Origin of the sequence: Rothia sp. P13129, assembly GCF_048512865.1 — a bacterium.
GTDB lineage: Bacteria > Actinomycetota > Actinomycetes > Actinomycetales > Micrococcaceae > Rothia.
This window is the reverse complement of record NZ_JBLXYA010000004.1, coordinates 1-57,671: the sequence shown is the minus strand read 5'-3', so window position 1 is coordinate 57,671 and position 57,671 is coordinate 1. Positions and strand designations below refer to the sequence as shown.

Annotated in this window: 56 protein-coding genes (1 of these 56 running past the window's edge); 35 read left to right on the top strand and 21 right to left on the bottom strand. The window is 47.1% G+C overall.

Annotation, left to right across the window (positions count from 1 at the left end):
• A protein-coding gene (locus ACN081_RS04065; protein WP_419107041.1) for an endonuclease/exonuclease/phosphatase family protein crosses the window boundary here: on the bottom strand, position 1 shows a 1-nt sliver of it. 836 nt of this gene lie to the left of the window's left edge; a 1-nt sliver of its 837-nt coding sequence is all that appears in the window; its start codon straddles the left edge of the window (only 1 of its three bases is visible, at position 1); its stop codon lies off the left edge, out of view.
• 261 nt (positions 2-262) lie between these two features.
• Between ACN081_RS04065 and ACN081_RS04060 the strand changes: the two genes are divergently transcribed.
• The 5 genes from ACN081_RS04060 (at position 263) to ACN081_RS04040 (ending at position 7,412) form a co-directional block, all read left to right on the top strand.
• Positions 263-1,885 carry an alpha-glucoside-specific PTS transporter subunit IIBC gene (locus ACN081_RS04060; protein WP_419100810.1) on the top strand — a complete coding sequence of 541 codons (1,623 nt, stop codon included), beginning with the start codon at positions 263-265 and terminating at the stop codon, positions 1,883-1,885.
• A gap of 106 nt (positions 1,886-1,991) precedes the next feature.
• The gene (locus tag ACN081_RS04055; protein WP_419102885.1) at positions 1,992-2,756 is read left to right on the top strand and encodes a MurR/RpiR family transcriptional regulator; all 765 of its coding nucleotides are present in this window, start codon (positions 1,992-1,994) and stop codon (positions 2,754-2,756) included.
• Entirely contained in the window at positions 2,756-3,211 is a 456-nt protein-coding gene (locus tag ACN081_RS04050; RefSeq protein ID WP_419107040.1) for a hypothetical protein, read from the top strand. Before ACN081_RS04055 ends, ACN081_RS04050 begins: the two co-directional genes overlap by 1 nt.
• Before the next feature lie 78 nt (positions 3,212-3,289).
• Entirely contained in the window at positions 3,290-7,195 is a 3,906-nt protein-coding gene (locus ACN081_RS04045) for a DNA helicase (RefSeq protein ID WP_419107039.1), read from the top strand.
• A 7-nt stretch (positions 7,196-7,202) separates the two neighbouring features.
• Positions 7,203-7,412 (top strand): hypothetical protein, encoded by a 210-nt coding sequence (locus ACN081_RS04040; protein ID WP_419107038.1) that lies wholly within the window; start codon positions 7,203-7,205, stop codon positions 7,410-7,412.
• Positions 7,413-7,467: 55 nt separating this feature from the next.
• On the opposite strand, the gene ACN081_RS04035 is transcribed toward ACN081_RS04040, so the two are convergent.
• Positions 7,468-7,653, bottom strand: a complete 186-nt coding sequence (locus tag ACN081_RS04035) for an FmdB family zinc ribbon protein (protein WP_419107037.1) — start codon at positions 7,651-7,653, stop codon at positions 7,468-7,470.
• Positions 7,654-7,692: 39 nt separating this feature from the next.
• Positions 7,693-8,295 (bottom strand): 5-formyltetrahydrofolate cyclo-ligase, encoded by a 603-nt coding sequence (locus tag ACN081_RS04030; RefSeq protein WP_419107036.1) that lies wholly within the window; start codon positions 8,293-8,295, stop codon positions 7,693-7,695.
• Positions 8,296-8,464: 169 nt separating this feature from the next.
• Between ACN081_RS04030 and galU the strand changes: the two genes are divergently transcribed.
• From galU to ACN081_RS04005, 5 genes are all read left to right on the top strand, one after another.
• On the top strand, positions 8,465-9,358 hold the full coding sequence (gene galU, locus ACN081_RS04025; protein ID WP_419102879.1) for a UTP--glucose-1-phosphate uridylyltransferase GalU: 894 nt from the start codon (positions 8,465-8,467) through the stop codon (positions 9,356-9,358).
• A gap of 143 nt (positions 9,359-9,501) precedes the next feature.
• On the top strand, positions 9,502-10,389 hold the full coding sequence (locus ACN081_RS04020) for a hypothetical protein (RefSeq protein ID WP_419102878.1): 888 nt from the start codon (positions 9,502-9,504) through the stop codon (positions 10,387-10,389).
• A gap of 116 nt (positions 10,390-10,505) precedes the next feature.
• Positions 10,506-12,164, top strand: a complete 1,659-nt coding sequence (locus ACN081_RS04015) for a CYTH domain-containing protein (protein WP_419107035.1) — start codon at positions 10,506-10,508, stop codon at positions 12,162-12,164.
• Positions 12,165-12,608: 444 nt separating this feature from the next.
• On the top strand, positions 12,609-13,088 hold the full coding sequence (locus ACN081_RS04010) for a DedA family protein (protein WP_419107034.1): 480 nt from the start codon (positions 12,609-12,611) through the stop codon (positions 13,086-13,088).
• A 3-nt stretch (positions 13,089-13,091) separates the two neighbouring features.
• Entirely contained in the window at positions 13,092-13,982 is an 891-nt protein-coding gene (locus tag ACN081_RS04005) for a LysR family transcriptional regulator substrate-binding protein (protein ID WP_419107033.1), read from the top strand.
• Between the two features lie 133 nt (positions 13,983-14,115).
• Here the strand turns inward: ACN081_RS04005 and ACN081_RS04000 are convergent, their stop codons facing one another.
• A complete protein-coding gene (locus ACN081_RS04000) occupies positions 14,116-15,102 on the bottom strand; it encodes a mechanosensitive ion channel family protein (RefSeq protein ID WP_419102874.1) in 987 nt (328 codons plus the stop codon).
• 114 nt (positions 15,103-15,216) lie between these two features.
• On the opposite strand from ACN081_RS04000, the gene ACN081_RS03995 reads away from it, so the two are divergent.
• From ACN081_RS03995 to ACN081_RS03985, 3 genes are read left to right on the top strand one after another with little or no spacing between them, the layout of a single operon-like run.
• The gene (locus ACN081_RS03995; RefSeq protein WP_419107032.1) at positions 15,217-15,723 is read left to right on the top strand and encodes an NUDIX hydrolase; all 507 of its coding nucleotides are present in this window, start codon (positions 15,217-15,219) and stop codon (positions 15,721-15,723) included.
• Positions 15,713-16,903: a glycine betaine ABC transporter substrate-binding protein gene (locus ACN081_RS03990; RefSeq protein WP_419107031.1), complete on the top strand. Its 1,191-nt coding sequence runs from the start codon at positions 15,713-15,715 to the stop codon at positions 16,901-16,903. The genes ACN081_RS03995 and ACN081_RS03990 overlap by 11 nt, the downstream gene beginning before the upstream one ends.
• A gap of 10 nt (positions 16,904-16,913) precedes the next feature.
• Positions 16,914-18,131, top strand: coding sequence for a pyridoxal phosphate-dependent aminotransferase (locus tag ACN081_RS03985; protein ID WP_419102871.1), 1,218 nt, complete (start codon positions 16,914-16,916; stop codon positions 18,129-18,131).
• 94 nt (positions 18,132-18,225) lie between these two features.
• On the opposite strand, the gene ACN081_RS03980 is transcribed toward ACN081_RS03985, so the two are convergent.
• Both ACN081_RS03980 and xseA read right to left on the bottom strand, forming a co-directional pair.
• Positions 18,226-18,495, bottom strand: a complete 270-nt coding sequence (locus tag ACN081_RS03980; RefSeq protein WP_419107030.1) for an exodeoxyribonuclease VII small subunit — start codon at positions 18,493-18,495, stop codon at positions 18,226-18,228.
• 47 nt (positions 18,496-18,542) lie between these two features.
• Positions 18,543-19,835, bottom strand: a complete 1,293-nt coding sequence (xseA, locus tag ACN081_RS03975) for an exodeoxyribonuclease VII large subunit (protein WP_419107029.1) — start codon at positions 19,833-19,835, stop codon at positions 18,543-18,545.
• A 106-nt stretch (positions 19,836-19,941) separates the two neighbouring features.
• Between xseA and ACN081_RS03970 the strand changes: the two genes are divergently transcribed.
• Together ACN081_RS03970 and ACN081_RS03965 are read left to right on the top strand one after the other, a co-directional pair.
• Positions 19,942-21,078: a hypothetical protein gene (locus ACN081_RS03970; protein WP_419107028.1), complete on the top strand. Its 1,137-nt coding sequence runs from the start codon at positions 19,942-19,944 to the stop codon at positions 21,076-21,078.
• Between the two features lie 23 nt (positions 21,079-21,101).
• Entirely contained in the window at positions 21,102-22,199 is a 1,098-nt protein-coding gene (locus ACN081_RS03965; protein ID WP_419102867.1) for a 4-hydroxy-3-methylbut-2-enyl diphosphate reductase, read from the top strand.
• 45 nt (positions 22,200-22,244) lie between these two features.
• Here the strand turns inward: ACN081_RS03965 and ACN081_RS03960 are convergent, their stop codons facing one another.
• From ACN081_RS03960 to ACN081_RS03950, 3 genes are all read right to left on the bottom strand, one after another.
• A complete protein-coding gene (locus tag ACN081_RS03960; protein ID WP_419107027.1) occupies positions 22,245-23,585 on the bottom strand; it encodes a DNA recombination protein RmuC in 1,341 nt (446 codons plus the stop codon).
• A 66-nt stretch (positions 23,586-23,651) separates the two neighbouring features.
• Positions 23,652-24,272, bottom strand: coding sequence for a response regulator transcription factor (locus tag ACN081_RS03955; RefSeq protein WP_419107026.1), 621 nt, complete (start codon positions 24,270-24,272; stop codon positions 23,652-23,654).
• A gap of 35 nt (positions 24,273-24,307) precedes the next feature.
• Positions 24,308-25,396, bottom strand: a complete 1,089-nt coding sequence (locus tag ACN081_RS03950) for a sensor histidine kinase (protein WP_419107025.1) — start codon at positions 25,394-25,396, stop codon at positions 24,308-24,310.
• A gap of 182 nt (positions 25,397-25,578) precedes the next feature.
• Here ACN081_RS03950 and ACN081_RS03945 point away from each other — a divergent pair, with 182 nt between their 5' ends.
• Together ACN081_RS03945 and ychF are read left to right on the top strand one after the other, a co-directional pair.
• The gene (locus tag ACN081_RS03945) at positions 25,579-25,905 is read left to right on the top strand and encodes a DMT family transporter (RefSeq protein ID WP_419102864.1); all 327 of its coding nucleotides are present in this window, start codon (positions 25,579-25,581) and stop codon (positions 25,903-25,905) included.
• 71 nt (positions 25,906-25,976) lie between these two features.
• On the top strand, positions 25,977-27,062 hold the full coding sequence (ychF, locus tag ACN081_RS03940) for a redox-regulated ATPase YchF (protein WP_419100786.1): 1,086 nt from the start codon (positions 25,977-25,979) through the stop codon (positions 27,060-27,062).
• Between the two features lie 682 nt (positions 27,063-27,744).
• Here ychF and ACN081_RS03935 read toward each other — a convergent pair.
• Positions 27,745-27,912: a hypothetical protein gene (locus ACN081_RS03935; RefSeq protein WP_419102863.1), complete on the bottom strand. Its 168-nt coding sequence runs from the start codon at positions 27,910-27,912 to the stop codon at positions 27,745-27,747.
• A gap of 179 nt (positions 27,913-28,091) precedes the next feature.
• Between ACN081_RS03935 and ACN081_RS03930 the strand changes: the two genes are divergently transcribed.
• From ACN081_RS03930 to ACN081_RS03905, 6 genes are all read left to right on the top strand, one after another.
• Positions 28,092-28,244 (top strand): hypothetical protein, encoded by a 153-nt coding sequence (locus ACN081_RS03930; RefSeq protein WP_419107024.1) that lies wholly within the window; start codon positions 28,092-28,094, stop codon positions 28,242-28,244.
• Between the two features lie 419 nt (positions 28,245-28,663).
• Positions 28,664-28,918, top strand: a complete 255-nt coding sequence (locus ACN081_RS03925; RefSeq protein ID WP_419107023.1) for a helix-turn-helix domain-containing protein — start codon at positions 28,664-28,666, stop codon at positions 28,916-28,918.
• A gap of 104 nt (positions 28,919-29,022) precedes the next feature.
• On the top strand, positions 29,023-30,987 hold the full coding sequence (locus ACN081_RS03920) for a DNA methyltransferase (RefSeq protein WP_419102861.1): 1,965 nt from the start codon (positions 29,023-29,025) through the stop codon (positions 30,985-30,987).
• 3 nt (positions 30,988-30,990) lie between these two features.
• Positions 30,991-33,963 carry a type III restriction-modification system endonuclease gene (locus ACN081_RS03915; RefSeq protein ID WP_419102860.1) on the top strand — a complete coding sequence of 991 codons (2,973 nt, stop codon included), beginning with the start codon at positions 30,991-30,993 and terminating at the stop codon, positions 33,961-33,963.
• On the top strand, positions 33,960-35,600 hold the full coding sequence (locus ACN081_RS03910) for an ATP-dependent nuclease (RefSeq protein WP_419107022.1): 1,641 nt from the start codon (positions 33,960-33,962) through the stop codon (positions 35,598-35,600). Before ACN081_RS03915 ends, ACN081_RS03910 begins: the two co-directional genes overlap by 4 nt.
• Positions 35,597-36,727 (top strand): AAA family ATPase, encoded by a 1,131-nt coding sequence (locus tag ACN081_RS03905; protein ID WP_419102858.1) that lies wholly within the window; start codon positions 35,597-35,599, stop codon positions 36,725-36,727. The genes ACN081_RS03910 and ACN081_RS03905 overlap by 4 nt, the downstream gene beginning before the upstream one ends.
• Before the next feature lie 216 nt (positions 36,728-36,943).
• Here the strand turns inward: ACN081_RS03905 and ACN081_RS03900 are convergent, their stop codons facing one another.
• The 3 genes from ACN081_RS03900 to ACN081_RS03890 form a co-directional block, all read right to left on the bottom strand.
• Positions 36,944-37,186 carry a hypothetical protein gene (locus ACN081_RS03900; protein ID WP_419107021.1) on the bottom strand — a complete coding sequence of 81 codons (243 nt, stop codon included), beginning with the start codon at positions 37,184-37,186 and terminating at the stop codon, positions 36,944-36,946.
• A gap of 28 nt (positions 37,187-37,214) precedes the next feature.
• Positions 37,215-37,400, bottom strand: coding sequence for an N-6 DNA methylase (locus ACN081_RS03895; protein ID WP_419102856.1), 186 nt, complete (start codon positions 37,398-37,400; stop codon positions 37,215-37,217).
• Between the two features lie 261 nt (positions 37,401-37,661).
• Entirely contained in the window at positions 37,662-37,892 is a 231-nt protein-coding gene (locus ACN081_RS03890) for a type I restriction-modification system subunit M N-terminal domain-containing protein (RefSeq protein WP_419102855.1), read from the bottom strand.
• A 361-nt stretch (positions 37,893-38,253) separates the two neighbouring features.
• On the opposite strand from ACN081_RS03890, the gene ACN081_RS03885 reads away from it, so the two are divergent.
• From ACN081_RS03885 to ACN081_RS03865, 5 genes are all read left to right on the top strand, one after another.
• The gene (locus ACN081_RS03885) at positions 38,254-39,303 is read left to right on the top strand and encodes an extracellular solute-binding protein (RefSeq protein ID WP_419102854.1); all 1,050 of its coding nucleotides are present in this window, start codon (positions 38,254-38,256) and stop codon (positions 39,301-39,303) included.
• A gap of 88 nt (positions 39,304-39,391) precedes the next feature.
• Positions 39,392-40,996 carry an ABC transporter permease gene (locus ACN081_RS03880; RefSeq protein ID WP_419102853.1) on the top strand — a complete coding sequence of 535 codons (1,605 nt, stop codon included), beginning with the start codon at positions 39,392-39,394 and terminating at the stop codon, positions 40,994-40,996.
• Complete coding sequence (locus ACN081_RS03875; RefSeq protein ID WP_419102852.1) at positions 40,993-41,640, top strand: ABC transporter ATP-binding protein; 648 nt, start codon at positions 40,993-40,995, stop codon at positions 41,638-41,640. The genes ACN081_RS03880 and ACN081_RS03875 overlap by 4 nt, the downstream gene beginning before the upstream one ends.
• Before the next feature lie 153 nt (positions 41,641-41,793).
• Positions 41,794-42,606 (top strand): hypothetical protein, encoded by an 813-nt coding sequence (locus tag ACN081_RS03870; protein ID WP_419107020.1) that lies wholly within the window; start codon positions 41,794-41,796, stop codon positions 42,604-42,606.
• Between the two features lie 148 nt (positions 42,607-42,754).
• The gene (locus ACN081_RS03865) at positions 42,755-43,108 is read left to right on the top strand and encodes a zinc ribbon domain-containing protein YjdM (protein ID WP_419107019.1); all 354 of its coding nucleotides are present in this window, start codon (positions 42,755-42,757) and stop codon (positions 43,106-43,108) included.
• 94 nt (positions 43,109-43,202) lie between these two features.
• On the opposite strand, the gene ACN081_RS03860 is transcribed toward ACN081_RS03865, so the two are convergent.
• Entirely contained in the window at positions 43,203-43,478 is a 276-nt protein-coding gene (locus ACN081_RS03860; protein ID WP_419102847.1) for a hypothetical protein, read from the bottom strand.
• Between the two features lie 182 nt (positions 43,479-43,660).
• Between ACN081_RS03860 and ACN081_RS03855 the strand changes: the two genes are divergently transcribed.
• The gene (locus tag ACN081_RS03855; RefSeq protein ID WP_419107018.1) at positions 43,661-44,293 is read left to right on the top strand and encodes a MarC family protein; all 633 of its coding nucleotides are present in this window, start codon (positions 43,661-43,663) and stop codon (positions 44,291-44,293) included.
• 105 nt (positions 44,294-44,398) lie between these two features.
• Here ACN081_RS03855 and ACN081_RS03850 read toward each other — a convergent pair whose 3' ends face one another.
• Positions 44,399-45,463 (bottom strand): lipoate--protein ligase family protein, encoded by a 1,065-nt coding sequence (locus tag ACN081_RS03850; RefSeq protein ID WP_419107017.1) that lies wholly within the window; start codon positions 45,461-45,463, stop codon positions 44,399-44,401.
• A 210-nt stretch (positions 45,464-45,673) separates the two neighbouring features.
• On the opposite strand from ACN081_RS03850, the gene tpx reads away from it, so the two are divergent.
• Positions 45,674-46,174 (top strand): thiol peroxidase, encoded by a 501-nt coding sequence (tpx, locus tag ACN081_RS03845; RefSeq protein WP_419107016.1) that lies wholly within the window; start codon positions 45,674-45,676, stop codon positions 46,172-46,174.
• 96 nt (positions 46,175-46,270) lie between these two features.
• On the opposite strand, the gene ACN081_RS03840 is transcribed toward tpx, so the two are convergent.
• Positions 46,271-46,600, bottom strand: coding sequence for a branched-chain amino acid transporter permease (locus ACN081_RS03840; RefSeq protein ID WP_419107015.1), 330 nt, complete (start codon positions 46,598-46,600; stop codon positions 46,271-46,273).
• A complete protein-coding gene (locus tag ACN081_RS03835) occupies positions 46,593-47,369 on the bottom strand; it encodes an AzlC family ABC transporter permease (RefSeq protein ID WP_419107014.1) in 777 nt (258 codons plus the stop codon). The genes ACN081_RS03840 and ACN081_RS03835 overlap by 8 nt, the downstream gene beginning before the upstream one ends.
• A 109-nt stretch (positions 47,370-47,478) precedes the next feature.
• Between ACN081_RS03835 and ACN081_RS03830 the strand changes: the two genes are divergently transcribed.
• Positions 47,479-47,952 (top strand): OsmC family protein, encoded by a 474-nt coding sequence (locus ACN081_RS03830; protein WP_419107013.1) that lies wholly within the window; start codon positions 47,479-47,481, stop codon positions 47,950-47,952.
• A gap of 243 nt (positions 47,953-48,195) precedes the next feature.
• Entirely contained in the window at positions 48,196-49,674 is a 1,479-nt protein-coding gene (locus ACN081_RS03825) for an amino acid permease (RefSeq protein ID WP_419102840.1), read from the top strand.
• Between the two features lie 66 nt (positions 49,675-49,740).
• Here ACN081_RS03825 and ACN081_RS03820 read toward each other — a convergent pair whose 3' ends face one another.
• Both ACN081_RS03820 and ACN081_RS03815 read right to left on the bottom strand, forming a co-directional pair.
• Entirely contained in the window at positions 49,741-51,366 is a 1,626-nt protein-coding gene (locus ACN081_RS03820) for a cation:proton antiporter (RefSeq protein ID WP_419102839.1), read from the bottom strand.
• Positions 51,367-51,388: 22 nt separating this feature from the next.
• A complete protein-coding gene (locus ACN081_RS03815) occupies positions 51,389-52,726 on the bottom strand; it encodes a DUF2252 domain-containing protein (protein WP_419107012.1) in 1,338 nt (445 codons plus the stop codon).
• A 227-nt stretch (positions 52,727-52,953) separates the two neighbouring features.
• Between ACN081_RS03815 and ACN081_RS03810 the strand changes: the two genes are divergently transcribed.
• Positions 52,954-53,568, top strand: a complete 615-nt coding sequence (locus tag ACN081_RS03810) for a thymidine kinase (RefSeq protein ID WP_419107011.1) — start codon at positions 52,954-52,956, stop codon at positions 53,566-53,568.
• Between the two features lie 66 nt (positions 53,569-53,634).
• Here ACN081_RS03810 and ACN081_RS03805 read toward each other — a convergent pair whose 3' ends face one another.
• Positions 53,635-55,854 (bottom strand): NADP-dependent isocitrate dehydrogenase, encoded by a 2,220-nt coding sequence (locus ACN081_RS03805; RefSeq protein ID WP_419107010.1) that lies wholly within the window; start codon positions 55,852-55,854, stop codon positions 53,635-53,637.
• Between the two features lie 155 nt (positions 55,855-56,009).
• On the opposite strand from ACN081_RS03805, the gene ACN081_RS03800 reads away from it, so the two are divergent.
• On the top strand, positions 56,010-56,465 hold the full coding sequence (locus ACN081_RS03800) for an NUDIX hydrolase (protein ID WP_419107009.1): 456 nt from the start codon (positions 56,010-56,012) through the stop codon (positions 56,463-56,465).
• Here ACN081_RS03800 and ACN081_RS03795 read toward each other — a convergent pair.
• Positions 56,433-56,870, bottom strand: coding sequence for a hypothetical protein (locus ACN081_RS03795; protein WP_419107008.1), 438 nt, complete (start codon positions 56,868-56,870; stop codon positions 56,433-56,435). The genes ACN081_RS03800 and ACN081_RS03795 overlap by 33 nt on opposite strands.
• Positions 56,871-56,925: 55 nt before the next feature.
• Between ACN081_RS03795 and ACN081_RS03790 the strand changes: the two genes are divergently transcribed.
• On the top strand, positions 56,926-57,594 hold the full coding sequence (locus ACN081_RS03790) for a pyroglutamyl-peptidase I (RefSeq protein ID WP_419107007.1): 669 nt from the start codon (positions 56,926-56,928) through the stop codon (positions 57,592-57,594).
• Positions 57,595-57,671: the final 77 nt, after the last annotated feature.

Sequence of the window (57,671 nt, the reverse complement as noted above, 5' to 3'; positions counted from 1 at the left end):
AGAGCTAAAACCTTTGGTGTGTTTGGGTACGGTCTTATGAAAAATCCTAAAAGTACTTTTGACGAAAAGCGATAGTTTTTATAACTCAGCGAGAGGAACTTTTTCCGTCTCATGGAATTTCTTTCCAGTTTCTGAAAAACGTACCAGAAGTGCTTCTTCTCTCAAAGAAGTATGTTTTTAGCGTACTAATACACATATAGTGTGGTGTAAAACAAACACATCCATTACATATACATTCAATTACGGTGAAAGGGATTCTCTAATGATGGAGAAAATCCAGAGGTTCGGCTCGGCAATGCTTGCCCCCGTCCTCCTCTTTGCTTTTGCTGGTCTTGTCGTTGGCATCGCAATTATCTGCAAGAATGAGCAACTTCTTGGCTCAATCGCTGCTGAAGGCACTGGCTGGTATAACTTCTGGTCTGTATGGGAGTCTGGCGCATGGACCGTCTTCAACCAGATGGAACTACTCTTCGTCTTGGGTCTGCCCATCGCATTAGCAAAGACCGCTAATGCTCGTGCAGTACTTGAAGCTGCGATGGTATACCTGACCTTCAATTACTTCATCGCAACAATTCTTTCTATTTGGGGCCCTGCGTTCAACGTTGATTATGATGTTGATCTTTCCCAAGGTGCAGCTGGCACTGGATTGAAGATGATTGCCGGTATTAAGACTCTCGATACTGGTATCTTCGGCGCTATTATCATTTCTGCTATTGTCGTGTGGCTTCACAACCGTTATTTCGACACTAAGCTCCCCGACTTCCTCGGTATTTTCCAAGGAACACAATGGGTATATGCTCTTGGCTTCTTCTTGATGATGCCGGTAGCCTTAGTGTTCTGCCTTGTCTGGCCTTCCGTTCAGCATGCAATTGGTTCTATGCAAGGGTTCTTCCTGAGCACCGGCGTCTTTGGTGTTTGGCTATACACCTTCCTTGAGCGTATCTTGATTCCTACGGGCTTGCACCACTTCATTTATACCCCCTTTATTTTTGGACCAGCAGTGGTTCCTGACGGAATTATCAAGCACTGGGTAGCCCACCTTAACGAGTACTCCCAGTCTTCTGCACCGTTGAATGAACTTTTCCCCGGTGGCGGATTTGCACTTCACGGTAACTCGAAAGTCTTTGCTCCTATCGGTATTGCTGCCGCATTCTACGTCACAGCACGTAAAGAGAAGAGAAAAGAACTCATGACGCTATTGGTTCCTGTCTGCCTCACCGCGATGCTTATCGGCATTACAGAGCCTCTAGAATTTACCTTCTTGTTCCTTGCTCCTCCTCTGTTCTTGGTACACGCAATTCTTGCGGCGACCATGTCTGCAACCATGTACTTCTTCGGACTATCCGGCAACATGGGCGGCGGCTTAATCGACTTTGTCTTCCAGAACTGGGTTCCCTTGTGGGCAAATCACTGGCCAACCTATGTTGCTCAAATCGTGATTGGTCTGTGCTTCACCGCGTTGTACTTCTTCATCTTCCGTTTCTTGATTATCAAGTTCAATTTCAAGACTCCTGGCCGTGAAGAAGACGGAAAAGAAGCTAAGTTGTATTCTAAAGCTGAGTACCGCCAAGCGAAGAAAGAAGGAACTCTTAAAGCTTCTGCTGAAGAATCAACGGTAGCTGTTACTACTGATTCTTATACTCAGCGTGCAACAGACTTCTTAGCACTCTTAGGCGGGGCTTCAAACATCACTTCCGTCAACAACTGTGCTACGCGTCTGCGCGTTTCGGTAGAGAACCCAGAACTTGTAGGTTCTGAAGCAGATTTCAAATCTGCTGGTGCCCTTGGCCTTGTCAATAAGGGTAAAGCCTTACAGGTTATTGTTGGGATGGATGTCCCACAGGTTCGAGACCGTTTCGAAACCATGGTGAACGAACCATCATAAAGAGAACACGTCATATGACATTCTCTTGAGATGAGGAAGGCTCCTGAACCGAATACACATGTATTATCTAGAGATAGGTACATCATCTTTCGGCTCAGGAGCCTTCGTGGATCTTCAGACAATAGTTAACGCGCATCAGCATCACCTCAGCAATACTGAACGTGAAATTCTTGCCTTCATGTTAACGCATGAAGAATTTGTTGCAGAGTCGACTATTAACTCTTTAGCGCATCGTACGTATACGTCTACTTCGAGTATTATTCGGCTGACCAAAAAACTGAACTTCTCAGGTTTTACAGAGCTAAAGTATTTCATCAAAAACTCGTTGAATACGGCCTCTGAACGTCCTGTAGACTTTGTGAGCTCCGGCGTTGAAGACATTATGAAGACTCTTGAAACACTTCAAAACACCGATTTAGAAGATATTTTGAGCCATATTCATCGTGCCCGTACTGTGTATTGTTTTGGTACCGGATACGCTCAACGAAACGCTATTCAAGAGTTTTCTAAATCTTTATTAGTATGCGGAAAATTTGCGCATGTTATTCCTGCTAAAAATGAATTTGCTGGAAGTATTTCGAGTATGACCACCGACGACCTCGTCATTGTGGTATCGCTCTCTGGTAATACGGAATCTGTACAAGAAACAATCAATGCTCTTTCCTCACGCAAGATTCCGATGCTTGCAATTACAGCTCAAAGTCTGAACTACATTTCATCTCATGCAACCTATTCTTTGCGCTATGAGGCAACTCCCACTCATATTGGTGACCATAGCAAACACCCCTATCATTCTTTTGTTGCGTTGAGCGTTCTACTAGACTATATCGTTCGGCAATACATGAATTTCTTAGACACAGAGGACCAATAGTGAATAGTATTCTGTACCGGCTTAACGACCCAGACTCCACAAAAAAATACTTATTTTGGTATTGGATTATTTCTCCACTGTGCTATTTTCTATACACTTTTTTACTCAGCTCCCAAACTCAATTACCGTTAGAAGAAGTTCTTAACGCGCCGTTGATTGCGGTAACTTTTCTTATCGCCTGTATGACTATCCTCTTAGCAGGCCTCCTTAACCTCATCAAAGATGAGGGGGACTATGTTGAACGTAACTTTGGTATTTTTGCAATGGTTCAGCAACTTCTCGTAGGAAACCTCTTGGGTGTTTTCTTAGCATTTTTCTTCACTCGTTCTCATTGGGGTGCTCTTCCTGCAGCATGTTCTACACCTCAACGATGGATTCTTTGGGCAGGCATGGCATTGATTTCTGTTTTGACAGTTTTGGTGATGATTTCTTATTGGAACTTGTCGATGGCTTAACTCCTGAGGGCCTTGACCCGTATGATGGATAACTAGAGTAAAACCGCACCCTAAACAGTATCGAAAGAGCTTTCATTCGTGAACGAACAATCAGCTACCCCTCAACCGGCTCAATCTTGGGAATCTGCCGGTAGTAGCGCCTTAGGAACCTCTGCACTCTCAGTGAGTGAACAACTTGAGAACGTCGTAGAGATTCTCGACTATGAAAAAGGGTTAGAAACGTGGAACCGCCAAATGGACCTTTACACCGGTCCAGATGCACTCCTTGACTTTAATCAGATTGATTATGTCCATATCGACATTACTGATGCTAACCCCTCAGGCTTAGCTCAGCTGATGATGGGGCGTAAAACACGACTTTCTACGATTATTCGTGATAAAAACAAACGTGAATCTGCTATGCGTGCAGCTCAAGCTTTACGTAGTAAAATCTTTGAGCTTGAAAACCAGCACGGGCTTTCTGCTGGTTATTTTGCTGCAGGTACTGCTTCCTGGCTTTCTCGAGATGTTCACCATGCTCAAGGTGCACCAGAAAAACGTTTTATTGCGCCAGTTCTTTTGACTCCTATTGTCATCACACCTCACCCAACCAGTGAAGATTTTGAAATCCGTCTATCGGGATCAGCGAAATTAAACCCTGCTATGGTGCGTCAAATCCATAAAGAATACGGTATTGACCTTGGTTCTATGGATGTCGCACAGCTAGCAAATTCCATGTCAAAACTTGACCCGGAACCTGTGATTGACCGTATGCGCACCAGCACCGGCCACGTTCCTGGAATGTTGATTGAGTCAAAATATCTTATTTCTACATTTGCTGACATCAAGGAAAATGCGGCAGAACTTCCGGAAGACTCTTTCACACCTCTTGTTCGTAAACTGGCAAAACTTGCGTTAGAGCCTGAAGACACTACACGCCCAGAAGTCTTTGTTAACAATTCTGCAGCTCCCCTTGATCAGAGAGCGCCCCATAGCGAGATGTTAGCTTTTGACGCTGATTCCTCGGCCCAAGAAATTATTGACTTGGCGCGTTCTGGACATTCTCTGGTTGTTACAGCACCATCTGGTACCGAGCCGCTACAGATGGCAACCAATATTGCTACAACTCTTATCCACGACGGTAAATCTGTTCTAGTTGTGGGGGAGCGTAGTTCAACCGTTGAAAACTTTGCGTCACTTCTGAAAAATATTGGCCTTGACCAATTCACTTTTGATCTTTTGAAGGAACATTCTTCAGAAGAGTTGCGAGAACTTCTGGTACAAGCCATTATTCGCAATGAGAACGCAGCTTGCCCGAATATGAGCGATGTGTACGAGCGACTCGTCTCCTCTCGCAATAAACTTATTTCTCACACAAACTCCCTCAAATTTACGGAATCACGTTGGGGTTGTTCAGTGTACGATGCGTTGCAGACCCTTGCCGCTTTAATGACGCAAAATCCTGCACCTACTACGACGGTTCGCTTTAACCGTCACGTCATGGACGCGCTCTCTCATCGCGCAAAAATTACGGAGAAAATAGAACGTTTTGCGCAACTACGCGCGTTCCGTCCTTCTACTTTGCTGTCCTCTTGGCATCGGGCAAAACTCTATGATCAAGAAGAATGTAAAGCTGCGCACCGTCTCGTAAAATCTTTGATAGATTCTCTGCAATCAATGCACGCGAAGATGAGCCAGCTAAGCGAACAAACCGGTTTGCGTATGGGAGAAAGCTACCATGAATGGGACGCTCAACTTCAACTCCTAGAACGTATTCGTCAGACTCTTACAAAGTTTCGTGTAGATGTTTATGACCGCCCAGTGACTGACCTTATTGCTGCTACCGCAAGCAGCGCATGGCGTCGTGAACACGGTATAGAAATGAGCAGTATTCAACGCTCTCGTCTTCGCAAAGCGGCGAAAGAATATATTGTTCCTGGCGTGCATATTAACGACCTACACGAGAATCTTCTTATCGTTCAACAAGAACGAGAAGAATGGATTGCACGTGCTGTTTCTCCTCGTGAACCACAGGTTCCTGCGAACCTAACACGTTTACAAGAACAACTTGCGGAGTTAGCAGATGAGTTCTCGGGTCTTGCCATCGTTCTAGAAGACCACCCCGACGGAAATGACTTTTTAAACACTGAATATAGTGTTCTTCTTGAACGTCTGACCATGCTAGACGCCGACGAAGAGCTACTATATACCTTGCCTGAACGCGAAGAAATTCGCCGTGAACTCTACGAACTGGGCCTAGAAGAATTTCTTGCAGACCTCCTCAAACGCCAAGTTCCAGCAGAACATGTTAGTGCAGAACTTGAACTTGCTTGGTGGCAGAGCGCTCTTGAAAAAATGTTGGATAGCGATGAGATTGAAATTCTTGATGGCGATAGCTTGAGAATTCTTGAAGAAGAGTTCCGTACCGCTGATCAAGCTCATATTGCGGCAACTCCGGCGCGACTAGGTTCTTCTATCCGAGATATTTGGAATAATCGTATTGTTGCAGATCCTGATGCTGCAGCGTATCTGAAGAGCCAGCTTCGTGGACATCACTTTGATTTTGATGCGGTTCTCAAACATTCCAGTACGCTCGTTCATGCCCTGTACCCATTATGGACGTCGAGCCCGTTTGCACTGACTCGCAGACTTGCTAATACGGTGCGTTTTGATGCGGTGATTCTTCTTGACGCAGAATCGACCCCATTAGCAGCAAACCTTCCGGCTATCATTAGGACCGAACAGGTTATTGCTATTGGGGACCCCCACAGCGGTTTCCCTGCACCGTTCATGGTTTCTGCTGTGGCAAAGAATGCTCCCTTGGAGAAGAACCCAAAAATTGAGAGTACTTATAGTGCGCTTTCGAAGATTCTCCCTGCACGGACTTTAGCTCTTCTTTCTGAGCGGACTGTTGATCCGGCAGTATTCAGCTACTTGAATGATAATTTTTATTCTGGTGCTTTGAACTTCTACCCTTGGGGTGAAGAAATATCTGAGGACATTCCTGCCTTCATCGCTGAGTATATTGACGCCACTGGAAAGATTAGTGATAACTCAAATCTTGATTCTCCTGCTGTTGAGGTTGATAGCGTCGCTAAACGTGTCCTTGAACATGCGTATAAGAACCCTAATCAGTCTTTGGCAGTGGTGACAGCGAGTACTCGTCATGCGCGTCGTATTGCCGAAGCTGTGCGTTCTTTGCTCGTTCAATATCCGCAGATGCTACCTTTCTTCAACAACGCCCAGCACGGTGAACCATTCCGTGTTGTAGATTTGTCGAGAGCTTCAGGACTTGAACGTGACGTTGTTATTTTCTCTCTCGGTACGGGCAAAGGTCATAACGGGGTTGTGAACCATAAACTTGGTCAGCTTTCTGAACCTCATGGTCGTGAATATTTTGTACTAGGGATGACTCGTGCACGTCACCTGACCCGTTTAATGTCCTGCGTTTCTATCGAAGATCTCGATCCGGCATTGCTTGAGTATGGGGCTTTAGATCTCTATAAGATGTTGCGGGAGCACGAAAACTGGCAGAAGATTCGTCACGAAGAGCAGACTGCAACTATTACCGATAGAATCCCTCAGAATGAGTTTCTCCGTAACGCCGATATTGAGGCAATTGATATGGGGGACTGGTTACTGAATGATATGGTACGTCGTTTAGGAAACCGTGGTGTACATTTGCGTGAGCATGGAACGCAAGGTATTTCGTTGGTTGCTTATTCTGAGCATGAGTCGTTGATGGCAGGTTCTACACCTAGCCCTCGCCGCCGTAAGAGCGGAAACTCTCAAGAGGCTGTTGCGTTGAATTTTCCTCTTGCTGCTTGTTCTGATGGTTCTGACGAGTTTGCTAGCATGAGCGTTCGAGAACGAACTCGTCTTCTGCCAGATCGTTTAGCTCGTACTGGATGGAACTATATGACGTTGTGGACTATAGAAGTTTTCTCGGACCCTCATGCGGTGGCTGAACGGATGTGCCGGTATCTTGGTGTAGAGGACGAATAATATTTTTATGGCGGAGCAGTATTCTTCAACTCCTAAAAAACGGCGTGGGCACCGTCGGGTGGTCTCTGGTGACCCTTCGTACGGTGAAGAGCCCACAATATTAGGTGTTTTGAAATCGGCTGAGGAAACCCAGGATGTTTCTTCTGAAGAAGATTATCGTGCCCAGTGGTTGAAAGAACAACGTCCTCCTCACCACGATTTTAGGTCGTCTATCTAAGATGTGGGGAGGGACAACGCTCACATCACGTTGTCCCTCCCCACATCTTATATTTTTAGGAACTGCTCTTATCGTTAGTATAAAAACCTGAGCCTTTGAAGACTACTCCTACTGTTCCATATTTTTTCCGTAGCTGTTCAGCCTTGCATTGAGGGCAGATCGTGAGTGGTTTGTCTGTAAACGATTGGTGTTCTTCAAAAAGGTATTCGCAGTTTTTGCACTGGTATTGATAAACCGGCATGGGGTTCTCCTCAAAATAGTCTATGTGTCGTGGAATATTCTACTGCACGGATAATTTGTGAAGACCATTTTCGGTGAGGGCATGGAACAACTTTGCGTCCCATGGCTCTGCTGGGACAGAGGGGAGTATCTCCCAAGAATAGGTTGTTCCGTAGTTCTTTTCTGGTGTGGGGTCGTGTTCTAGGAGCCTGTCATAGTATCCTCCACCTTGTCCGAGGCGACGCCCGTCTGCTCCTATAGCTAGCGCAGGTATAAGTCGTAGCTGTGCATCATAGAAAGCCTGTGATGTTTGATATGGAGGAGATGGCTCTGATATTCCTAAAGCATTGGTGCGTAGGGTGCTTTGAGGTGTCCACGGAGCCCATAGGAGAGCTTTCTGTGGTGTTGTTATCGGGACAATAATAGTGTGCCCGCGGTTATTTAGGGTTTTTAAACCTTGAATGATAGGTGGTTCTGTGGGCAAAGGTAAAAAAGCTGCAATGATTGAGTTTTGTGGTAAGGCCAAACTTTCAACGAGTTTGTTGAGATGATGATCTAATTTTTTTTGAGCTTCGTGACGTGTCGAAAAATTTCGGCGTTGTTCCCTGAGTTTTGAGCGTAGTTCTGCTTTGTGTGCAGCTAAGTGGTGTTGTTGAAAAGGCATATTCATAATGTGAAGAAAGAACAAATGATAGAAAATATCTATCCCATCATAAAGATATTCTTGTCCTCATTGTTAGGTTCATGTGATGAAATAGTTTTAACGTTTTGTCGCCATTTTTTCTCTCGTCATTTTCTGCAAGAGACGACGGTCTTAGAGTATTGTTGTATTTATGACTGACCCGAAAAAAACTATCACAAAGGCAGTAATACCTGCAGCCGGTCTAGGCACTCGCTTCCTTCCCGCAACTAAAGCAACTCCTAAGGAGATGCTTCCTGTAGTAGATCGCCCTGCAATTCAATATGTTGTTGAAGAGGCTGTTAAAGCTGGGCTTAACGATGTTTTGATGATTACAGGACGTAACAAGCGAGCGTTAGAGGACCATTTTGACCGTGTTCCGACCCTTGAAATTCAGCTCGCTGAGCAAGGCAAGGATAGCTTGCTGAAAACTGTTCTTGATTCTAATGACCTTGGAGAATTGCACTATGTTCGCCAAGGCGATCCGAAAGGCCTAGGGCATGCAGTGTTGCGTGCTAAAGTCCACGTCGGAGACGAACCTTTTGCAGTTCTTCTGGGTGATGACCTCATCGACGAAAAAGAAGATTTACTATCTGAAATGGTTCGAGTGCAGCAGAAGACTGGGGGATCTGTTGTTGCACTAATGGAAGTTCCACGTGAACAGATTTCTGCATATGGTGCTGCCGCTATTGAGCAGGTAGAAGGCGAAGATTTCTTCAAGGTTTCTGAACTTGTTGAGAAACCTTCTGCCGAAGACGCACCCTCAAACTATGCTGTCATTGGTCGGTATGTTCTAAGCCCTAAGGTGTTTGAAGTTCTTGAGAATACTGCACCTGGTCGTGGCAACGAAATTCAGCTTACCGATGCTTTGCAGACTCTCGCTGCAGATGAATCTGAAGGCGTCTACGGTGTTGTCTTCAAAGGACGTCGTTTCGATACTGGCGATAAGCTCAGCTATCTTAAAGCGAATGTTATTCTTGCTTCCGAACGTGAAGACCTCGGTGCAGATCTTCTCGGCTGGCTCAAAGACTTCGTCAAAAATAAATAAAAATACATTTTAGTGCTGTTGGGGAACGTGTATTACACGTTCCCCAGCGGTTATATAACGTATTCTTAGTATCTACGTAAAAAGTTTTAGAACCATTTATCTCGTCGGTGTAACACGTGATAGCTGGTCTGTTGAGGTGGACTATGGAGCTTAGTGGTTTGGGCGCAACCAGCGCCTTAGTCATTCTTGCAGTACTGCTTATTTTTGCGGTGCCTCGTATGCTGAACAGAAAAGCTCTGACAACGATGATTTCTGCAGAACGCTATGCTCACGATGTATGCCTTGATGCAACCTCACAGCCGTCTCCAACATTAACTTCTGCACCTCGGACCCCAACTGAAAGTGCATCAACCTACACTTTGCGTTATGGGCGCATTATCATTTTTGTGATGGCTGTAGCTTTCTTCCTCTTTTCTCTAGGAGAAGCCCTTCTCGCCCTACTGGGAAGTGGATCGTGGCTCATCGGAGGAATCTCCTTCTTCTGTTCTTTGAGCTGTATCTCAACGTTGAGATTCTTCGCCATACGAGACGCTCAAAAACGTAGAAAACAACGTACACAATCTTCGGCAGTTAGCTCTCCTGTTATTTTGGAGAAGAGAAAACCTGCTGTTTCTCCTGCGGCAAAGTGCAGTTCTTCTACACCGGCAGCAACAGCTGCTTCACCGTCACCACGACGGGTAAAGCCTGTCTCTCGTCAAGGCCAAAAACCTAGCGTGTACGCTGCGAAATCTTTACGTTATCTACGCACTCAAGACACCTCGAAACGTCCTCAGCTTGAGGGCACTGCACACGGTATTTTGGTTGATAAAGAAAAACTAGACCCACCTTTTGAACCAGCGGTTTCTTCGTGGGAGCCAACACCAACACCCATTCCTACGTACTTGCAAGTTCCTGTTGTCCAACGGGAACAGCCACAACCGTTCAAGAAACCTTCATATCCTAAAAGCCAGACACAGTCCTTGGCACGAGCTCAGCAACTGCGCGGAGCTACAGAGACCTTAGACGAGATTCTTAAACGGCGTAGAGCCTAATATTTTGAACCAACACCCGCTATGATTTTGATAGTGGGTGTTGTCCGTTATAGACAAGAAAATAACGGTGCTATTCCTTACTTTTAACTTCCCCTGACTCAGGAGTCTATGATCCGATGGCAACTCATCATTTAGAAGTAGAACGTAAATATGAGCTGGCTGACCCCCAAGCAGATATTGCTCCTATCGATTGGAATGTTCTGGAAAATCTTGAGGTCTCTGAAAGTATCACCGAGCACCTCGAAGCAACATATTTTGACACTCAAGACGCTGACTTAGGTCGTAATATGGTCGCTTTACGTCGCCGTCTTGGCGGATACGACCAGGGATGGCATATTAAATTTGACGACCGTGCTGGAGCCCGCCACGAAATAGGGTTCTCACTACTGGCAGACCACCAGCGTATGCCTGCCGCTGTCAACAAATTTGTGCGTGCCGTGACATTGGGTGATGACTTATACGAGACAGTCTCTCTTGCGACAGAACGTGAACGTACAGTATTGGTGGACGCTGAGGGAACTAAAGTTGCCGAAATCTGCAAAGACAAAGTCCGTGCACTAGATTTTTCGACGGATATTGAACGTTCTTGGACAGAATGGGAAGTTGAACTACTTGATTCGGGGCTTGTCAGTCCCGCAGATATTTTCACTGCTTGTGAAGTTATCTTCACCAATCTAGGTATCACTCTTTCAAAATCTACTGCAAAGATTGCTCGTGCACTGGGTAAAGATGAATGTTTTGAAGCGAGACGTCAAGGTCTAGAAGGTTGTGCCTCTACAAAGAACACGACAGCCTCTTCTGCAGCGAAGAAGAAGTCTAAGAAGAAAACGTCTCGGCCGAAGAGTTCTCAGAAATTTTTACGTCAGATTCTTCACTCTTTAACCTCAGACTTGATGATTTGGGAAATGAAACTGCGTTCTGATGCACCTGATGCGGTGCACGGTATGAGAAAGAGCGCTCGCCAAGTTGAGGCGATTTTGCGCTATGCAGTGTTGCCCTATATCAGTGATGATACGTCTTGCCAAAAAGTTCAAGACGATATTCGTTATCTGAAGCATCTGATGGGAGGTCTTGCCTCTGCGCGGGATATTGAGATTTTGACAACCTTTATGTGGTCTGTTGACACTCGCCCGGGGCTTATTAGTGAGACCGCACGTCGGGAGCTTGACGAATACCTGAGCTCCGATAGCGAGGTTGCGTCAAAGGCTTTAATTCGTGTTCTTGACTCTCCAGAGTATCTTCAGCTGAGAAAAGATTTAGTGTACTTGATGAATAATCTCAAAGCTCTTGTGCAGCTTCCTGAAGATTCTGACGAATATACTCGTAAAGTTGCTCAGCACTTGCGGAAAGCTCTTCGTGCATATGTCGGTAAAGAGTATCGTCATATCTGGAAGCCTTCAGTAGATGAGGTGGTTTCTGCTGAGCAGAGCGATACGTTGCTTTTTAAAATTCGACGTGTTGGTCAAGGAGCAAAGTACTGTTTGGATGCTTTTGAATCTGCTGGGATGCCACTCAATACTTCTGAGCAGAAATTATGGCGCATGTGTGATGGCTTCTATGATTCTTTGTCGATTCTTTCTGATGAAAAAGTCATTGCAACGTGGCTAGAGGTTGCTTTGCGTCGTGCGACTCGTCGTCAGAATGATCGTCTTGCTATCGGGTATTTATTAGGTGGCTGTGATGCTCGTATTGTTCAGCTTCGCGCAAAGGAACTTTCTCGTATTCCTGAGTTGATGTTGGAGCTGAAGAAACTGAAATTTAAGAAGAAGTCCTGATTTTTCTTCCTCCTATCGGGAGGGGGGGGGAGGTTTTTCACCCTGTGAGTCGTTGAAAAACTACCTGATGCGTATATTTTCTGGTGTTGTTTTCAACGGCTCATTTTGCATGTTAAGACAGTTAAAAAGAAGTGCCTAGTCAAGTATTTCTACTTGACTAGGCACTTGCATCACACACAGGAAGAAAAGTCTTCGAAACCATATTGTTGATTGCTTCCCACAAGCTCTCAACTATTTGGTAATAAAAATATAACCTAATTGAATAGTGCTTGGCTAGTCTTTTGAAGAAAAAATTTATATTACCTAAAAAAGAACAAAGGCTACCCTAAGTTTTGCGGGTAAAAATGCGCTCAAAGGGCAAGAAACTAGTGAGCTACTGAGAAAATCCTCATAGTCATATGATGTTCGAACGCGGTACCCTCAAAACCAGATAAACTAATAGCCGTGATTGAATGGATACAAAGCCTACAATGGCACTGGGCGCTCCTCTTCTTCTGGATTGTGGGGATTATTCGAACGAGCCTAGTTTTCATGCTTGGCTGGATTGCCTCCGCCGGCAGCGCTAAATTGGCACGTATCCGGCACCTGATGCAAACCCCAATGTACCTTCGTGCGCAACACTTCATCAACCGTTGGGGAGTACTTGCCGTTCCCTTATGCTTCTTAACCCTTGGCTTTCAAACTGCCGTCATTCTCACCACGGGCTTTACTCGCATGAGCTTGAAACGATGGATTCCTGCCATGCTCGTAGGAACTTTAATGTGGGCTTGTATCTATTCCACCGTTGGTATGGCTGTCATCTGGGCTTGGATTCAACAACCAACTGTTCTTATCACAGCAATCATTCTTTTGATAGCTCTCTCACTGTTCATCTATCTTGGTAAGCGTACTCTTCATAACCGCTCAAGACATGCTAATTTGTAAGCTATGACAGCCCACACTAGCGAGAACCACACAAAAACTGGTTCATACGCTCATGAACAGCAACTCGAACTGCTCGCTCACCTCAAAGACCAAGAACACCCTCTAGAGCTCAAAGACGAAGGGCAAGAGCTTCGTGTCGGGTACGTACCAGGAATTATGCCTGGCAAGTGGTTTTCTCGATGGCAAGAACGATACGGAAAACTCTGCCCTCTCAAAGAACTTGCGCTAAAGGAAGACGCTACACGGGAAAGCCTAGAAGGTGAGCCTCCATTGGCTCATATGGTGTTGACGCGCGTAGCAGCTCACCAAAACCCCTTCGAAAAAGACCAATTCCATGCCATCACACTCTACTGCGAAAAAAACGTGGTAGTTCTTCCCACTGACCATGTTTTGACCCTGCTGGAAGAAATCCCCATTGCAGAACTTGCAGAAGAAACTCTCCTACAACAGGCACACACCGTCCCTGAATGGGAAGAAATCTCTGAACCTTATCGGCAGCAGACAGAACAAAAACTACCATTGATGAGAAACACCGCCGATGCGATTGAACTCGTTGCAGCAGGGCTTGGACTTCTCATCGTCCCCATGAGTATTGCGCGTCTGCACCATCGTAAAGACCTCACCTACCGTGTGATTCCAGATATCAAAGAAACACCTGTACAACTAGTCTGGAAACGCTACAACCGCGAAGACCACGAAGAACAAATTATCCAAGACTTTGTGGGAATTACACGAGGACGAAAAGAAAACTCTGCTCGCAGTAGCCAAAGCGTGGCTGCTCAAGCAGAACAAAAACGACGTGAAAAAGCCCGTGAAAAACACAAAAAACGTGTAGCAAATGCTAAAAGAGAACAACAAGACCGTAAAAAACGACGCCAACGACGCAGACCATAACCAACCTGATACGTCGTGAGAATATGAAAATCACTCGTTGTTTCGCGGCACTGATTAGAAGATGGGGTTGAACAGAAAACTTTCTGCTTAACCCCATCATGATTCTTGTGACAACCTAAAACAAAGAACGACACTACTCTTGAGGAGATACCTCGCCCACTGCTGAATCCTGTGCAGGGGAGGTGCTATGTACCACTGAATGCTGAGGCAGAGGAATCTGCGCACCATACTCGTCAAGAGCCTTCTTCAACTCAAGACGCAAAATACGTCCAACACGCCACTGCTCACCCGGAGCTGTCTTCATCGAAAAACGCAAGGTCAAAGCTTCACCGCTGAGAGATTCCACACCCAAAAATTGAAGACTGCCAAGAACACTCTCCGATACCTCGTCCGAAGATAATGCCGTTTGCACCCGAGACACTAGGAACGTACTGAGTTCCTCAACATCAGCAGTATAAGGAACGGGGACATCAATATTTGTCTGAGCCCACCCCTGAGAAGAATTCCCGACGCGAAGAATCTCACCATTACGAACATGCCATAGCACTCCGCTGGTATCACGAACTGACGTAACTCGTAAACCTACAGACTCCACGGTGCCAGAGGCCTCACCTAAATCAACCCAATCACCAATCCCGAGCTGATCTTCAGCGACGATAAAAATACCTGACAAATAATCCTTCACCAAAGACTGTGCCCCAAAGGATAATGCCACACCGACCACACCGGCAGAGGCAAGCACCGGCGCAATATTAAAACCTAGTTCAGCAATAATCATCACGAGCGCAACAGCACAAATCACAATAGAAGACACCGAACGTAGTACCGAACCAACTGTTTGAGCACGCTGGCGTTGACGTGAACGAGCAATAGAATCGTCCTCTTCCCAACGTAATGTGGGAAGAGCGACCTTTGCACTCTTCTCATGCTCAGTGCGGATAACCCGTACTCGTGTACCTCGGGCAAGAGAACGAGTCAGCTGACGAATCAACAACTCCAAAACACTACGGACTACAACTGCAAAAAGAATAATCAACAAAATCCGTAAAGGATGACTCAACCAAAACTCTACAGAACCGATAGAATCCCACCACACTAAAGAAAACAGCCATATAAACATCACTGCACCACTCCTCTCGTCATCTACAACAAAATCATCTCTTCTCTACCCTAACTGAGGAAGAAACCAAGAAAAAATGTCTTGTCACACAACCAACCAGATAGGATAGAAACTATGCCTATCGTCATGGAAACTCGACCAGCAGCATACGCTGTCATCATTGAACAAGGAAAAATTCTGCTCACCAGATTCCTCCCAGAAAACGCGCCCGAACGTGCCGCGTGGACACTGCCAGGCGGTGGAATGGAACCAGCAGAACAACCCGAACACACCGTACGTCGAGAAGTCCTTGAAGAAACCGGATACCTCATCGAAACCGATACAATACTAGGCGTCCATGCACTCCACCTTCCCCTCGAAAAACACCAGAAAATGCCTTTTTGTGCATTGAGAACGGTCTACCGTGCACACATTATCTCAGGAGAACTAACACACGAAACCAACGGCAGCAGCGACCAAGCTCGTTGGATACCCATCGAAGAACTCGATAACATTCCCAAACTCTCCCTCCTCGAAGACACCGCCCGTATGATGGGATACCGTAACATCACAGATTGGGTACAACAGCACCAAACCAAAACCCAACCTTCTGACGAAAGGAGCACCGCACATGAAAGCTAAAGCCCCGTGGCTAGCCACACTCGCCACCTGCGCTATCGCCTTAAGCGGGTGTTCAACCCCTACAAAAATTACGGCAGACCCCTCCGCACCAACCTACGGAACAATCCGTATCTCTACTGGAATCTCAGAAGAAACCGCACTCATCGCCACCATATATTCTCAAGCACTACAAGAAGCTGGGTACACAACTGAACTTGTAGACACCGGTACTGACAGAGCCGGATACCTCAAAGCGATGGAACAAGAACACACCCCAGAACCAACACCAGAAAACAACGAAGACACCCCCTATAACGACCCCAACACCGTAGACATCACACCGGACTACTCAGGAAACTTACTCCTCTACCTCACTAACGACGGAAAATTTAGCCCCGCCTATATCCAGCAAGAACGCCAAAAAATATCAGAAGAAAACCCCAACGCCATGTACACCTACGGTTGGGGCGAAAATGATCAAGCTGCCGGAGAAGAATCTGTACCCACCGCACAAGAATACGACCCGAACCTTGACCAACTCACACCACAAAACAACGAGACACCACCCCAAAGCACCCCAACACCAACACCTACCCCCACAGGGCTCAACGCTAAAGGGCTAAGCGATAACGAAATCATCAACGCCATCAAACAAGTGTTACCATTCGGGCTGAGCACCCTCAAACCTGCCTCAGCTCAAAACCGTGACGCCCTCGTCATCACCAAAGCAACCGCCGCAAAATACCAACTCAAATCCCTAGCTGACATCGCTCAACACTGCAAAGAGCTCACCCTCGGAGCACCAGAAAGCTTTAAACACCGCTCCTACGGTCTGCAGGCGCTAGAACGCTACTACCACTGCGTTCCTAAAAACTTCCGCCCCATCAACAGCCAAGAAAAACTCTCAGAAGAACTCGCATCAGATAACGTCCATATTGCAGACATATTCTCCGCCTCAGCAACAATTGAAGACAACGCCTACACCGTTTTAGAAGACCCTGCTGGTATCTTTATCTCACAACAGATAGTTCCTATTGTTAGAGCAGAAGAACTACCTCAAAGCGCACGAGAAGCAATTGATTCAGTGTCATCTCGACTTAGCTCAACAGATCTCACAGAATTCAACCGACTCACTTCCGGACACGGCGCAATCAGCAACGAAGACGTTGCAAAATTCTGGTTAAAAACATCAAGAGAGTAATCTAAGCAACATGAAAACTTATCAACAATCTCAAAAACTCAATAACGTCCTATACGACATCCGCGGCCCCCTCCTCGAAGAAGCAACAGCCATGGAAGCTGAAGGACACCGAATCCTCAAACTCAACATCGGCAACCCCGCACCCTTCGGATTCGAAGCACCCGACGCCATCATGCGTGACATTATTCAACACCTACCCGTCACCCAAGGATACTCCGACTCACGAGGCCTCTACTCAGCACGAACCGCCATCGTCCAGTACTACCAAAACGAAGGAATCCTCAACCTAGACCCCGACGACGTCTACCTCGGCAATGGCGTCTCCGAACTCATCCCCATGACGCTACAAGCACTTTGTAATGATGGAGACGAAATTCTTATTCCTTCGCCGGACTACCCACTTTGGACAGCATCCACTGCGCTCGCAGGAGGAACCCCTCGACATTACCTTTGCGATGAACAAAATGGTTGGGAACCAGATATTGAAGATATCCGCTCAAAAATTACAGAAAAAACTCGCGGTATCGTCGTCATCAACCCGAATAACCCCACCGGTGCCGTGTACTCCGAAAATGTTCTATCCCAAATTGTTGATATTGCCCGCGAGTACGGTCTTGTTATTTTTGCTGATGAAATTTACGAGAAAATTATCTACGATGACGCAAAAATGGTGCACATGGCGTCCCTCACCAAAGACGATGTTCTCTGCCTGACATTCTCCGGCTTATCAAAAGCCTATCGCGTAGCGGGGTATCGTTCTGGGTGGGTTGCGATTACCGGACCCAAATGGGCTGCAGAAAGCTACCTTGAAGGTATTAAACTTCTGGCTTCAATGCGTCTATGCGCTAACGTGCCTGCACAGCACGCTGTACAAACAGCATTAGGTGGCTACCAATCTATTAATGATTTGATACTTCCAGGTGGCAGACTCAAAGAACAACGTGACCTCTCATACCGTCTGCTCAACGACATGGATGGGGTGAGCTGTCAACCTGCTCAAGGCGCTCTCTACCTATTCCCCAAACTAGATATCGAGAAATTCAATATTTCTAATGACGAAAAATTTGCTCTTGACCTGCTTAAAGAGTCAAAGATTCTCATTAGTCAGGGAACAGCTTTTAACTGGTCTAAACCAGATCATTTCCGTTTAGTGTTCTTACCTGATACGCAAACACTAGCAACAGCGTTGGAGAAACTCGGAAACTTCTTAGCAGATTACCGACAGTAGAAAATACTAGGTAAGAGAACTATCAGGTGGTGGGGTGCAGAACGCTAGGTTCTGTACCCCACCACCTGATGTTTATATCCCAAAGTGCGCTGATTTATGATTCGGAAGAACTCTGTTCTAAGCGTTCTTGTCGTGCAGCGTTAAGGCGTTGATGTGCTCCGTCTAACCATGCCTCACAACGGTTTGCAAGCTCTTCTCCTCGCTCCCATAGCGCAATAATTTCTTCAAGGCTAGAAGTTCCAGATTCCATCGCCGTCACGACGTTCATTAATTCTGAACGAGCTTGCTCATACGAAAGGTCTTCTACCGGGACGTTGGAAATAGATGATGCAAATGTAATGTTTTCTGAAGATTTAGAGGTCATGATGTTCTCCTTCGAGAGAGTCAAAATATGGGAGTTTTATCGGCTAATTATTTTTTTGAGTTAGCGTCACCGAGAATCTGTGATTGGACAGAACCTTGTGCAAAGCGAAGGGTGACGATATCTGCCTCGTGTAGGTCTTGTGCGTTCGTCACAAGTTTCCCCGAAGAGTCTTGAACCAAAGCGTATCCACGTTCAAGCGTCTGCTGTGGAGATAACGCTTGAACACGTGAACGCAATTGTGAAAGAACCTCACGCGAACGTAATAACAGCGAGTGAGCTGTTGTAAAACTCCGATTACGTAGGTGCTGTAGTTCCTCCTCATAACGTAGAAGAGTTGTTTGAGGAGATACTAAGACGGGGCGTGAACGCACCTGTGCCAGATGATATTTTTCTGTCTCAATCTTTTGGTACGCCATCCGCATTAACGACGCTTGAAGCTGCGTGATATAGAGACGTTCTTGAGCCATATCAGGAACAATACGTTTCGCGGCATCCGTCGGTGTAGATGCACGAAGGTCCGCGACTTCATCAAGAATAGGGTTATCTGCTTCATGCCCGATAGCGGAGACAACTGGTGTTTGTGCCCGATAGACGGCTCGAATCAGAGCTTCTTCAGAAAACGGTAAGAGGTCTTCCATCGCGCCACCACCACGAGCAATGACGATCACATCCACATCTTCTAAAGCATCAAGTTCTTCAAGTGCTTGTGTGACTTGGCGTAGTGCTTGTGCTCCTTGTACCGCGACTTCTCGTATCTCGAATTGCACTGCCGGCCACCGCAAACGAGCATTACGTATCACGTCTTTGCAAGCGTCAGAGTCTCGTCCCGTAATGAGACCAACACGTTGAGGCAGAAAAGGTAGGGGCTTTTTGTGCGCAGGGTCGAAAAGACCCTCGTCCGCCAAAGACTTTCGCAGATTTTCTAACTGCTCAAGAAGCGTTCCTCTGCCCACTGTGCGAATATCACTAGCGCGCATGGACAGGCGCCCTGTCTTCTCCCAGAAGCTAGGCTCTAAACGAACAACTACTCGCTGTCCGTGCTTGAGCGGTGAAGATAACCCTGTAAGTACTGAAGAATACAACAATACTGGAATAGATTTTTCCTGTTCCACATCGCGTAACGTCAAATAGGTGACTCGACCACGTGGGTTCAGCTCGATGATTTGTCCTTCAACCCATGTTGCTGGGCACCGATGAATATAACCGGCAAGTTTTTGGGAATAATGATGTACCGGCCAAGGGTTATACTCATCAGTTTGAGCGCCGTATTCTGGAAGCGGGCGGTTCTTCGTACGTTCCTCAGCAGCCGGAATCAGCTGCGGAGTTAAAGAAATATCCATATAGGTAGTCTCCCACGAGTTGAGAGTCTTCTTCTAGTCCACCAAATATTTTCTTGCCCAACGGCACCGCAGTATAGTGATGAGAAAGAATGTAGAAGGGGCACCTATGAGAAATCATCAATACCAGCACACATCTAACGGTGAAGACGACCTTACTATACAACTCATAGGGGATGACGCTCCGACGCAAAAACTTGTGTTGGATGAGACTGCCCAAGACTACGGAAAATCTGTCGATGGTAATTGGCATATTTCGGGTTCACCGTCTGCATCTGCTGATCATCAGATACCTTACCTTGAGGATAATAGCTACAGCTGGTGGTTGATGGTTCGTCGTACTATCGCAGTACTTTGTGCACTATGTTCTATCGTGCTAGGTGCTGCTGGTGGTGTTGGATATTGGGCAGAACAAAACATTATTTCAGAGCAAGGGTTTAGTTCTTTAGCGAGTCCATTAGGGCAAGACTCGTCCTTTCAAAAAGCGCTATCTGACGCTGTTGTTGCGGACATTATGAAAGACCAGACCGTCAAAAATTATCTTGGAGAAGGTCAAGAAGAAGGTTTTTTCGGCTCCATCAAAAACTGGTTGCGTGAACGCGTCAAAGAGAATATCCAAAAGGCTGCTCAGTCGGTGACTTCGCAAGAATCCTACCAACATATGTGGAACGATATTGTCACTCGTACCCACCGTTATAACGTAGGGGAAGAACATCAGAATATTGCCCTTGATATTGACCCCGTCTATGAGCAGGTCAACAGCCAACTAGTCCAATTCTTAGGCGATAAACTCAGTATTTTTCACCCCGGCGAGCACCTAATTGTTCTTGATAGCTCCCACTCACAAACCGCAGAATACCTCCACCAGATAAAACACTTTGCCCAGCAATGGAAACTATATTGCGGGCTTAGCGCCTTGTCGTTGCTTGTAGGAGTTATCCTCTGGGGTAGGAACCGAAGCATCTACGCGGGGTGCATCTTTTTAACACTGAGCGCAATATCTTGGTGCTCGAGCATATTTTTAGGCACAAAACCTCTAGCGCAGGCAGATGAAGCAGTTTCTTCTGAAGTGGGTAAAATTTTTGTGCAAAGGTTCAGCAGCATCATAACTGACTCTGCTACGAACTATGTGAACTCGTTAACTATTCCTCTGATGGTCATCGGAATAGTACTAATTTTGCTGGGTGTGGCATTTTCCATAGTTTCGCTAGGTGCGAGAGAGCGCACAGCAGGTGTCAGAATATAGTGGAAACACGTAACATAGTATCTATGTCCACAACACAGGTTGATTCAACAGTTTCTCTCGGGTTGCCTCAAATGCCCCGTACCCGCCGAACTCGTGAAGAGATAGAGGCTGCAGCACCTATCAAAGGGGAGAAGAAAGTTCTTCTTGCTGCACCCCGCGGGTATTGCGCAGGCGTCGATCGCGCCGTCATCGCGGTCGAAAAAGCTCTCGACCATTACGGTGCCCCCGTCTATGTTCGTAAACAAATCGTACATAACCGTCACGTAGTGGAAACACTCGAAGAACAAGGCGCAATCTTCGTAGACGACGTGGACGAAGTACCCGAAGGAGCCGTCACCGTATTCTCTGCCCACGGTGTGTCCCCAGCAGTCGTCAACGCTGCCGCAGAACGTGAACTGAACACCATCGACGCCACCTGCCCCCTCGTCAACAAAGTACACCGTGAAGCAATACGCTTTGCAAAACAAGACTACGATATTCTGCTCATCGGACATACCGGACACGAAGAAGTCGAAGGCACCGCCGGCGAAGCACCTGAACACATCCAGATTGTGAACTCACCCGACGAAGTCGATAAAGTCACTGTCCGAGACCCCAATAAAGTTGTGTGGCTATCACAAACAACACTATCGGTTGACGAAACGTTAGAGACCGTAGCACGTTTACGTGAGCGCTTCCCCTCCTTACAAGACCCACCATCCGACGACATTTGCTACGCAACCTCAAACCGTCAAGGCGCCATTAAAGAAATTGCACCCCAAGCCGACCTCGTTATTGTGGTTGGTAGTGCAAACTCGTCAAACTCCGTTCGACTCAAAGAAGTAGCACTAGAATACGGTGCAAAAAAAGCTGAACGCGTTGATTTCGCCCATCAAGTAGACGAAAGCTGGTTTGAAGGCGTGGCAACCATTGGACTAACTTCCGGCGCATCCGTCCCAGAAGTCCTCGTGCGAGAAGTCCTCGCCCTCTTACAAGACTACGGTTATCACAAAGTCGAAGAAATCGAGACAGCTAAAGAAGACATTCTTTTCTCCTTGCCCAAAGAACTTCGTGCCGCACTAAAAAATGACGAGAACGCTGGGCGACAACTTGGCGGACGTGGAGCTAAACCCACCCGCTAAACCTACCAACCCCATTAGCGGGATTTTCAAACCCCTCAGACGCTTTTAGCTATTCCACGAATCATAGTCAAAAGGCTCATCTGAGGGGTTTGTGCGTTGCGGGAAAACACGAGAAGAAGCATTCGGCGTCATATTGCGTGGGGTAGGGCGTTCAATCATCACAGCCGGCGAATCATCTTCATCCTCAGCAGAAGAAGCTTCCCACGAGGAGTCATGCCCTACAAATTCTGGTGCGCCAAGAGGCTTGGCAAAAGAATCTAAAGGGTCACTGCGCAGAGAAGATGAAATAGACGACGAATCTAAATCAGCAATTTTACGGGCCGTCACAAAAACGCGGGTCTCTAAAGAACCAACCAAAGAATTATACGATTCAACAGCCTTATTCAACGACCTACCCATACCCTGTAGATGTGCGCTCGCGGTGCCAAGACGTTCATAAAGTTCTTGAGAGAGCGATAGAAGTTCTTTGGCATTATCGGTCAGAGTCTCTTGACGCCACGAGAAAGAAATAGCCTTCAGACAAGATAACAACGATACGGGGGAGACCAGAGCAATATTTTTTGCGTAAGCATCATCTAATAGTGAACTATCTGCTTGTAACGCGGCAGATAGCGCAGACTCTAACGGGATGAAACAGAGCACAAGCTCAGGAGAAGACGAAAAACCTGTCCAATACTTCTTACGAGCAAGAGTGTCGATATGGGCACGAACTTCTTTGACGTGTTGAGCAAGAGCCTGCTGTGCAAGATTCTCATCGTCACCGGCTTCTTGAGCTTTAAGATAAGCATTAAGCGGGGTCTTCGCATCTAAGATAATGATCTTTTCCCCGGGAAGATGAATCAACATATCAGGTCGGATGATGCGTTCTCGTTCATGAGAAGGCGTAATCGTTGCGCTCACTTGCTCTTGAAAAGAAACATATCTAGTCATACCAGCGGCTTCAACAACTCGACGGAGCTGCGTCTCACCCCAAACGCCGCGTGCGCTAGATGAACGTAACGCACTAGATAGCCCCTGTGTGACGGTGCGTAGATTCTCTTGTACTTGGGCTGAGGCTTTGAGCGCTTCAGACACTGCACCGTATTGTTCTGAACGTTGTGACTCCATCGCTCGAACAGAACGTTCCATCGTGGCAAGTTGCACTTTGACCGGTGCTAGAGCTTGAAGGACATCAGCGTCTTCTCGTGAACGTTCTTGTAGCGCCTGAACTTGTTGAGTGAGGTATTGTTGCGTTTTTTCAGATGCGGTGAGCTGGGCGTTAAGACGGGCATTATGCTCTCGCAACGATGAGATAGACCCTGATTTGAGGTATCCAAGATACCAGCCTAAGAAAAGTCCAAGGATAAAAACAAGGGTAAGAGCAAGAGGGAACGTCGCATCAGTCATAACTACTAGTCTAGTGTTTTTCTACCGATGTTAGCTATTGGTGATGGACGTTCCCGTACGCTGTGTTTATGTGTAGTGTGTGGTAATCCACCCGCGTTCTTGTGCCATCTGCGAGGCTTGGTGCCGGTTAGCTGCACCAAGTTTTGCAATAGCAGAAGACAGATGATTGCGGGTGGTACCTTCGCTGAGGTGAACTATTGCGGCAATAGCCTGAATAGAATCACCGCGATGAGCGACGCTGAGCACCTCTTGTTCGCGTGATGTCAACGGGTTATTGCCGACGATACAAGACTGCGCAGCAAGATGAGGGTCGATAACCTTTTCTCCAGTGTGCACGGCACGAATGTGCTGTGCCAGCTTTTCAGCTGGAGTGTCTTTGACGATGAACCCGCGTGCATCATTCTCTAATGCCCTTTGTAAATATCCTGGGCGAGAGAACGTCGTAATGATGAGGGACTTTGTAGAACTATGGCCCTGTGCGAGTTTTTCGAGTACATCAAACCCGCTGCTACGCGGCATCTCAAGGTCAAGTAGAAGAACATCAGGTTGCTCCTCTTCTACTAGAGCCAGCGCTTCAAAACCATCAGCTGCTAACCCAACAACCGTCAAATCATCATGTAATTCTAGAAGTGTGCGCAGAGCTTCACGGATGAGTTGTTGATCGTCAGCAATAACAATTCGTATCATCACACTCTCCTTAGAACAGATACTGGGCAGTGCATCTAGTTTGATGCACCAGACATATCAACAAATACGCGTGTACCAGGGCGCAGCGGACGATCGGTGGCATTGGTGATAGATACTACGCCACCGGATTCTGCTACACGCTCTTTGATACCCAGTATTCCATGACCATCGGTAGCCTTCGCAATACCGACTCCGTCATCAATAATTTCTAGGGTCTTCTCCGTGACACGAACTGTCACTGTAGAAGCCTTGGCATGACGCAAAATATTGGTTGAGGCTTCTCTGAGCACCCACCCAAAGAGTATGTCATAACGCTGGTCTGCCGTAGATTTTTCGGGTAACTGAAGCTGAATATCACAATGAGAGAACAAAACTTTGAGATCTTCTAACTCTCCAGATAGCCCAGGGGTTTTAAGACGCGTGACCGTTGACCGTAATTGCGCTAGAGCGGTGCTGGTGAGCTCTTTAATATTTTCGAGTTCTTCACGGGCCTTTTGGGTGTCGTTATTGAGGAAGGCTGATACGAGTTGTGTTTTGAGATTAATCGTGGTGAGAGTCTGACCTAACGAATCGTGTAAGTCTCGGGCGATACGAGATTGCTCTTTCTCAACGGTCAGTTGAGTTTTTCGTTCTTGATGCTTTGTCCCTACGACATCGGCAATCCCAGCACAATAGATAGCAAAAACACCAATCATCGGGCCAATTGCTACAGGCCAAGAATCAGGGGAAACCATGATGATGAGTCCAACAAAAAATACGATAAGGACTAACGAAACGCCCATTGCAACCGTTAACGGAGCCAAAAACATCCACAATGCAACAAAATAAGGGAAGCTCGTGAACATCTCAACACCAAATATCCACGCCAAGGCGCTAATAGGCAGAAAAAGTAAAAGCGAACCATAGATGAGGGGAACGATGGTGGCCGATGAACGCTTTGGACGTTTACCGATAACCACAAAATTGCCAAGATAGATTCCGGCAAAAATCAGGAGCAAACCCCACCCAATAATATGTTCAAAAGGGGTAGACGCTATATGGAAAAGGACAGCTATCGGAAAACCTAGAAAAATGAGGCTAGGAAGAGGAGCTAAAATTTTTTGAGTAATTTTTTGTGTTTTCATGCAATTATCATCTCGTTTTAGGGCGGCGCTCAACCAGTGTCATACCACCGAAGTATTCCATGACAAATGTCAGGGTGAGAGACCCTACCCCGAACTCTCGGCTCTCATGGCAGGCTATTGCTAGACTGGAAAAGATTTTACGCTCATCGTCTTACTCATAACCCTTATTGAAGGACAACTCCATGCCCTACCTCTTTCTCTTTCTTGCCATTGGCGCCGAACTCATCGCAACCTCATTGCTCAAAACTACCGAAGGATTTACTCGCCTACTGCCCACATTAGGGTGCTTGAGCTTGTACGGACTATCATTCTTTGGGTTATCACACGCGGTCAAAGATATTCCTGTAGGTGTTGCCTACGCAATGTGGAGCGGGTTAGGTACAGCTGCCATCGTTGGTATTGGTGCAGTGTTCCTCGGTGAGCCTCTGAGCGTCGTTAAAGTTATTGGTGTTGGGCTCATTATTGCTGGTGTGCTGATTCTTAACCTCTCAGGTGCTGCCAGCCACTAACAAGGAACGCTAAAGAGCGAGTAGACTTATGAGCAAGACTCCAACAATTTTCACAAGATAAAGGTATTAGTGTGGCTTTAACTATTGGCATCGTAGGTTTGCCCAACGTCGGCAAATCAACCCTTTTCAACGCGCTCACCAAGAACACTGTTCTTGCAGCGAACTACCCCTTTGCAACCATCGAACCAAACATCGGTGTTGTTAACCTTCCCGACCCCCGCCTGAACCGTCTAGCCGAAATTTTTGGTTCAGAACGTATCCTGCCGGCAACCGTATCCTTTGTGGACATTGCCGGTATTGTGCGTGGTGCCTCTGAAGGCGAAGGTCTCGGTAACCAGTTCCTTGCCAATATTCGTGACGCACAGGCTATTGCACAAGTTGTGCGCGCCTTCGACGACCCCGACGTCATTCACGTAGACGGTAAAGTTGACCCAGCCTCCGATATGGAAACGATTAACACTGAGTTGATTCTTGCTGATTTGCAGACCCTCGAAAACGCGATTCCACGTCTGGAAAAAGCCGTCAAAATTAAAAAAGGCGACCCCGCCCAGCTCGAAGAATACCGTAAAGCTCAAAAAGTTCTTGAAGCGGGGGAGACCGTCATCTCTCAAGCAAAAACCGCAGGTATTGAACTGTCCTACCTCAAAGAACTCAACCTTCTGACTACTAAACCCTTCATCTACGTCTTTAACTCTGACGACGGTATCTTGCAATCAGCTGAGAAACAGCAAGAACTGCGTGACCTTGTTGCACCAGCTGAAGCAGTATTCTTGGACGCAAAACTTGAAGCCGACATGGTAGAGCTTGACGAAGAAGAAGCCCGCGAAATGCTCGAGATGAGCGGACAAGACGAATCTGGTCTCGACAAACTCGCTCGCGTCGGTTTCTCCACCCTTGGGTTACAAACATACCTCACTGCTGGCCCGAAAGAAGCCCGCGCGTGGACCATCAACCAAGGCGACACCGCACCACAGGCTGCCGGTGTCATCCACACTGACTTTGAACGCGGATTCATCAAAGCTGAAGTTGTATCTTTTGCTGACCTCGATGCAGCCGGCTCAATGCAAGAAGCCAAATCTCGTGGACAGGTACGTATGGAAGGCAAAGAATACGTGATGCACGATGGTGACGTTGTGGAGTTTAGGTTTAACGTCTAAGCCTGCAAAAATGTTGTTGTATGTCGTGGTGGCATTTTTGTTACTGTTCAAGGGTGGTACCAGTATGTGCTGGTACCACCCTTGAGCGATTAGACAGCGTCAGCCAGAGAAAAAGTTATAACCGCTATGTGAGCGCCTTATCCTTGGCAGGGACAACTCACAAAAATTATTAGCAAAATTTCGCTAGCTCTATCTGCTTTTCACAGAGCTGGGATACAAGGCACTTGTTATAGGTGCTGTGTGTCATGAAGAACATCATCACGTAAGTCAACTGATGCGGAGACTATCTCTAATCCTAGAAGATACCCATCGTTATCAACATCAATCGTTACTTGCGTTTGCACATTTGGTGTTTTGATGAGGGAAACTTATTGAACTGATTCTCTTGGCTAGTTCTCGTGTACGACGTATTCCGTTGAAGGTACGGTTTCGGTTTCCTAATTGGCAGTGGGCGTTGTATGTCTCCCATATATAGATCTTGGTATTTTGCGGTCTCGAACAGATGCAATGATGAGCGTCAACCCAGCCCTAGAGTAACTCAGTTTGAGGTGGTGTCCTCCAGGCTCTCAACGGTGGACTTCCGAACGTGGGTCTGCGTATGCGGAAAAGTAGGTGAAGGTTCTGGTGCGCCTGTTGATTACGGCTGTGGTGCCGAAAGAGAAAATTGATGGGCCTTTCAATGCTATCGACCGCGTTGCGAAAACCTCTGAACGGTGTACTTGCCCTTGTCTGGTTTGGTTTGAGCTAGCGCAGAACCAGCCACGGGCTTTGTCCGTGCAGAGGTATGAGCAATCGCGCAGAAGTTTCGATGCCTTGGCTGAGATGTTTGCTTCGTGTTTTGTTCGCCCATATCTTTTTCCTTTTATCTATGTTTGTCACAACGCGACTGTGTATTTGTGCAGTTGAACATTCCGAGAGTGAAATGAGACTGTAAAATCAAAATCGTTGTTCGTTTTGTTCTTGTACTTCCATGTGCAACGAATCTGTGAGTGAGTAAAGTGGTGGGCAACCTACTAAACAATTATAGAGGTGAAAAATGCCGAGCAGAATGAGTTCAATAATCTGGTTGGCTTGCATTGCCTGATGTTGAAAGGTTCCGACGATTTTGGTGAATTTATTGCGTCTATCATCATTTTTTGGGGAGGCTTGTGCAAGAACCTGACGCCGGAAATAAACGGATAACTATTAGCTTGTGCTCTATCGATGAATGGTCCAGATATGTTTTAGAGACTCGTGTTCGATTAGGCCGAATCTCGCTGATGAGTTGCTGATAGGTGGTATGCGGAAGAATTCTCCTCAAAGCTGTTGGCGAGCCTCCAAAACGGGTTCTTAACAACTTTGTCGACAAGCTCCGTTATACCGACCGAGGGAATAATAAAGGCAAGATTGGGCTTGGTTTAGGTAGCGTTATTTATGAAATCTTTATCTTTGTCAGCGATATCACCCTAGAGCGTTTGAAATTCCATTCAAACCACCCAAACTTACACCACCGTCGAGTATTCTGTATATTGATGAGACGATCAACCGGCTAGCCTTGTCTGGCTTTCTAGTCAGATGTTAAGACCTCGGACAGGCGAGTATCGTTGACAACATAAAAATACATGCCTGATATAACCGAACTGCAATCCCGCTGCAACCCAATCTGCTTTACTAAACAAGAAAGTCACGGCCGCTACGGCTTCCTTGAAAGCAACCATAACGAGGACATCATTGACATGGAGGAACCCTATGCCCAAGAATGCTACTATCAGCTACACCCCCCCCTGTGGAAACTACTTATCGACCGTGGCATAACCGAAACCCAATTCCAAGAATACGTAGGGCTCAGCACAGTAGCCATTGCCAAACTCGGATAAACTGGAAACATCGCTACCGGCGTCCTAACCCGAATCTGTAACGTACTCAACCGCGACATCGCCGACATTTGCGAGGTCGTCCCGAACGAACAGGAGATCGCACAATGATCCGAGATGCACGTGAACACAACGAAACCGTCACTCCGAACGACTTTGAGATCGAACGACTCCGCGCAGCGTTGCCCGAGTACTTCGATAGAGACGGGGCCTTCATGCTCGACCGGCTCCAAGAGAGCCTCAAGGAAGGCGATATCAGCATAACCAAAGAAGGCTACGAGCTGAAGTTCCTCGGCAAATCATATGCCAAGTACCTGACCTCCACCGAAACCGAGACCGTTGTCGTCCCCGACCTTGACCACAACAGCCAGCTGGAGAACAAGGACTCGGAGAACCTCTACATCGTCGGTGACAACCTCGATGCACTCAAGCATCTTCTCGGCTCATACGCAGGCCAGGTCAAATGCATCTATATCGATCCGCCCTACAACACGGGATCTGACGGGTTCGTCTACAACGACGACTTCGGATTCACCCCCGCGCAGCTCGTCGATAAGATCGGGCTCAGCGAAGATGAAGCGGAACGAGTCCTCGATCTCCAAGGAAAGGCCTCGCACTCGGCATGGCTCACCTTCATGTACCCGAGACTCCAACTGGCGAAAGAACTGCTCGCAGACGACGGTGTTATCTTCATCAGCATCGACGAGAACGAACAGCCAAACTTGAGCTTGATCGCTGATGAAGTTTTCGGCGAAATGAATTCGGTAGGGACGCTCGTATGGCGTTCAACTCCGGGTTCAAATACCGGAAATGATTTGAAGACCGTTACTGAGTATGTTGTTGTGTACAGTAAAAATAAATCTCTAAGCATGTTTCGTGGCGTATCTCCAGATGCCTCCGAATACAGACTCACCGATGACTACTATGCAGAACGTGGGGGCTACAAAGAAAATAAATTGGATCGACGAATGACGGGGAGCCACTACTCTGAAGCACTTAACTACCCAATTACAATGCCTGACGGGAGCCAGCTTTGGCCGGGCAATGGCGGTTCAAGGCAAGAACACTGGAACTGGCGGTGGAGTCGCGAAAAAGTCTCCTGGGGATTTGAGCACGACTTTCTTATTTGTAAGAAGCAGAAAAACGGCTGGTCCGTTTATTTCAAACAGTATCTGCTCGTAGATAACACCGACACTCCTATCGAGCGTTCCGTTCCCCCTCAGAATCTGATTGAGATTAATGGATTAACGGTTCAACATCTCGACGGAGTCAGTTCTGCCAGAGGCAATGCGGACGCAATGTCTGTAATGGGTGATAAATTCTTTGATTACCCAAAACCAGTCAACTTGATTAGACACTTAATGTCACTAGTGCAGCCTGATGGGCTCTTCTTGGATTTTTTCTCCGGGTCTGGAACTTCTGCTGAGGCTGTAATGCGTAACAATGCGTTTGATCATTCGACAAATAACTGGATTCTGGTTCAGCTACCAGAGAGAGTCACGCCCGACTCAAAGTCGAGTGCGTCACGATCAGCCTATGAAGCTGGATTTACAACTATTGATGGCATAGCGCGTGAACGTATTCATCGTGCGGCCGCGAAAATCAAGGAAGAGACTGGCGCGGATATTGATTATGGGTTCCGCCTGTATCGTTTGGAGGAACCATCTGGTAAGGTTTTGGATCAGCTTGAGCGTTTCGACCCAGCGGTTTCGGATGCGTTATTTGCTGGGGACTATGTGTCGAAGTTCGATCTGAAGGGGACACCTGGCCATGATACCGTCTTGGCAACATGGCTGGTGAAGGACGGCTACGGCTTAACGGCCTCCGCTAAGAAGGTGACACTGACCGACTATTCCCTCGACGTGTGTGGCGATTCTGGCTACGTCATTGACACTGGGCTAACGAGCGATGACGTGGTGACTCTCGTCCGCCTACTGGAGACTGGCGAACTGGGTTTGTCTCGGGTTGTGGTGTTCGGTTATTCGGTTGAGTTCTCGGTGATGCACGAGCTGAAGAAGAATTTGGCTGTGTTGAAGTCGGGCAAAAGCATTGACGTGATTGAGAGGTTCTAACTGATGCAGATTAGGCTTCAAACTCTTGACCATCAGCAGCGCGCGTTGGACGCAGCGACTGGGGTTTTCGCGGATGTTAATTTAAGTTTCGCATCTCCTTCAGAGGCGAATCCAATCTTCGACGTTGGTGATCCGCAGATCACGCATAATATCGCCCAACTACAGGCTGGGGCTGTTGATGGTGTGGCGGCTGTGCCGAAAGCGTGGTGTACCCGCACGGATGATGGCGTGCTAGGTGTAGATATCAAGATGGAAACCGGTACCGGTAAGACCTTGGTGTACACGCAGTTGATGTTCGAGTTGAATCGGCTGTACGGGTTCCACAAGTTCATCATTTTGGTGCCATCAACTCCGATTAAGGAAGGTACCCGCGCTTTTATCAAAGCCGATTATGCTCGCCAGTATTTCGACGACACGTATGGTGCTCGTTTCAAGCTGGATCTTGAGGTGCTTAATCCGCAGAAGTGTTCGAAGGGCCGCAAAATGTTTCCATCGGCAATATCGAATTTTGTGCAAGCCTCTCGGCTAGCTAAAGGCCGCATTAGCGCGTTGTTGATGACCGATGGCATGTTGCAGTCGAAAGCAACGATGGCGACGATTTATGACCAGTCGGTGCTGGGAATGTCGAGTCAGCCCTATGAGGCGCTGGCGATGACCCGCCCGGTTGTCATTATTGATGAGCCTCACAGATTCCGGCGTGAGAACAAGGCCTACCAAGTCCTACTTGAGCAGATTCAGCCTCAAGCAATTTTCCGGTTCGGTGCAACGTTCCCGAAGCTCGATAAGTCTGGAGCAACCGATTACAACAATCTCGTGTTCAACCTTGGATCGGTTGAGGCGTTTAATGAACAGCTTGTTAAGGGCGTGGCAATCCAATACCCGCAAGATGACGGTAGTGAGTCCGTACGTTTGAAGCTCACTGGAATGTCGCGCTCTAAACCTAAGAGCGCTACGTTCAACAACCTCGACACGGGCAGGTCCATCACACTAAGGGTTGGTGAATCTCTGGGTGATATCGATGGAGATTTCGCTGGGGTCACCGTTGAAGGTGTGGGAAAGACTGAGAACGCGCTGATCAAATCCGGTGTCATGTTATCGAACGGGCAGATTCTTGCCGCAGGTGATATTTTGGTTAGCCGCGTGTATTCAGAGACTTATCAGAGCTTGATGATGAAGCAAGCACTCGATAATCACTTCGAAGCCGAGTGGGAGAATTTCCGCCGCTCTACCAAAGTCAAAACTCTTACCTTGTTTTTCATCGACTCGATTGAGTCCTACCGTGGTGAAGACGGGCCAGGGCATCTACGTGAACGCTTCCACGAACTGCTCACCACCAAGCTGTCCGAGCAAATCGACAAGCATAAGAACGACACATCCACGGTCGGTAAAGAGTATGTCGCCTACCTGCGTGCGTCAGTAACGAACGTGACGGCGACGAACGGCGGTTATTTCTCGGCAGATAATTCTTCAAACGATGAGGCGATTCAAACCGAGGTCAATCAGATTCTGCGCGACAAGCAGTCATTACTGTCATTCACACATCCGGACGGCACGCCCAATACGATGCGGTTCATTTTCTCGAAGTGGACGCTACGCGAAGGCTGGGATAACCCGAATGTCTTCCAGATTGTGAAACTACGTTCCTCAGGCTCAGATATATCGAAGTTGCAAGAAGTCGGACGCGGCCTGCGCCTGCCAGTGGACGTGGACGGCACTCGCCTCGCACACGAGCAGTTCTACCTCACGTATTTAATCGATTACACCGAGGAGTCGTTTGCTAACTCGCTGATCGGTGAGATCAACTCCGACGTTTCCACGGCAACCCCGTCTGTGAAGGACCTCTTGCCCAAGGTCGCTGCAGAACTCAAAATTGCCGAAACAGACCTGTTTATTCTCTTGCTACAGGCAGGGTTTGTCGATACCGACAAGAACATCATTGAAGGTAAAGAATCTAAATTATTGGAAGCGTACCCGCAGTTTAATGTGGGCAAGCTCAAGCCCGATAAGGTCGTTACGAACAAGTCCAAAACCAAGGTGGGTATCCGCCCCGGACGCTATGCCGAGCTCAAAGACCTCTGGGAGGCTGTCAACGCCAAGTACTACCTGCGGCTCGAAGACCTCACCGAGGATGAAATCGCAGCCTGTATCGACGGCATTTTAGACTCGGGTATCTACACGGCACAAACCGGTCGGTTCACGCAAGAGACAATCGAGCGTAACGACGATGGTGAACTGATTGCAAAAATATCAACCAAGGCTGTGTTCTCCATCGATGACACACTCACCTACGGCGACTGGCTTAAAGGTGTCTATCTGCAAACCTATCTGCCACTCCAAGCAATCAATGCTGGACTTGTGCGCTACCACGCGAAGCATCCGCTACCGGAAGGATTCTTCAACAAGGCCACGCTGGCTAGGTTCGTCACCCAGTTCCACGAATGGATGCAACACGAGTTCATCAACCGATTCTCCTACACACGCATCGACGCGCCACTGGGAGCCACAGCACTGACCGAGCCGGATGGACAACCGCTGCGAGACATAGTTCAAGGCAACATCGGTATCTACCGTGACGCCAGTGCGAACGTGCCAGATAAGTTCCTCTACGACACGTTCGTCTACGATTCACCGAAAGAAAAAGACAACATCCAAGACTCCGACGCGCTCGACGAAGTCATCGTCTACGGCAAGATTCCCAGGCGGTCCATTCGCGTGCCTGTCTATTTCGGTGGCACCACAAGCCCAGACTTCATGTACGTACTCAAAGGTACAGACGGCAATCTGTCGCTAAACTTTGTCATCGAAACCAAGGACGTCAACGCCCAATCCGACCTACGCGAGTCAGAGAAACTCCGGTTCAAGGCAGCCAAGAAGTTCTTCGAATCCATCAGCGACGAGAACATCAATGTCCAATTCGCATCACAGCTCAAGCACGACGACATCGTCGCGCTTATCAAACATGTGGTGGCGTCGTGATTACGAAAGTTCATATTCGAGGCTACCGAAAGTTCAAAGAGCTAACTCTCAACCCCCACCAGGAAATGAACATCATTGTGGGTGCAAATGAAGCGGGCAAGTCCACTCTTCTTGAAGCTATCACGATGGCACTCACTGGCAAGTTCGAAGGTGTGGCCGCAAGTGAGGCGCTCAACCCCTACTGGTTCAACATGGAACTTGTCGATGCTTTCTTCAACGCACTCTCGAATACGAAGGCTGGAGATTCGCTTCCTGCGATTCCAGAGTTCCGTATCGATATACATCTTGAGGTTCCAGATGGGGAATTCCAGAAGATGCGAGGCATTCACAACCTGCTAAAGGAAGATAGCGTCGGTCTCTCCATTCACGCATATCCTGACCCCGATTATTCGGAAGAGACCGAGCAGTATTTTCGAGAAGAGAATTGTCCCCATATCCTCCCAGTTGAGTACTACCGTCTCGATTGGCGAGATTTTGCCGACCAAGTTGTCTATCGACGTCCCAAGGAACTAGGGGTTGCTGTTATCGACCCGCGCACGATTCGCTCAAATCGGGGCATGGACTATTACACGCGTCAGATTGTCGAAGAACGTCTTGATCCTAAAGTGCGCAACCACGTCTCAGTTGAACACCGTAAGATGAGGGCTTCTCTGGGCGATGGTTTGTTAACAGTGCTTGACGGAGCATTGGGCACGAACTTTTCCGCATTGCGCCACTTAAAGCTTGGTATTCAAGTTGACCAGTCGCGCTCATCATCATGGGCAAACACCCTGGTACCTGCGATAGACAAGGTTCCATTTTCTCAGTCTGGAAAAGGAACGCAGGCTATAGCCAAAACGGTTCTTGCGATGGGAAAGTCGTCTGAGTCTTCCGCTTATCTACTGGTAGAAGAACCGGAGAACCACCTCAGCCATACAAGCTTGCGTGAACTGCTTTCTTACATTTCAGCAGCACGTAAGGGACGGCAGGTACTCGTTACCACACACAGCTCATACGTCCTCAACCGCCTTGGCCTAGACCAGCTCGTTCTCCTACACGAGGGCACTGCGCACGCATTCCAAGAACTGAGTGACGGCACATCAGAGTACTTCAAGAAACTTTCTGGATTCGATACGTTACGACTCGTCCTAGCGAAAAAGGCCGTACTGGTTGAAGGACCTTCCGACGAGATCGTTTTCAACAGATTCTTTCTTGATAAATACGGAGCTGAACCTCTCGACTACGGAGTGGACGTCATATCAATCGGTGGGGTCTCGTTCCGTCGAGGATTTGAACTAGCTTCAGTACTGAATCGGACACTCGTAGCGCTACGCGACAACGATGGCAAGACCCCGGAACACTGGCAGGATAAGATTAAGGACTTCACGAAGCCCAACGAACGCGAGCTCTTTGTTGGCCAACCCAATTTGGGGAAGACGCTCGAGCATCAGATTATGTCGGCGAATAGTAAAGATACTCTTCGAACGGTCCTTGGACTGGACAACAACACAGACCTATTGGATTGGATGTCAACGAACAAGACAGCTACAGCGCTCAAAATTGCGACTTCGCCGGAAAAGCTGAATCCTCCAAAATACATCGTAGATGCAATCAACTCGCTTCAAAGCATCGTGATCAGGACAAGAGAATTATCATGATTCATAACTTCGTTCACGCTTGTGCTGGAGCAGGGAAAACAGAGCTCATCGTCCGAAGATGCGCTAATATGGCGAATCAAAAGAGACGACTGGTCATCACACTCACCGACTCGGGGCAAGAAGAACTCGTTTCGCGACTTTCCGTCGCGTGTAGCCAGTCTCAAATGCCAGACGTCATGGGTTGGTACGCATTCATGATCAGACACTACGTCCGACCATATCTCCCCATCCTATTCCCGGGCGTACGCCCTACGGGATTTATTTTCGACCGTGATATGCACCCCAAAGACCACTTCAAATTAGGAGGGATTCGGCGCTATTTCTCCTCGAGTGGGTCGATATACAAAGAAACATTACCCGAGCTTGCAGTCAATGTCGCCGAAGCTATGCAAGGTGCAGTCGAAAAACGGCTAGGCCGCATCTACGACGAAATAATCATTGACGAAGTGCAAGACATCAGCCGAAAAAGCCTCGACGTCATCAAGCGATTCCTGAAACAAGCGACACCGCACCTAATCTTGGTCGGTGATGTCAGGCAGTCCCTGCTTGATAGCGATCAAACATCATCGAAAAACCGAAACGCGGATCGTCTTGGACTCATCAACTGGTACCGGAAGTACGAATCGGCGGGTCTCCTTGAATTCAAAGAGCTATGTAACACATGGCGATCAAACCAGAGAATTGCTGACTTCTCAGACCGTATTTTTCCCACTGAACTAGGGTTCGCACGAACGAACTCCCAAAACTTGGCGGTAACTGGACATGATGGTGTCTTTCTCGTGCACGAACAACACCTTGCAGCCTATCTCGAAAATTATCATCCGATGCCTCTGCGCAGTAGTAAAGCATCTGGCAAACACCTCACTGATCTGGAATTCAAGAACATAGGAACAGTTAAGGGGCTCACCTACGAACGGGTAATCATCGTTCCGACCAAGCCCATGCTCAAACTGATTGCAGACGGCACGCCTTTGGCAGACAAGAGCGCTTGCCTCTTCTACGTTGGAGTTACAAGAGCAAGAGCATCGGTCGCCATAATCGTCAACGACAAAACTCTGATGCGAAGGCTACGAGAAAATCCATTCATTCCAATTAGCACCTGGAATCCTGAATCCTCCGAGCAATAGTTGATGTAACAATTCGACGCTTTCCCATACCTTTTGAAGCTCTTCACTTGACACAGAAAGATGGGTGCACAAACTCGTCCGATTACCGCCCAATACACACCGCCAAAGCAAGTCGTGGAAGGGCGACTCATATGACCGCGAGTGCCGCACCATCGCTGACTGAGTGTTTCGCGTGTTACCGCGCTATTTCAACTCGCAAGTGCGTACTCGCGCATACTATTGATTTTGTATCAAGGTCTTATCCAACGTTTTTGATAGCACCACGTCCACGAATAATGGGTGATATTCCCCTATGCTAGGGTCAATCATTGGCCAATCTGCATCAAGAGAATCACCTTCACGAGTGATGATGTTAGCTAGACGAATACCCCGCATAATCAAGTCCATACGGGGGAGGGGGAGCGCATAAGCCGTTTTCTGTAATTCTTGCGTAATACTGGACTGAGTCAGAATCACCATTACGGTGAGTAACCGCCTCACCAATGTGTCACAAGAGGGAGGCATATTCTCTGGCGGGATCATACACCTGAATACCATCATGTCCAGCCAAATGATAACCTACGATTTCAGCCATCACCGATGCCGCCTGGTGAGGGCTATAAAACTCGCCAGCTGACTTGCCAGCGTTCGCCGCGAAATGAGAAATCAAATATTCGTGGACATAACCAAGCACATCATAGTTTTGGTGACCATCTGTAGGAATCTCTCACGATACGGATAAGCTCACGCAGCTTTTTATCCTGAGTATTTGCATCCGTGCCCAACTTTGGTACAGTGGCTGCTAAAGGCGAGAAAATCTCATGGAAAATAGACCTGTAAGCTGGGTGAACTTGGCTATCAAAAGCCTGTTCGGTGTCGACGACCCAAGAAGGCTTCAAATCATTAAGGTTTTCTTCTCAGATGGAAGATAATTCGAGATAGGCGATGAAATACCCTAGTTCTTCTTGAGACTCTGAGTAATGCGCCTCCCCTTATCCCCAGATAGCTGCACCTCAAGCGATTCACGGCTAAGCCCGTTATTCACAAAAAGCTCAACCTCACGACCAGAGAGGAACTTGTAAAACGTCAGACTAAGAATCAAGTCCTTGTAATCGTTAGCGTCTAAGGACCCGCTCATCTTATTAGCGGCTTTCCAAATTTGTGAAGCGAGTTGCTGCTTATCCATATGAATAATTCCTTTATTCTTTATGCGGTGGTGCTCAATCAGGATGTACCATCCAAGAACTCTAGCGTAGCTGCCGATCAAAAGTGCTCAGATGAGATGGTGTTGTTCTAGAGAATAGTGGCGTGTTGAGGGGTTTGTTCTGAGTGATTTTTAGTTGATGAAGAAAATTTATTTACTTTTTATCACAACTAAATATGTTTAGTTGCAAGAGGTGTGTGTCAAAGAATGAGCATGTCAGAAGGTGTTTTATTGGTATAGTAATGTGCAACACGCCTTGTGGGTTGAGGTTAGGCAAACCTGAAAAACAGTTGATAATATGAAGCCATCTTGCTTTGACGCCTAACAAAACTAAGGAGTTTCTATGCGTCGCTTTCTGGCTACAACCTTTGCCACTGCCCTTTTCGCAACCGGAGTAGTCGGTTGCTCTGGGGCCGCTGACACCACTACGGCTGCTCCCAGTGAAGATAAGAGCAATACCAAAGTTCTCAACCTCTATTCCTCACGTCACTATGATGCAGACAAAGAAGTCTACAAAATGTTTGAGGAAGAGACCGGAATTAAACTCAACGTCGTTGAAGGCAAATCTGGTGAACTCATCGAACGAGTCACTCGAGAAGCTAACAACCCTGAAGCTGATGTTTTCTTGACCGTTGGTGCAGAATCTATCTCACAGCTCAATGACGCAGGAGTCATCGCAGACTCCACCTCTGAGACCATTGCAAACAACATCCCCGAAAAATATCGTGGGGAAAACTGGATGGGTATTGTCTCCCGTGCACGTGTCATTGCCTATAACAAAGACACCGTTGACCCTTCAACCATCAAAACCTATGAGGACATCACTAAACCAGAGTGGAAGGGTAAAGTTCTGGCACGCTCCTCATCCTCTTCATATAACCAAGCTCTTCTAGCAAGCTTCGTTGCTCTTGATGGTCAGGAAAAGGCTACTGAATGGGCGCAAGGCGTTGTCGATAACTTCGCACGCGAACCTAAAGGTAACGACCGTGACCAAGCTAAAGCAGTTGCAGCAGGTGAAGGCGATCTTGCTATCATGAACTCTTACTATTGGGCTCTGATGAACCGTTCATCTGACCCCGAGGTTGTTAAAGTGACCGAAAAAGTGGGCATGATTTTCCCTGAGAAGACTCACCTCAACCTTTCTTATGCTTCCGTACTTAAGGGAGCTAAGAATAAGGACAATGCTATTAAGTTCCTTGAATTCCTATCTTCTGAAAAGACTCAAGAGTTTATTGCACAAGAGAACGGTGAGTTCCCTCTGAATCCTAAGACTGGTCTTCCTGAGCCACAGAAATCTTGGGGCGAGTTCACCACTCAAGACTTAGACTTCTCAACCTTTGGTAAGGATAAGCCTGAAGCAACCCGCATCTTTGATCAGGTTGGCTGGAAGTAAACACCATTCACTGTGATGTGCCGGGTACCTTAAACGGTGCCCGGCACATCTGTTATTGTCTTGAACCTTGTTGAAAGGACAGCTAACTGTGAAAGCCCGTATTGGATGGCTCGCCGGAAGTAGCCTCATCGTATGTGTGATGGCGCTGCCGATTCTTGGTGTGCTCATGGGGCTTTTCTCGCCTGTTAACGATACTTGGCGGCATATTCAACAGTATCTACTTGCTGATTACCTTATCGAAACTGCTCTTTTAACTATCAGCAGTGTTTTATGTGGGATTATTTTAGCTAGTGCTTTGGCGTGGTTTGTGACAGCCTACCAATTCCCTGGGCGTAAGTTCTTATCGGTAGCGTTGGTGATGCCGTTAGCTATCCCGCCTTATATTGGGGGGTACACTTATGTATCGCTGACGGGGTACACCGGTCCGATACAGATCTTCTTCCGAGAACATTTAGGGTGGACCCCTCCACCGGGCTTTTTGGATATCCAAAATATCTATGGCGCAATTTTTGTTTTTACACTTTTTCTGTACCCATACATTTATTTGGTGGTCAGAAGTTTTCTTGACCGTCAAGCCGGTCAGCTACTCGAAGCGTCTCGTATGTTGGGTGCTTCAAGAACTCGCACGTATTTTCGGGTCATTTTGCCGTTGACTCGTAACGCTGTTGTTGCCGGTGCGACGCTGATGGCGTTTGAAGTGTTGAGCGATTATGGTGTGGTGTCTCATTTTGGGTTGAATGTTTTTACGACCGCAATTTTTAAGGCTTGGCTTGGTTTTAATGATGTTGCTTCGGGTCTTAAACTTGCTGCTATTCTTCTGATTGTGGTGACCTCTGTGAGCATGGGGGAGAAGGCTCTTCGTGGGCGGCGTTCTTATGCGTATGCTTCTGCTCAGGTCACACCTATTCAGGCTGTTGCTCTTGACGGGTGGCGCAAGATTGTTGTTCCTGCACTGTGTTGGGGAACTTTCATTGTTGCCTTAGTGATTCCTGTTGGGCAGATGGTGTATTGGGCTGTTTTATCGTGGGATAATATTCGTCGGAGCGGAATCGTTGAAGCTTTTAGCGCCACCTTGAGTGTTGCTTTTGTGGGTGCACTGCTGACCACCTTATGCGCGGTGATTGTGGCTGAACATCAACGTATATGGCCTACACGGTTTTCAAAGTTGATGGCTCGCATCACTGTCGTTGGGTATTCTATTCCTTCAACGGTTATCGCCTTATCTATTCTGTCTCTCATTTTTTGGGTCGCAAATGCGTGGGGACTTCCTCTGACGTTAAACCCAGCAATGATTGTGTTAGCTTATCTGATTCGCTATCTTGCGGTGTCGATGCAACCGATAGAATCTGGTTTTGAACGTATTGGCACACGTTTTACTGAAGCGTCTCGATGTTTAGGACACGGGCCAACCAAAACATTAGTTCGTGTTGACCTTCCAATGATGAAAACTGCGTTATATGGTGCTTTTCTTTTAGCGTTTATTGACATGGTTAAAGAGCTTCCTATTGTGTTAATTCTTCGACCGTATAATTTTTCGACGCTCTCAACGACGGTGTTTCAATATGCTAATGATGAGCAGATTCCAGAATCAGCGTTGGCAAGTCTTCTCATTATTGGTTTGGCGTTTATACCTGTTCTTTTACTGGTGGCACGTGGCTCATCTACGGACAAGAAAGATAAGACTTTACGATGACAACCATCAAACTCACTAATATTGTTTTTTCGTACCTTGGTTCACGTATCCGTCAGCTAGATGGTTTTAGTGTAGAGATTCCTTCTGGGGAGTGTACTGCTCTTTTGGGTCCTAGTGGCTGTGCGAAAACAACGGTGTTGCGTCTGATTGCAGGACTTGAAAAACCAGATTCTGGGGTTATCAGAATGGGGGATAGGGTGCTCTCTGATACGAGGTGTTTTGTGGAGGCTGAGCATCGTAATATTGGCATGATTTTTCAGGATTATGCGTTGTTCCCTCATATGACGGTTGAGAAAAATATTGCTTATGGTTTGATAGGTGTCCCTCGTTCAGTACGTAAAGAGCGTGTTGATGAGGTGCTGCAGTTAGTTGGTATGGGCGGCTACCAGAATCGTTATCCTTATCAGTTATCTGGCGGGCAGCAGCAACGTGTTGCTGTAGCTAGAGCATTAGCGCCGAAACCTGAGGTGCTTTTGTTGGATGAGCCGTTTTCTCATCTAGATACTCATTTGAGGCAGAACGTGAGAGAAGAGATTAAATCGCTTTTGCAGGCTGCGAAAGTAACTTCGGTGTTGGTAACTCATGATCATGACGATGCTGAAACGTTAGCTGAGAATATTGTTCAGATGAAAACAATGCGATAGCTTTTAGTCGTTGGGGTATTGCTGATGCACTGTGGGTGAGTATACGTCATATACCTTCTGCTTCTCTGTGTAGTATTTAGTAAAACACTGAAAATTTTATAACTTATGTTAGGCTTGCCTAAGTTCTGTAAAATGAGTTGAGAAGAGCCTTTCATGCTTTCTGTTTTAGACTTTTTAGTCCATGAGAACTTGGTGATTATAGGCTTCGCCGTCATCGTTCCCTTGGTCTTTATATTGCGTCGTTCTATTCGTTCTCACGCAGTTTTGTATTATCTGGGAATCACCGTCATCACCTTTATTGTTTCGGGTCTGTGGATTCACTGGGCACTAACCGATAGCTACCCTGTAGATGAGTGGTGGTGGCCTTTTATGAGTCAGATGAAGCGTGGCTCGGTTGGCTTCGTATTCTTCACTATTGTGATGTTCCAAGGTGTTATCAAACCATGGAATAAGGCAACGAGAGAGCTATATGCTATCCGTGGCGAACTTTCTATCTTTGCGTGCATCACCTCATTCTGCCATCTTCTGCTCTATGGTTTGAGCTGGCTCATTGACCACGGCGAAGCAGAAGTTCCTTATGACATTCTTTTCTGGACATCACTCCTGCTGCTTATTGTTGGACTGCCGTTGTTTATTACGTCCTTCAAAAAGATTCGTTTCTCTATGAAGGCTGCGAACTGGCAGAAGCTCCATAAAGCATCGTATTTCTTCTACTTCTTGCTGTATGCAAACGTGATTTTTGTGTTTATTCGACGATTCCTTGTGTTCTCTGACCGGTTGCATGAACCCGAGAATCTACCGTGGCTGATTGATACGTATGTTTCTCTTGCCATTTACACTGCCCTCTTCGTGACGTATACGGTGCTACGCATTCGTACGGACAGGAATAAGCGCGAGCGTGCTCGTGTACGTGAGCTTAAACGTAAAGCACACGAAGAAGGCCGTTCTCTAGAATCTATTGATTAATCTTTGTTTCTCTATACGCTGAGACTTTATCTGTAGGGGGGGAGCGCATGTTTCAAGGAGTTTGCGCGCCCTCTACCTGTATCAACGAAGATGAAGAATCTATGGGATAATGGGGCGAACACAGATTAACGAATGACAGGAGACAGTCATGTCCGTCGCACCCGCATGCCCAGAATGCACCGAAGAATATAGTTACGAGCAAGGCACCCTATGGGTCTGCCCCATGTGTGGACACGAGTGGTCTGCTGAAGAAAGCACCGAAGATACCGCCGAACAGGCTGCTAAAATTCTTGACGCTGTTGGTAACGAACTTTCAGATGGTGACGCTGTCACCATTGTTAAGGGGCTTAAAGTCAAAGGTGGCGCCGATATTAAAAGCGGCACGAAAGTCAAGAGCATCCGTCTTCTTGAAAGCCCTGTGAACGGTCACGATATCGAAGCAAAAGTTCCAGGCGCAGGGCAGATGTACCTCAAATCTCAGTTCGTCAAAAAATCAAACTAGAATTTTTCTAGAACTCCGATAAAAATGACGGTAGTAAAGCAACCCCGCAATAAAAAGGGGTGCTTTACTACCGTCATCTTTATATCTTCAGTGTTTAAGGAATACAGTTCTCATGAAAACGGCGGTAGAGGGCAACCCCTAGCCACGGTGTCAAAAGAGCCAATACAAAAACGATTCCCATCGTATTAAACGTGCTTACTGTGGCATGAGCTTCGGTCGTCTGCTGTACAACACTTTCATTGAGAGCTTGCACGATAGAATAATCTACTGTCTGGGCAGTTACTTCAGCTGCTTGAGATGGTGTCAAAAATGTTGCGAACAATGTTAGGAAAAGAACAATAATCCCTAACGTCCTTTTCTGAGCGTTCATCATATTCCCCTAAAAATATGGATGAGTATTCTGTTATATTCCCTAATATCTAGAATAAAAGAAAAAATCCTCAAACGGAATACTCATGCTCAAATGAGGTGCGTAGAGTTACTTCTTGACGGTAGCTCATGAACGGTATAATAAGCGGTGCTAAAGAAGATTTTAATCGACAGAAAAACACTATGCTTGCTCAATTCATGACCATCTTTATGGCATTTTTTGCCATCATGAACCCACTGTCAAATTTGCCAGTGTTCATTAGCCTTGTTCAAGGAGACGACACTAAAACACGTAATTCGGTGGCGGCCCGTTCACTACTTTTTGCTTTCTCTATTGTCGTGGTGTTTTCACTTTCTGGAAAGCTCATCTTTGAAGAATTCGGTATCGGGTTGCCCGCTCTACGGATTGTCGGAGGCATACTCGTCTTCTTGATTGGTTACCACATGCTACAAGGGAACCATTCTTCTTTTGCTCACCCAAGCCAATCTGATCAGGAAGCGAGCAAAGAGCAGATGCTATCAGTGGCAATATCGCCTCTTGGTATGCCGTTACTTGCTGGACCTGGAACTATTGCCACTGCAATGAACTATTCTGCTCAAGGAAATTCAACTGATATCCCCATCACCTTGGCTGCCTTTGGGCTCTTGTGTGTGGTGACGTATCTTTGCTTCCGTTACGGTAGCGGTATCGTAAAATTCTTAGGTCAAAATGGTCTGAATATTATGACCCGTTTAATGGGTCTTCTATTAGGTGTTATCGGAATGCAGATGCTCATTGCCGGCATGCTCGGCGCTTTCCCAGGGCTTGCGCACTAACCTCAACACCTTCTACCAACAGGATTCTCTGGGGCGGCAACCTTCTTTACAAGGTTGCCGCCCCAGAGCCTTTGCCCCTATGACAGCTCAGCGCCTACCTCACCTTTAGGGTACTCGATGTGTCCACTCAGTCGTGCCGTATTTTTCATCAACAAGTTTTTGGGCTTGTTCACGTTCTTGGGTCGTGAGCTCACCCATTGTTGCCCCATAGCGAGAAGCGAACACCGCTTTCATGGTCTGAATAATTTCTTCACGAGTAGCACCCGTCTGCCGGCGTAGTGGGTCTACACGTTTCTTTGCCGAACGTACACCCTTATCAGAGATTTTTGCCTTACCAATACGCAAAACTTCAAGCATTTTATCGGCGTCAATATCGTAGCTCATCGTGACATGATGCAGGATAATGCCGTGGCTTCGCTTCTGGGCTGCACCACCAATCTTTCCGGCATCAGAGGTGATGTCATTAATAGGCTGATACCAAGCATTCACCCCGTGCTCCGCTAACGCCTGAAGCACCCACTGATCAAGAAACTCATACGACTCTTCATAAGAAAGACCTGCTACAAGAGATTCTGGTGCATAGATGGAATAGGTGATGCAGTTTCCACCTTCCATAAACATGGCACCGCCACCGGTTGCACGACGTACTACCTGCACATGATGTTCTTTGATACCTTCGGGGTGCAACTCATTCTGATATGACTGAAATGCACCAATGACGGTTGCGCAATCATCCCAATGCCAAAAACGTAGGGTCGGTTTGCGTCGCCCCTGTCGAACTTCTTCGAGAAGATACTCGTCTAAAGCAACGTTAAGCGGAGTGGGGAGAACACCTGGGTCAATTATTTCCCACTCAAAGTCAGAAAAGATTTTTGCTTCAGCTAATGCTCGACGCACCGCAAAGGCAATATCGTAACAGCTCACTCCATGCATCTGAGCGTTTGGATACCCTTCAAGTGCTGTCTCAAGACGACCGCTAATTTCTTCCACGCTTGCTCGTACCGGTATCCCTACAAGTGCAGGAGAAACAGCGAGGAACGCCTCATCAGGTTCGATAAAGAAATCACCTGATATTTGTGCTTTGGTCACTTCTGCGCCGTCAGTGCAAAGGTCTGCAACAACAAGTTTTCCGCCGGGGACTTTATGTTCGTAGTGATAAGTTTTGCTCATACTTCTAGCTTAGAGAGCTTTGAGTCTCTTAGGTAGACCTAAGTTCATTTAAGACGTACTCCTCTAGATAAGCTATACAACTCTTATCGGTTTCTGGCAAGAAGAACAACATCCGTTAGAGGTACACCTCTTCAGGAAAATATGACGCTTTGAGAGATACTTTAGCCATTTTCCTTGCCGTTTATCAGGTACGTGATAAAGAATAGAACCATGGCAGAAACAAAACTAAAAGGTAATACCGTCCACACCGTTGGTGAACTTCCCGCAGTTGGCGCACAAGCACCAGCATTCTCCGTTGTCGGGGCAGATCTCTCTGAGATTACTAGTGCAGACTTCGAAGGTAAGAACATCGTTCTTAATATCTTCCCGTCTGTTGATACTGGTGTATGCGCTCAGTCTGTACGCACCTTCAACAAAGAAGTTGCCTCCTTAGAAAACACCGTTGTTGTGTGCGTTTCTAAAGACCTTCCCTTCGCACTAGGTCGCTTCTGCGGTGCAGAAGGCATCGAAAACGTGGTAGCAACTTCAGATTTCCGTTCCACTTTTGGGCAAGATTACGGTGTCCTTCTTGAAGACGGCCCGCTTGCTGGTCTACTAGCTCGTTCCGTCGTTGTCCTCGACCCTCAAGGCGTTGTTCTTCACTCACAACTCGTTGAAGAAATTCACGACGAACCAAACTATGAAGCAGCGCTCGCTGTCCTCAAAGCATAAGAAAATATTCCCTCACCTATAATGCTCGTAGGGTGGTTGTGCAAATCATCTGCACAACCACCCTACGACGTTAACGTCTTAACTCCTTTGAATCTTTTAGACGAAAACAAAGTTTGCCAGAAGGACACACACGACCGTTCCGCTGACCATTGACGCCACCATGTTACGGGTGCTCACATGAACAATAATTGTGACAACAGCTCCTAAAAGATACGGGAGAAAACTCTCAGAAGAAGAATAGTCAATATGGTAGAGCGCGTAGACGGCTAATAAAATCATCGCTCCTGAAGGTATCCAACGACTGAGATGGTCAATAAGAGGTGAATCTTTAAGCGCATTTTTAATGGCGAAGGGAACTGCCCGTAATACAAAAGTTACTGCGCTAGCTACTAAAACGGCCAGTAGCATATATTCAACGCTAGGCATGATGGTGAGCCTTCTTCTCTGCAAATTCGAGAGCAAAATATCGCAAAATCAGTAAGAGAACATACAACAAAAGAGCAGCTGTGAGCATCGAAGTCGGGAAGAAAACAATCGCTACTAAAGCAGAGAACAATGCGAGGACTGCGCATACCCGATCGTGTGTTGCTCGATAAGAATCTATTGCAAGAATGATAAAAAGTGCTGTCATCACAAAATCAACACCTTTAATATGGGAGAGGAAACTCGCCCCAATAACAGCGCCCATAGCGCTGCCTGCCGTCCAACACACATGAAGCATTGCTTGCATCCATAAAATGCTAGATGAACGTAGCTTTGTTGCATCTTTTCCTGCGGTCAGAGCGAATATTTCGTCGGTTAGAGCATATATCGAATATGTTTTTGCGAGTTTTCCTTTGACCTGATGTAGAGGAAAAGATAGACCATAGATAAGATGCCGTGCGTTGACAAGAAAAGTATTGGCGGCAATAGAAAGTAGCGGTGCGTGCGAGGCAATCATTCCTACTAACAAGAATTCAACAGAGCCTGCAAAAACACAGAAAGAAATCACCGGAGCAAGCCACCATGGAAGATGTAAAGAGGTGAGGAGAATTCCTAACCCCATGCCCATAATAACGAATCCTCCCCAGATGATTCCGGTGAGTCTGAACGCTTCTTGAAAGCTAGTTTCGTGGGGGAATGTCTGCTGATAAGCTCCGTGAATAGGCGGTGTCTCATCTTCTGCAGGCTGAGATGACGTAGTGTTAGCGGGCATATAGATATTCTAGAGAGGTTCTACCGAAACTGGAATAGAATGCTACCAGCTAATGTTGTATTTGACAGGAGATTCTAGTCTGTATGTTTTCCCCAGTGAGGAGATAAAAATGAGTGAACCAGAAAATACTAAAACCAATACTCCTGCCCGTGAACAGGACCCAAACTATCGTGCTGTTCAGGTTGAACGCTTAGGGGTTTCTCACTACCGTGCAATCAATGCGCAGGGTGCAACTCTTGAGTTCGGACGAGGAGAGGGGCTGCTTAGCCCCGTGGACTTGCTATTAGCTGCTATTGCTGGGTGCGCGTCCATTGATGTTGATGTGGTGACTTCTCGACACACTGAACCAGAGGTTTTTAAGGTGACTCCTTCTGCAATGCGTGTTGAAGAGAACGGTGCCGTTCGTCTTGAGGAGGTTCAGGTAGCTTTTGATCTTGCTTTTCCTGAAGACCAAGGTGGCAAGAAAGCTGCTTCCTTGGTTGAACGGCTTTTGCAGTTATCTCATGAGAAAGATTGCACGGTCTCTCGTACTGTTCAGCACGAGACTTCAGTAAAGTTTGTGCGTAAAGATACTCAAAAATAAGTAGAGCTATCAGCTTTTAACATATGGGGTGAAGAACCGGCAGTGTGTTACACATTGCCGGTTCTTTTTGTGGTGTGTGAGAGCTTTTTTATGGTTTTCTATGGGTTTCGTGCTGAGGATTACGCAAATATACCCCTGTTTTTAAAGACCATAACTGGTAATCTGAAAAATAACTTAAGGTACATAAGATTTTCTTATGTACCTTTGATGCACATTTCCCCTCACAACGTTAAAGGCAAAACTATGTCCGAAACCAAACACGAGTTGCCCACCTCAGAAAAGCAACTCAAACGCGGCCTACAAAGCCGCCACATGCAAATGATCGCCATCGGCGGCGCCATCGGAACCGGACTATTCGTAGCCTCCGGCGAGACCATCGCCACAGCAGGTCCCGGCGGTGCTATCGTCGCCTACTCACTTATCGGACTCATGGTATTGCTCCTCATGCAATCCCTCGGCGAAATGTCCGCACACCTACCAGTACCAGGCTCCTTCCAGACCTATGCCGCACGCTTCGTCTCACCCTCCTTCGGGTTCGCCATGGGCTGGAACTACTGGTTCAACTGGGCCATCACCGTCGCCGCAGAACTCGTCGCAGCCGGTATCGTCATGAACTTCTGGCTACCAGGAGTACCGGGATGGGTTTGGGCAGCAACCTTCCTCATCCTACTGACAGCCCTTAACGCACTCTCCTCCAGAGCTTACGGAGAAGGGGAATTCTGGCTAGCAACCATCAAAGTCATTACCGTCATCGTCTTCCTCATTGCCGGCGTTGCCATGATTTTCGGAATTATCGGAGGAACTTCCCCAGGATTCCATAACTGGACAAACGGAGAAGCCCCCTTCGTCGGCGGATGGCTCTCCATCATCTCCATCTTCATGGTTGCAGGATTCTCCTTCCAAGGCACCGAGATGGTTGGCGTCGCAGCAGGAGAAGCAGAGAACCCCAGCCGAGACGTCCCCAAAGCCATTAAATCTGTTTTTTGGCGTATCATGCTGTTCTACATCGGCGCGATTATCGTCATCGGATTCCTCATCTCCTACACCGACCCAAACCTCCTACGTACTGACGCAACAGACATCGCATACTCACCATTCACCCTTGTCTTTGAACGTACCGGCATTGCCTTTGCGGCAGGACTCATGAACGCTGTAATCCTCACCGCGGTTCTCTCCGCCGGCAACTCAGGACTCTACGTCTCCTCACGCATGCTCTACGCACTTGCCATCGAGAAAAAAGCCCCTCAAATCTTCGCAAAGGTCAACAGCCGTGGCGTACCAATGCCCGCTTTGCTAGCCACCGCCGCCGTTGGAATCTTCGGTTTTCTCACCGCTATTATCGGTGAAGGCTCCGCCTACACCTGGCTTATTAACATCTCAGGCCTTTCCGGATTCATTTGCTGGGTCGGTATCGCTATCAGCCACTACCGTTTCCGCCGTGCCTACATTGCACAAGGAAAAGACCTCGCCGATCTTCCCTACACCGCTCCGCTATTCCCGCTAGGTCCTATCGTCGCTTTCGTTATGTGCGTTATCGTTATCCTCGGACAAAACTACCAAGCAGTATTCAACGGACAGCTCCTTGAAGTAACCAGCGCATATATCGGTTTGCCAATCTTTATTGCCGTCTGGCTCATCCACAAAATGGTCACTAAATCTACCATGATTCCGCTAGAAGATGTCGACGTATCCGGCCTACGCGTAGACAAAAGAAAACACTAATACCCTCTAAAATAGAGAAAAGTCCTGGACAGCATTTGCTGACCAGGACTTTTCTATTATCTCAAACTAGCTCTCTGAAGATGCTGTTGTGATAGAACCCGTACGCGGGTGGAACTTCTCAATAAAAGACTTATAACCAGCTTCTGCAAGAGTAGAACCTGCACCGTCATAAAGATTCACCACAGTATCAGCCCCCAACTCTTTAAGCTCTTTAATCTCATCAGCATATTGAGACACCGCCACAAAAGCACAATGAGAGTGAGCTTCAATCGCATGACGCATTGCATCAACGTTCGTACCATGAACCGGCATCGCAAGAATCACAAGATGTACCTGTGGGTTGTCCGTAACGCGCTCCCAAAACTTCTCATCGGTTGCATCAGCCTCAATCACGTTATAGCCCTGCTCTGCAAGGGCGCTCACTCGAGGCTCCGAGGTATCAACCCCAGCAACTGGCAATTGATAGTTCTGAACTAAATCATCGTAGGTCGCACGACCAATCTTGCCCATACCAAAAATAACAGCTTGAACATCACCCAACTCAACGGGGCGCTCTTCAGGGTGGCGTCGATGAACAGGTACCGGCGGAACCAACGCCGCAAGACGAGACGGCAACGAAGAACCACGCATATTTAATATGGTTCCGAGAACAAAACTCAACGATACTGCTAATGAGAAAGTAATAGTCCACGATGGGTCAAGTAAACCAGCGCTGGTACTCATCGCAATCACAATAATGCAGAACTCACTAAAATTAGTCAGCGTCAATGAGGTTAATACTGACGTACGTGGAGAAAGACCCGCCCACCGCAAAATTGCTGTATATGCCACAGTATTGATAGGGAGCAAGAACAACAGCAAGAACGCAAATAATGACTGGCTCAACGACGGTACACCGGCAAGTCCGGTGGAGACAAAGAAACCAACAAGCATAAGCTCTTTCAACGAGAACAGAATACGTGAAAGCTCATTAGACTTCGGATGAGAAGCAATCAGCATCCCCATCACAAGAGCACCTAAATCACCTTTGACACCAACCATGTCAAAAAGCCAATACCCCGGAACAAACGCCAGAACAATACCGTACAGAACGAGCAGCTCACCATGCCCCATCTGCGCAAGACCTTTTTTGAAAAGCCACGAAGCAGGAACTAAGAAAACTAGTCCTAAAGCCCACCACGTCGGTGAATGCTCACCAGAAACAGCCACAAATAACACGGCAAAAAGATCCTGAACAACGAGGATACCTAATGCCGTGCGCCCATATAAAGAACGCGTTTCAGAACGTTCTTCAAGAGTCTTTGCCACAAGCACTGTAGAGCTAAAAGAGAGCGCAAAACCTAAAATAGCTGCTTGCTCTAGAGGAATAACTTCATGAACACCTAACCCTAGAGCGGTCAGAAAAAGAATGAACGATGCACCACACACCGTGGTAATGACAAGATGAACAGCACTAGTGAGCCAAACTTCAGTTCTAAAAAGTAAACGAGGGTCTAACTTCAAACCAATGGTGAAGAGCATAAGAGTCACACCCAAATCACCAAGTTTCGAGATAGCCTCTACTGGTTCGTACCCTAGAATGTTCAGAATAATTCCGCTCAATAAAAAACCGAGCATCGGGGGAAGTCTTAGGAATTTAGCTCCTACTCCACAAAGGACAGGAAGAACAAGGTAGGGAACAAAATCGCTCATGGGCGGCTCCTTATATTAGGGGTTAGAGTGCGTATTGAATAGGTAACTTTCCGTCCTCAACTGCGCTGTGCAAACGGTGAAAATCTTGGGTGCAAATTTGTGCATAGGCGTGGGCAAAACGCCCCATATGCACATCAAATATTTTATCGGCCTCACAATATACCGCGATATCGTCAATATGACGTGACTGCGCATGTGCTCGTGCCAGAAGTGATGCGCACACTTTCGCTGTCTGTTTAAGACCTTCAGCGTCTAATGCAGAAATATTGATAGAGCCCTTCATATCTCTGAACTGACGCACATAATAATCGGTGGTTGTTCCTTGTCGAGTCGGAACATCAGTGATCCATCCAAGGAATGCATCTGACTGTGATTGCATCACTCGCTGTCCGGCGACAACACGGAAGCCGTTACCCATGGGGCGGTCAGGAAAGCCAAGAGATTCCGAGGTCTGCTCAATTTTTCCGTACGTGTGCAACACCGTATCTTGTGCTTCTTTCACCTGGATGAAGAGGGGATTACCAAGCTGGTCTTGAAGAAGTGTAATAAAGCAACGCGTTCCGACAGAACCGACCCCTACAACACGAAGAACATGATCTTTCATGCGGAAGTTTCTGAGCAGATAACGGATATCTGGGCGAGCAGAATAAAGATACTGTTGCCATAATTCGCCCATGGCCTCAAGACTCATCTCATCGGTGTGTAAGGTGAGTGGTGGCTGATCAACAATGCGGATATTGCCGTGGTCATCTGTGACAGTGAATTTATGAAGTGCCTGCTCTGAATTACGGTTACGTGCTTTGCGCTCAAATTTATTAAAGATTGGTTGATATTCTTCTTTAATCAGTTCTTCAAGATTATCGGTGTTAACACGCTCATAGTATCGGTCTAATGCGCTTTGCTGATTCATCCGCAAAATGGTTCGTCGATAATATTTAGAAGTTTTTTCAGCGAGAGTTGTTGCTGTCTGCTCGTTTTCGCCGTTATCTATAGCTGCTAGGTACACCGATGTTGCTAATCTTTTGAGGTCCCATTCGAAGGGGCCTCGACCTGCTTCATCAAAATCGTTGAGGTCAAAGAGCAAATTACGTTCGGGAGAAGCGAAATACCCGAAATTTCCAATATGTGCGTCTCCACAGATTAAGGGGAAAACCCCCGAATTGGGACGGGTCGCTAAATCTGCTGCCATAGGTCCCGCGGTGCCGCGATAATACGCAAAAGGAGACTCCGACATACGCCCGATACGTACCGGAACAAGCTCCGTTAAACGAGACTTATTCTGCTCCATAATAATGTCTAGAGGGTCAGTCTCTCTAACAGGGGGCGCCAATAACGCTTCAACGTCGCTAGTAGAAATCATCTGAACACCTCTAGTCTGTTCTTTTAGCTCGGGATTACGGACAGCTCACATATAAGTATAGTTGCCCTCTGCTCATCTTGGTGTGGTGTCGTGTGCGCTTGCTGTGTAGTATCCGGCGAAGAACAGCATTGAACTTATATACCAACGGTCTAAGAGACTGGGGCTTTGATGTGTTCAAATACCCGTTAGAATAAGTGAGGCATAATTCTAAAAGAACGAGAGATGAGATGGCAAAGCTATATTTTCGCTACGGTGCAATGAACTCTGGAAAATCTACTGCACTATTGCAAGCTGCCTATAACTACGAAGAACGAGGACAGAAAGTTCTCCTAGCCAAACCACAAGTTGATACTAAAGGCGACCAAAAAATTCTCTCTCGTTTAGGTGTTAGCCGTGAAGTAGATTTTCTTATCGGAATGGAAGCAAACGTACGAGAACTCTTTACTCAAGCATGTTTAAAAACAGCAGATAACGGAGTGTCGCTTCCTATCTCTTGTCTCTTAGTAGACGAAGCACAATTTCTGACCAGTGCACAAGTTGACGATTTAATGCGGATTGCCGTACTCGATGATATTCCGGTCATGTGCTACGGAATCCGTACAGACTTTCAAACAAAAGCATTTTCTGGCTCAGCACGATTATTAGAAATAGCGCATACCCTTGAAGAGCTTAAAACTATTTGTCGTTGCGGACGCAAAGCACTCTTCAACGGCCGTACCGTTGATGGAAAGTTTATTTTTTCTGGATCTCAAGTCGCTATTGATGGTGTGCACGTCGGGTATGAATCCTTATGTGCAAAATGCTATTTAGAAGAATCCCAGAACGTTTTATTGCCAGAATAAAGAAGAAACCGTTGCTACCTCGCATATATGGTGGTAGCAACGGTTTTTTCTATCAACAAGGAGCTTTTACATCAGGGTCTCAAGAACCTGATTGAACGTCGTCGAAGGACGCATGATAGTCTCTGCCTGCGACGAACGTGGACGATAATACCCACCTAGCTCAACAGAATGACCTTGTACTTGGAGAAGTTCCTCAACAATGGTGCCTTCATGCTGTTCTAGTTGTTGAGCAACAGGGGCAAAAATTTCTGCCAACTGTGTATCTTGCTGTTGCTGGGCAAGTTCTTGAGCCCAGAACAACGCCAGATAGAAGTGAGAACCACGGTTATCAAGTTCTCCTACACGACGTGATGGAGACTTATTCTCGGTCAGGAACGTTCCTGTTGCACGATCCAAAGTATCGGCAAGCACCTGAGCTTGAGCATTGCCGGTTGTTTTTGCCAGGTGTTCTAAAGATGCTGCCAACGCCAAGAACTCACCGAGAGAATCCCACCGTAGATGGTTCTCTTCTATGACCTGCTGAACATGCTTGGGAGCGGAACCACCGGCACCTGTCTCAAAGAGCCCACCGCCATTAATGAGTGGGACGATGGAGAGCATTTTTGCGCTGGTACCTAGCTCAAGGATAGGGAAGAGGTCCGTTAGATAGTCACGTAGAACGTTTCCTGTGACGGATATGGTGTCTTTCCCTTGACGAATACGATCCAAAGAAAATTGTGTTGCCTCTTGAGGAGACAGAATGTGAATCTCAAGACCTTCAGTATCGTGCTCTTTGAGATAGTGACGTACTTTTTGGGCTAGTGCACGGTCGTGGGCGCGAGAATCGTCGAGCCAGAATACTGCGGGGGTCTGAGATTCACGGGCACGAGTAACTGCTAACTTGACCCAGTCTTGAACAGGGATGTCTTTGGTTTGGCATCCGCGCCAAATATCGCCAGCTTGAACATGGTGTTCCATGAGCGTTTCGCCCGCAGAATTGACGATACGCACAGTACCCTCTGACTCAATTTCAAAGGTTTTATCGTGCGAACCGTATTCTTCGGCTTTTTGCGCCATGAGCCCAACGTTAGGTACGGTGCCCATGGTGGTGGGGTCAAGTGCACCGTTTTTCGTGCAATCATCGATAACGACTTGATATACACCCGCGTAAGAAGAATCTGGTAGAACAGCAAGAGTGTCTTGCTCTTCTCCTCTAGCGTTCCACATATGACCAGAGGAGCGAATCATCGCAGGCATTGAAGCGTCAACAATAACGTCTGAAGGAACGTGAAGGTTGGTAATTCCTCGATCAGAATTGACCATCGCTAGGTCGGGGCCTTCAGCCAATCGGCGAGTAATCATGCGCATGATATCTTCGCGCGTTTGTTCAGGTAACTGTCCGACCCCGTCAAGAATAGCGCCTAAACCATTATTTCCGTTGAGCCCAAGACGTTTAAGTTCTTCTCCATACTTTTCAAAAAGTTCGGCGAAGAATGCTCGAACAACGTACCCAAAAATAATGGGGTCGGAGACTTTCATCATCGTAGCTTTAAGGTGGACGGAGAAGAGTACATGATCTTTCTTTGCCTGTTCAATACTTTCTGCAAGGAACGTTTGAAGTGCTGCGACATCCATATACGTTCCATCGATAATTTCTCCTGCACGCACAGGAAGAGATTCTTTGAGAACAGTCACTTGACCTTCAGTATCGACGTGTTCGATACGCAGTGTGTCTTCTGCTTCCATAACGATAGACTGCTCATGGTCTCGGAAATCTCCAGCGCTCATTGTGGCAACTGAAGTTGCTGAATCTTGAGACCATGCTCCCATACGATGCGGATTTTTTCGTGCATAGTTTTTGACCGATAGTGGTGCGCGGCGGTCAGAGTTTCCTTCACGGAGAACAGGGTTTACTGCTGAACCTTTGACCTTGTCATACCGTGCTCGTATGTCGGCGTCTTCTGGGGTCTGTACTTCTTCGGGATAATCGGGAATATCGTATCCCTGAGATTGAAGCTCTTGGATAGCTGCTTTGAGCTGAGGCAATGATGCTGAGACATTAGGGAGCTTGATGATATTTGCTTCAGGGGTTTGTGCGAGTTCACCTAACTCGGTGAGCGCATCATCGACGCGCTGCTCTGGGGTGAGCCGTTCTGGGAATTGTGCAAGGATGCGTCCAGACAACGAGATGTCTCGCGTTTCGATGTTGATACCTGCTTGACGAGTATAGGCTTCAACAATGGGTTTGAAGGAGTAGGTCGCTAGAAGCGGTGCTTCGTCGGTGTGGGTGTAGATAATTTTGGACATGGGTTTCGTCTCCCGTGTGTGTTGTATACGGTTGTGCTGTATACAACAATACTCTAATGTGTCCTCTAGCACAGAGAACTAAGCGTGTATATGACTTTATCTCTTGAGAAAAAGCCATATCAGCTACCCAATCGTTACGAGGTATGCTAAGACTTATGACTTTTCCTCCACCCATTTACGTGAGTGCCGTCATCTTGATGAACCAGAACGGCGAAGTGTTAACAGTCCGCAAAAACGGAACCACCGGTTTTATGCTCCCTGGAGGAAAACCTGAACCTCACGAGAGCCCGGAACAAACTGCTTGTCGAGAAGTCTTTGAAGAATTAGGCGTCAAATGTACCGAAAATGAGCTGACATATTTTGGAGTATTTGAGTCAGCTGCTTTGAACGAGCCGAATCGCACTGTAAAAGCGGAGGTTTTTCGATATACGCCGAACGTTTCAAATATCGTAGAGCTATCTTTTTCTTTGACCGCAGAAATTGTCGAAACTCGATGGGTGAACCCTACAGATACACGCTTAGAACATCAAGCACCCCTAAATACCGCTCATATCTTTCCGGCTCTGGTTGCTCAAGAGCTACACTCTGCCATTGAAAAACCGTCTGAGTAAAGAAAACGTTGGCATAATGTGGATGATAAACCACGCTGGCGCACAATAAATCATCAGCATGTAGAGCACCCGAAAAAATGAGCCGACAACATCTGCCATTACCTGCGTATGCATCCACGCGGTTAACATAAAAATTCCTAGCGTCGTACAACAAGACCACGCCATGCCCCACACGAACTCAGAGGCACTTGCTTGCCCCTCCCTCAGACTAAAGAAACGATAAAATCGAGTGACTGCTTGTACCGCAGAACAATGAGTTAAAGGCTGCGCTGGGGTTCGTTGTTCGCTATGCTGTTCTTCTTCATATGCGTTGCCATCAAGTAAAAGCGCTTCAGGAGTATCTTGTTCTAGCGTTTGATGATGTATGAGGTGATGGTCTGTGCGGGAAGAATGATGTTTGCGCATATAGACAGTCTAGGGGATAGGGGCTTTGATAAGACCTTTGCCAAGGGAGGAAACCATGAAAATACTTGTAACATACTTTGGGGCATTCCCCGGAGTTCCTGTCAACCCCACCGAACTAGTCGCACAGAATCTCCAACGACGCTACAAACACCGGTCCTATGGTGAACAGATACAGTGCGTTATTCGTGAGTTACCGGTAAGCTTTGCGAGGAGCTCTCAGCAACTGATACAAATACTCGATGAAGAAAATCCCGACATCATTATCAGCTTAGGGGTTGCTGTTGGTCGTTCTCGTATCAGTATTGAGCACGTGGCTATTAACTATGATGAGGCTCGTATTCCCGATAATGACGGAGACCAGCGCCGACATCAACATATTCGATCTGAAGGCGATACCGCTTATTTCGCAAGACTTCCCGTACCTTCTCTGATTGCTAGAATGCAAGAACTGTCATTGCCTGTTGAAGTATCGTATAGTGCCGGCACATACGTGTGTAACCACGTGATGTACGAACTATTGCATCATTATGCCCATACTCCAGATATTTATGCTGGTTTTATTCATATACCAGCATTGACGGATATAAGCTCTCAAGAATTCAGTGCTTCAGCAGAAACTGGGGGAGTAGAAGGAACGATTCCTACCCTTGAGGAGTCTACGGTGGTAGACACTCTTGATGTGATAGTCAGTGAACTAGTTCAGCACCGAGAAACGACGCTATAAGACCGTTGCTCTTGAGGAGCATCTTGTGATTGATAAAAACGCTCTAGGGGTGGGGTGTAAACACCAAAATTTGTTTT

Bases quoted from the DNA above. Each gene is read 5' to 3' on its own strand.
- ACN081_RS04060 (WP_419100810.1), top strand. From the start codon at position 263: ATGATGGAGAAAATCCAGAGGTTCGGCTCGGCAATGCTTGCCCCCGTC.
- ACN081_RS04040 (WP_419107038.1), top strand. From the start codon at position 7,203: ATGGCGGAGCAGTATTCTTCAACTCCTAAAAAACGGCGTGGGCACCGT.
- ACN081_RS04035 (WP_419107037.1), bottom strand. From the start codon at position 7,653: ATGCCGGTTTATCAATACCAGTGCAAAAACTGCGAATACCTTTTTGAA.
- ACN081_RS04030 (WP_419107036.1), bottom strand. From the start codon at position 8,295: ATGCCTTTTCAACAACACCACTTAGCTGCACACAAAGCAGAACTACGC.
- galU (WP_419102879.1), top strand. From the start codon at position 8,465: ATGACTGACCCGAAAAAAACTATCACAAAGGCAGTAATACCTGCAGCC.
- ACN081_RS04020 (WP_419102878.1), top strand. From the start codon at position 9,502: ATGGAGCTTAGTGGTTTGGGCGCAACCAGCGCCTTAGTCATTCTTGCA.
- ACN081_RS04015 (WP_419107035.1), top strand. From the start codon at position 10,506: ATGGCAACTCATCATTTAGAAGTAGAACGTAAATATGAGCTGGCTGAC.
- ACN081_RS04005 (WP_419107033.1), top strand. From the start codon at position 13,092: ATGACAGCCCACACTAGCGAGAACCACACAAAAACTGGTTCATACGCT.
- ACN081_RS04000 (WP_419102874.1), bottom strand. From the start codon at position 15,102: ATGTTTATATGGCTGTTTTCTTTAGTGTGGTGGGATTCTATCGGTTCT.
- ACN081_RS03995 (WP_419107032.1), top strand. From the start codon at position 15,217: ATGCCTATCGTCATGGAAACTCGACCAGCAGCATACGCTGTCATCATT.
- ACN081_RS03990 (WP_419107031.1), top strand. From the start codon at position 15,713: ATGAAAGCTAAAGCCCCGTGGCTAGCCACACTCGCCACCTGCGCTATC.
- ACN081_RS03985 (WP_419102871.1), top strand. From the start codon at position 16,914: ATGAAAACTTATCAACAATCTCAAAAACTCAATAACGTCCTATACGAC.
- ACN081_RS03980 (WP_419107030.1), bottom strand. From the start codon at position 18,495: ATGACCTCTAAATCTTCAGAAAACATTACATTTGCATCATCTATTTCC.
- xseA (WP_419107029.1), bottom strand. From the start codon at position 19,835: ATGGATATTTCTTTAACTCCGCAGCTGATTCCGGCTGCTGAGGAACGT.
- ACN081_RS03970 (WP_419107028.1), top strand. From the start codon at position 19,942: ATGAGAAATCATCAATACCAGCACACATCTAACGGTGAAGACGACCTT.
- ACN081_RS03965 (WP_419102867.1), top strand. From the start codon at position 21,102: ATGTCCACAACACAGGTTGATTCAACAGTTTCTCTCGGGTTGCCTCAA.
- ACN081_RS03960 (WP_419107027.1), bottom strand. From the start codon at position 23,585: ATGACTGATGCGACGTTCCCTCTTGCTCTTACCCTTGTTTTTATCCTT.
- ACN081_RS03955 (WP_419107026.1), bottom strand. From the start codon at position 24,272: ATGATACGAATTGTTATTGCTGACGATCAACAACTCATCCGTGAAGCT.
- ACN081_RS03950 (WP_419107025.1), bottom strand. From the start codon at position 25,396: ATGAAAACACAAAAAATTACTCAAAAAATTTTAGCTCCTCTTCCTAGC.
- ACN081_RS03945 (WP_419102864.1), top strand. From the start codon at position 25,579: ATGCCCTACCTCTTTCTCTTTCTTGCCATTGGCGCCGAACTCATCGCA.
- ACN081_RS03935 (WP_419102863.1), bottom strand. From the start codon at position 27,912: ATGGGCGAACAAAACACGAAGCAAACATCTCAGCCAAGGCATCGAAAC.
- ACN081_RS03925 (WP_419107023.1), top strand. From the start codon at position 28,664: ATGCCTGATATAACCGAACTGCAATCCCGCTGCAACCCAATCTGCTTT.
- ACN081_RS03920 (WP_419102861.1), top strand. From the start codon at position 29,023: ATGATCCGAGATGCACGTGAACACAACGAAACCGTCACTCCGAACGAC.
- ACN081_RS03915 (WP_419102860.1), top strand. From the start codon at position 30,991: ATGCAGATTAGGCTTCAAACTCTTGACCATCAGCAGCGCGCGTTGGAC.
- ACN081_RS03905 (WP_419102858.1), top strand. From the start codon at position 35,597: ATGATTCATAACTTCGTTCACGCTTGTGCTGGAGCAGGGAAAACAGAG.
- ACN081_RS03900 (WP_419107021.1), bottom strand. From the start codon at position 37,186: ATGGTGATTCTGACTCAGTCCAGTATTACGCAAGAATTACAGAAAACG.
- ACN081_RS03890 (WP_419102855.1), bottom strand. From the start codon at position 37,892: ATGGATAAGCAGCAACTCGCTTCACAAATTTGGAAAGCCGCTAATAAG.
- ACN081_RS03885 (WP_419102854.1), top strand. From the start codon at position 38,254: ATGCGTCGCTTTCTGGCTACAACCTTTGCCACTGCCCTTTTCGCAACC.
- ACN081_RS03875 (WP_419102852.1), top strand. From the start codon at position 40,993: ATGACAACCATCAAACTCACTAATATTGTTTTTTCGTACCTTGGTTCA.
- ACN081_RS03870 (WP_419107020.1), top strand. From the start codon at position 41,794: ATGCTTTCTGTTTTAGACTTTTTAGTCCATGAGAACTTGGTGATTATA.
- ACN081_RS03865 (WP_419107019.1), top strand. From the start codon at position 42,755: ATGTCCGTCGCACCCGCATGCCCAGAATGCACCGAAGAATATAGTTAC.
- ACN081_RS03860 (WP_419102847.1), bottom strand. From the start codon at position 43,478: ATGAACGCTCAGAAAAGGACGTTAGGGATTATTGTTCTTTTCCTAACA.
- ACN081_RS03855 (WP_419107018.1), top strand. From the start codon at position 43,661: ATGCTTGCTCAATTCATGACCATCTTTATGGCATTTTTTGCCATCATG.
- ACN081_RS03850 (WP_419107017.1), bottom strand. From the start codon at position 45,463: ATGAGCAAAACTTATCACTACGAACATAAAGTCCCCGGCGGAAAACTT.
- tpx (WP_419107016.1), top strand. From the start codon at position 45,674: ATGGCAGAAACAAAACTAAAAGGTAATACCGTCCACACCGTTGGTGAA.
- ACN081_RS03840 (WP_419107015.1), bottom strand. From the start codon at position 46,600: ATGCCTAGCGTTGAATATATGCTACTGGCCGTTTTAGTAGCTAGCGCA.
- ACN081_RS03835 (WP_419107014.1), bottom strand. From the start codon at position 47,369: ATGCCCGCTAACACTACGTCATCTCAGCCTGCAGAAGATGAGACACCG.
- ACN081_RS03830 (WP_419107013.1), top strand. From the start codon at position 47,479: ATGAGTGAACCAGAAAATACTAAAACCAATACTCCTGCCCGTGAACAG.
- ACN081_RS03825 (WP_419102840.1), top strand. From the start codon at position 48,196: ATGTCCGAAACCAAACACGAGTTGCCCACCTCAGAAAAGCAACTCAAA.
- ACN081_RS03820 (WP_419102839.1), bottom strand. From the start codon at position 51,366: ATGAGCGATTTTGTTCCCTACCTTGTTCTTCCTGTCCTTTGTGGAGTA.
- ACN081_RS03815 (WP_419107012.1), bottom strand. From the start codon at position 52,726: ATGATTTCTACTAGCGACGTTGAAGCGTTATTGGCGCCCCCTGTTAGA.
- ACN081_RS03810 (WP_419107011.1), top strand. From the start codon at position 52,954: ATGGCAAAGCTATATTTTCGCTACGGTGCAATGAACTCTGGAAAATCT.
- ACN081_RS03805 (WP_419107010.1), bottom strand. From the start codon at position 55,854: ATGTCCAAAATTATCTACACCCACACCGACGAAGCACCGCTTCTAGCG.
- ACN081_RS03800 (WP_419107009.1), top strand. From the start codon at position 56,010: ATGACTTTTCCTCCACCCATTTACGTGAGTGCCGTCATCTTGATGAAC.
- ACN081_RS03795 (WP_419107008.1), bottom strand. From the start codon at position 56,870: ATGCGCAAACATCATTCTTCCCGCACAGACCATCACCTCATACATCAT.
- ACN081_RS03790 (WP_419107007.1), top strand. From the start codon at position 56,926: ATGAAAATACTTGTAACATACTTTGGGGCATTCCCCGGAGTTCCTGTC.